Annotated in this window: 49 protein-coding genes and 1 riboswitch (2 of these 50 only partly in view); of the genes, 35 read left to right on the forward strand and 14 right to left on the reverse strand. The window is 70.8% G+C overall.

Annotated elements, in window-relative coordinates:
* From glyA to gcvT, 3 genes are all read right to left on the reverse strand, one after another.
* Positions 1-911, reverse strand: partial view of a serine hydroxymethyltransferase gene (glyA, locus tag ABZ441_RS01265; RefSeq protein ID WP_358966546.1) — the 5' portion only. The gene continues 352 nt to the left of window position 1, outside the view; 911 of the gene's 1,263 nt are visible here — the first part of the coding sequence; its start codon is at positions 909-911; its stop codon lies off the left edge, out of view.
* Between the two features lie 18 nt (positions 912-929).
* Entirely contained in the window at positions 930-1,307 is a 378-nt protein-coding gene (gcvH, locus tag ABZ441_RS01270) for a glycine cleavage system protein GcvH (protein ID WP_358966549.1), read from the reverse strand.
* A 102-nt stretch (positions 1,308-1,409) separates the two neighbouring features.
* Positions 1,410-2,537: a glycine cleavage system aminomethyltransferase GcvT gene (gene gcvT / locus ABZ441_RS01275; RefSeq protein ID WP_358966552.1), complete on the reverse strand. Its 1,128-nt coding sequence runs from the start codon at positions 2,535-2,537 to the stop codon at positions 1,410-1,412.
* Positions 2,538-2,703: 166 nt separating this feature from the next.
* Positions 2,704-2,801, reverse strand: a riboswitch (glycine riboswitch).
* Between the two features lie 172 nt (positions 2,802-2,973).
* On the opposite strand from gcvT, the gene ABZ441_RS01280 reads away from it, so the two are divergent.
* From ABZ441_RS01280 to ABZ441_RS01325, 10 genes are all read left to right on the forward strand, one after another.
* Complete coding sequence (locus ABZ441_RS01280; protein ID WP_358966555.1) at positions 2,974-3,663, forward strand: AAA family ATPase; 690 nt, start codon at positions 2,974-2,976, stop codon at positions 3,661-3,663.
* 207 nt (positions 3,664-3,870) lie between these two features.
* Positions 3,871-4,647, forward strand: a complete 777-nt coding sequence (locus ABZ441_RS01285) for an enhanced serine sensitivity protein SseB (protein ID WP_358966557.1) — start codon at positions 3,871-3,873, stop codon at positions 4,645-4,647.
* Between the two features lie 251 nt (positions 4,648-4,898).
* A complete protein-coding gene (locus tag ABZ441_RS01290) occupies positions 4,899-5,651 on the forward strand; it encodes an enhanced serine sensitivity protein SseB C-terminal domain-containing protein (protein WP_358966560.1) in 753 nt (250 codons plus the stop codon).
* A gap of 356 nt (positions 5,652-6,007) precedes the next feature.
* A complete protein-coding gene (locus ABZ441_RS01295; RefSeq protein ID WP_205022976.1) occupies positions 6,008-7,000 on the forward strand; it encodes an ABC transporter permease in 993 nt (330 codons plus the stop codon).
* A 44-nt stretch (positions 7,001-7,044) separates the two neighbouring features.
* Positions 7,045-8,805, forward strand: coding sequence for an ABC transporter substrate-binding protein (locus tag ABZ441_RS01300; protein WP_358966564.1), 1,761 nt, complete (start codon positions 7,045-7,047; stop codon positions 8,803-8,805).
* A gap of 90 nt (positions 8,806-8,895) precedes the next feature.
* Complete coding sequence (locus ABZ441_RS01305; protein WP_205022974.1) at positions 8,896-9,885, forward strand: ABC transporter permease; 990 nt, start codon at positions 8,896-8,898, stop codon at positions 9,883-9,885.
* The gene (locus ABZ441_RS01310) at positions 9,882-10,970 is read left to right on the forward strand and encodes an ABC transporter ATP-binding protein (RefSeq protein ID WP_358966568.1); all 1,089 of its coding nucleotides are present in this window, start codon (positions 9,882-9,884) and stop codon (positions 10,968-10,970) included. Before ABZ441_RS01305 ends, ABZ441_RS01310 begins: the two co-directional genes overlap by 4 nt.
* Positions 10,967-12,301 carry a dipeptide ABC transporter ATP-binding protein gene (locus ABZ441_RS01315; protein ID WP_358966571.1) on the forward strand — a complete coding sequence of 445 codons (1,335 nt, stop codon included), beginning with the start codon at positions 10,967-10,969 and terminating at the stop codon, positions 12,299-12,301. Before ABZ441_RS01310 ends, ABZ441_RS01315 begins: the two co-directional genes overlap by 4 nt.
* 18 nt (positions 12,302-12,319) lie before the next feature.
* The gene (locus tag ABZ441_RS01320) at positions 12,320-12,991 is read left to right on the forward strand and encodes a trimeric intracellular cation channel family protein (RefSeq protein ID WP_358966574.1); all 672 of its coding nucleotides are present in this window, start codon (positions 12,320-12,322) and stop codon (positions 12,989-12,991) included.
* Between the two features lie 50 nt (positions 12,992-13,041).
* The gene (locus ABZ441_RS01325; protein ID WP_358966576.1) at positions 13,042-13,914 is read left to right on the forward strand and encodes a thioesterase family protein; all 873 of its coding nucleotides are present in this window, start codon (positions 13,042-13,044) and stop codon (positions 13,912-13,914) included.
* 76 nt (positions 13,915-13,990) lie between these two features.
* Here the strand turns inward: ABZ441_RS01325 and ABZ441_RS01330 are convergent, their stop codons facing one another.
* Together ABZ441_RS01330 and ABZ441_RS01335 are read right to left on the reverse strand one after the other, a co-directional pair.
* Complete coding sequence (locus tag ABZ441_RS01330; protein ID WP_358966579.1) at positions 13,991-14,824, reverse strand: alpha/beta hydrolase; 834 nt, start codon at positions 14,822-14,824, stop codon at positions 13,991-13,993.
* Between the two features lie 10 nt (positions 14,825-14,834).
* Complete coding sequence (locus ABZ441_RS01335; RefSeq protein WP_358966582.1) at positions 14,835-15,458, reverse strand: TetR family transcriptional regulator; 624 nt, start codon at positions 15,456-15,458, stop codon at positions 14,835-14,837.
* Positions 15,459-15,563: 105 nt separating this feature from the next.
* Between ABZ441_RS01335 and ABZ441_RS01340 the strand changes: the two genes are divergently transcribed.
* Together ABZ441_RS01340 and ABZ441_RS01345 are read left to right on the forward strand one after the other, a co-directional pair.
* Positions 15,564-15,719, forward strand: a complete 156-nt coding sequence (locus ABZ441_RS01340; RefSeq protein WP_205022967.1) for a hypothetical protein — start codon at positions 15,564-15,566, stop codon at positions 15,717-15,719.
* A 15-nt stretch (positions 15,720-15,734) separates the two neighbouring features.
* Positions 15,735-16,037: a DUF4190 domain-containing protein gene (locus ABZ441_RS01345; protein WP_358966586.1), complete on the forward strand. Its 303-nt coding sequence runs from the start codon at positions 15,735-15,737 to the stop codon at positions 16,035-16,037.
* Positions 16,038-16,061: 24 nt separating this feature from the next.
* On the opposite strand, the gene ABZ441_RS01350 is transcribed toward ABZ441_RS01345, so the two are convergent.
* A complete protein-coding gene (locus ABZ441_RS01350; RefSeq protein WP_358966589.1) occupies positions 16,062-16,655 on the reverse strand; it encodes a TetR/AcrR family transcriptional regulator in 594 nt (197 codons plus the stop codon).
* A 141-nt stretch (positions 16,656-16,796) separates the two neighbouring features.
* On the opposite strand from ABZ441_RS01350, the gene ABZ441_RS01355 reads away from it, so the two are divergent.
* Complete coding sequence (locus ABZ441_RS01355; RefSeq protein WP_358966591.1) at positions 16,797-18,560, forward strand: serine/threonine-protein kinase; 1,764 nt, start codon at positions 16,797-16,799, stop codon at positions 18,558-18,560.
* 131 nt (positions 18,561-18,691) lie between these two features.
* Positions 18,692-19,861: a cysteine desulfurase family protein gene (locus ABZ441_RS01360; protein ID WP_358966593.1), complete on the forward strand. Its 1,170-nt coding sequence runs from the start codon at positions 18,692-18,694 to the stop codon at positions 19,859-19,861.
* Here the strand turns inward: ABZ441_RS01360 and ABZ441_RS01365 are convergent.
* Positions 19,854-20,540 (reverse strand): N-acetylmuramoyl-L-alanine amidase, encoded by a 687-nt coding sequence (locus ABZ441_RS01365; protein WP_358966596.1) that lies wholly within the window; start codon positions 20,538-20,540, stop codon positions 19,854-19,856. The genes ABZ441_RS01360 and ABZ441_RS01365 overlap by 8 nt on opposite strands.
* 61 nt (positions 20,541-20,601) lie before the next feature.
* On the opposite strand from ABZ441_RS01365, the gene mnmA reads away from it, so the two are divergent.
* Entirely contained in the window at positions 20,602-21,735 is a 1,134-nt protein-coding gene (mnmA, locus tag ABZ441_RS01370) for a tRNA 2-thiouridine(34) synthase MnmA (RefSeq protein WP_358966598.1), read from the forward strand.
* 97 nt (positions 21,736-21,832) lie between these two features.
* On the opposite strand, the gene ABZ441_RS01375 is transcribed toward mnmA, so the two are convergent.
* Both ABZ441_RS01375 and ABZ441_RS01380 read right to left on the reverse strand, forming a co-directional pair.
* Positions 21,833-22,633: an alpha/beta fold hydrolase gene (locus ABZ441_RS01375; RefSeq protein WP_358966601.1), complete on the reverse strand. Its 801-nt coding sequence runs from the start codon at positions 22,631-22,633 to the stop codon at positions 21,833-21,835.
* 62 nt (positions 22,634-22,695) lie between these two features.
* On the reverse strand, positions 22,696-23,031 hold the full coding sequence (locus tag ABZ441_RS01380) for a DUF427 domain-containing protein (RefSeq protein WP_358966604.1): 336 nt from the start codon (positions 23,029-23,031) through the stop codon (positions 22,696-22,698).
* A 65-nt stretch (positions 23,032-23,096) separates the two neighbouring features.
* Here ABZ441_RS01380 and ABZ441_RS01385 point away from each other — a divergent pair, with 65 nt between their 5' ends.
* From ABZ441_RS01385 to ABZ441_RS01440, 12 genes are all read left to right on the forward strand, one after another.
* The gene (locus tag ABZ441_RS01385; RefSeq protein WP_358966607.1) at positions 23,097-23,636 is read left to right on the forward strand and encodes a TIGR00730 family Rossman fold protein; all 540 of its coding nucleotides are present in this window, start codon (positions 23,097-23,099) and stop codon (positions 23,634-23,636) included.
* Between the two features lie 138 nt (positions 23,637-23,774).
* Entirely contained in the window at positions 23,775-24,464 is a 690-nt protein-coding gene (locus ABZ441_RS01390) for an SDR family oxidoreductase (RefSeq protein WP_358966610.1), read from the forward strand.
* Positions 24,465-24,496: 32 nt separating this feature from the next.
* The gene (locus ABZ441_RS01395) at positions 24,497-25,522 is read left to right on the forward strand and encodes a methionine synthase (protein WP_358966613.1); all 1,026 of its coding nucleotides are present in this window, start codon (positions 24,497-24,499) and stop codon (positions 25,520-25,522) included.
* Between the two features lie 38 nt (positions 25,523-25,560).
* On the forward strand, positions 25,561-27,756 hold the full coding sequence (ligA, locus tag ABZ441_RS01400) for an NAD-dependent DNA ligase LigA (protein WP_358966616.1): 2,196 nt from the start codon (positions 25,561-25,563) through the stop codon (positions 27,754-27,756).
* Between the two features lie 325 nt (positions 27,757-28,081).
* The gene (locus ABZ441_RS01405) at positions 28,082-30,226 is read left to right on the forward strand and encodes a bifunctional diguanylate cyclase/phosphodiesterase (protein WP_358966619.1); all 2,145 of its coding nucleotides are present in this window, start codon (positions 28,082-28,084) and stop codon (positions 30,224-30,226) included.
* Positions 30,227-30,379: 153 nt separating this feature from the next.
* Complete coding sequence (gene gatC, locus ABZ441_RS01410; protein WP_014153935.1) at positions 30,380-30,676, forward strand: Asp-tRNA(Asn)/Glu-tRNA(Gln) amidotransferase subunit GatC; 297 nt, start codon at positions 30,380-30,382, stop codon at positions 30,674-30,676.
* Positions 30,677-30,681: 5 nt separating this feature from the next.
* Positions 30,682-32,184, forward strand: a complete 1,503-nt coding sequence (gatA, locus tag ABZ441_RS01415; protein ID WP_358966622.1) for an Asp-tRNA(Asn)/Glu-tRNA(Gln) amidotransferase subunit GatA — start codon at positions 30,682-30,684, stop codon at positions 32,182-32,184.
* 5 nt (positions 32,185-32,189) lie between these two features.
* A complete protein-coding gene (locus tag ABZ441_RS01420) occupies positions 32,190-32,423 on the forward strand; it encodes a hypothetical protein (protein ID WP_205023014.1) in 234 nt (77 codons plus the stop codon).
* A 16-nt stretch (positions 32,424-32,439) separates the two neighbouring features.
* Positions 32,440-33,948, forward strand: coding sequence for an Asp-tRNA(Asn)/Glu-tRNA(Gln) amidotransferase subunit GatB (gatB, locus tag ABZ441_RS01425; RefSeq protein WP_358966625.1), 1,509 nt, complete (start codon positions 32,440-32,442; stop codon positions 33,946-33,948).
* 195 nt (positions 33,949-34,143) lie between these two features.
* Entirely contained in the window at positions 34,144-36,255 is a 2,112-nt protein-coding gene (locus tag ABZ441_RS01430) for a phosphocholine-specific phospholipase C (RefSeq protein WP_358966628.1), read from the forward strand.
* A 231-nt stretch (positions 36,256-36,486) separates the two neighbouring features.
* Entirely contained in the window at positions 36,487-38,703 is a 2,217-nt protein-coding gene (locus ABZ441_RS01435) for an MMPL family transporter (RefSeq protein WP_358966629.1), read from the forward strand.
* Positions 38,704-38,941: 238 nt separating this feature from the next.
* Positions 38,942-39,592 carry a hypothetical protein gene (locus tag ABZ441_RS01440; RefSeq protein ID WP_358966631.1) on the forward strand — a complete coding sequence of 217 codons (651 nt, stop codon included), beginning with the start codon at positions 38,942-38,944 and terminating at the stop codon, positions 39,590-39,592.
* Between the two features lie 143 nt (positions 39,593-39,735).
* Here the strand turns inward: ABZ441_RS01440 and ABZ441_RS01445 are convergent, their stop codons facing one another.
* Positions 39,736-40,917 (reverse strand): PQQ-dependent sugar dehydrogenase, encoded by a 1,182-nt coding sequence (locus ABZ441_RS01445; protein ID WP_358966634.1) that lies wholly within the window; start codon positions 40,915-40,917, stop codon positions 39,736-39,738.
* A gap of 185 nt (positions 40,918-41,102) precedes the next feature.
* Entirely contained in the window at positions 41,103-42,095 is a 993-nt protein-coding gene (locus ABZ441_RS01450; RefSeq protein ID WP_358966635.1) for an aldo/keto reductase, read from the reverse strand.
* Between the two features lie 94 nt (positions 42,096-42,189).
* On the opposite strand from ABZ441_RS01450, the gene ABZ441_RS01455 reads away from it, so the two are divergent.
* The 6 genes from ABZ441_RS01455 (at position 42,190) to serA (ending at position 51,857) form a co-directional block, all read left to right on the forward strand.
* Positions 42,190-43,140, forward strand: a complete 951-nt coding sequence (locus ABZ441_RS01455; RefSeq protein ID WP_358966638.1) for a 2-hydroxyacid dehydrogenase — start codon at positions 42,190-42,192, stop codon at positions 43,138-43,140.
* 266 nt (positions 43,141-43,406) lie between these two features.
* On the forward strand, positions 43,407-46,235 hold the full coding sequence (locus ABZ441_RS01460) for an EAL domain-containing protein (RefSeq protein WP_358966778.1): 2,829 nt from the start codon (positions 43,407-43,409) through the stop codon (positions 46,233-46,235).
* 217 nt (positions 46,236-46,452) lie between these two features.
* Positions 46,453-48,309 (forward strand): acetolactate synthase large subunit, encoded by a 1,857-nt coding sequence (locus tag ABZ441_RS01465; RefSeq protein WP_358966641.1) that lies wholly within the window; start codon positions 46,453-46,455, stop codon positions 48,307-48,309.
* 22 nt (positions 48,310-48,331) lie between these two features.
* The gene (gene ilvN / locus ABZ441_RS01470; RefSeq protein ID WP_031091631.1) at positions 48,332-48,859 is read left to right on the forward strand and encodes an acetolactate synthase small subunit; all 528 of its coding nucleotides are present in this window, start codon (positions 48,332-48,334) and stop codon (positions 48,857-48,859) included.
* A gap of 105 nt (positions 48,860-48,964) precedes the next feature.
* On the forward strand, positions 48,965-49,966 hold the full coding sequence (ilvC, locus tag ABZ441_RS01475) for a ketol-acid reductoisomerase (protein WP_205022946.1): 1,002 nt from the start codon (positions 48,965-48,967) through the stop codon (positions 49,964-49,966).
* Between the two features lie 298 nt (positions 49,967-50,264).
* A complete protein-coding gene (gene serA, locus ABZ441_RS01480; RefSeq protein ID WP_358966644.1) occupies positions 50,265-51,857 on the forward strand; it encodes a phosphoglycerate dehydrogenase in 1,593 nt (530 codons plus the stop codon).
* A 119-nt stretch (positions 51,858-51,976) separates the two neighbouring features.
* Here serA and ABZ441_RS01485 read toward each other — a convergent pair whose 3' ends face one another.
* Positions 51,977-52,330, reverse strand: a complete 354-nt coding sequence (locus ABZ441_RS01485; RefSeq protein WP_358966647.1) for a hypothetical protein — start codon at positions 52,328-52,330, stop codon at positions 51,977-51,979.
* An 85-nt stretch (positions 52,331-52,415) separates the two neighbouring features.
* A complete protein-coding gene (locus ABZ441_RS01490; RefSeq protein ID WP_358966648.1) occupies positions 52,416-53,555 on the reverse strand; it encodes a helix-turn-helix domain-containing protein in 1,140 nt (379 codons plus the stop codon).
* Between the two features lie 176 nt (positions 53,556-53,731).
* Between ABZ441_RS01490 and ABZ441_RS01495 the strand changes: the two genes are divergently transcribed.
* Complete coding sequence (locus ABZ441_RS01495; RefSeq protein WP_358966651.1) at positions 53,732-54,712, forward strand: proline dehydrogenase family protein; 981 nt, start codon at positions 53,732-53,734, stop codon at positions 54,710-54,712.
* Positions 54,713-54,805: 93 nt separating this feature from the next.
* Positions 54,806-56,437, forward strand: a complete 1,632-nt coding sequence (gene pruA, locus ABZ441_RS01500) for an L-glutamate gamma-semialdehyde dehydrogenase (RefSeq protein WP_358966653.1) — start codon at positions 54,806-54,808, stop codon at positions 56,435-56,437.
* A gap of 101 nt (positions 56,438-56,538) precedes the next feature.
* On the opposite strand, the gene ABZ441_RS01505 is transcribed toward pruA, so the two are convergent.
* On the reverse strand, positions 56,539-57,671 hold the final stretch of the coding sequence (locus ABZ441_RS01505) for a glycoside hydrolase family 3 N-terminal domain-containing protein (protein ID WP_358966656.1). It continues 1,159 nt past the right edge of the window; 1,133 of the gene's 2,292 nt are visible here — the last part of the coding sequence; the start codon falls outside the window, past its right edge; it ends in the stop codon at positions 56,539-56,541.

Genomic DNA, 57,671 nt, shown 5'->3' on the forward strand with positions numbered 1-57,671 from the left:
ACGTCCGGCTGCACCAGGCGCTCGGCGAGGATCCGGGCGCCGTCCAGGGTGCGCTGCTGGCGCTCCTTGAACTCCTCGCCCGCCGCGATCTTGAACGAGACCGCCTTGGCGGCGATCACGTGCTCCAGCGGGCCGCCCTGCTGACCGGGGAAGACCGCGGAGTTGATCTTCTTGGCGAGCTCCTGCGTCGACAGGATGACGCCACCGCGCGGACCGCCGAGGGTCTTGTGCGTGGTGGTCGTGACGACGTGGGCGTGCGGCACCGGGCTGGGGTGCAGACCGGCGGCGACCAGGCCCGCGAAGTGCGCCATGTCGACCATCAGGTAGGCGCCGACCTCGTCCGCGACGCGGCGGAACGCGGCGAAGTCCAGCTGACGGGGGTAGGCGGACCAGCCGGCCACGATGAGCTTCGGCTTCGACTCCTTGGCGAGGCGCTCGACCTCGGCCATGTCCACGACGCCGGTGTCGTCGACGTGGTACGGGACCACGTTGTAGAGCTTGCCGGAGAAGTTGATCTTCATGCCGTGGGTCAGGTGGCCGCCGTGGGCCAGGTTGAGACCCATGATCGTCTCGCCCGGCTTCAGCAGCGCGAACATCGCGGCGGCGTTGGCCTGCGCCCCGGAGTGCGGCTGGACGTTCGCGGCCTCGGCGCCGAAGAGCGCCTTGACGCGGTCGATCGCGATCTGCTCGACCACGTCGACGTGCTCGCAGCCACCGTAGTAGCGGCGGCCGGGGTAGCCCTCGGCGTACTTGTTGGTGAGGACGGAGCCCTGCGCCTCCATGACCGCGACCGGAGCGAAGTTCTCCGAGGCGATCATCTCGAGGGTGGACTGCTGGCGGTGGAGCTCGGCGTCGACGGCTGCGGCGACGTCCGGGTCCAGCTCGTGGAGGGAGGAGTTGAGAAGCGACATCAGTGGGCCCCTAAGGTCTCAGTTGCCGGAGAACGCGGTGTACTCGTCGGCGGAGAGCAGGTCGTCCGGCTCCTCCGCGACGCGTACCTTGAACAGCCAGCCGCCCTCGAAGGGGGCGGAGTTCACCAGCGACGGGTCGTCCACGACGTCCTGGTTGGCCGCGGTCACCTCGCCGGTCACCGGCGAGTACAGGTCGCTGACCGACTTGGTCGACTCCAGCTCACCGCAGGTCTCGCCCGCGGTCACCGTGTCACCGACCTCCGGGAGCTGGGCGTAGACGACGTCGCCGAGCGCGTTGGCCGCGTACTCGGTGATGCCGATCGTCGCCACGCCGTCCTCGAGGGCGGACAGCCACTCGTGCTCCTTGCTGTACCGCAGCTGCTGGGGGTTGCTCATGACCTGAATTCTCCTGTACGCGGGGGAGTGCTGATGAACGGTGGTCTTACGGTGTGAGACACGAATGCGTCACGTGCGCGGCGCGCCGTGTCGCGTACGGCGTCACTTGCGGCGCTTGTAGAACGGCAGCGCCACGACCTCGTACGGCTCGTGCGTGCCCCGGATGTCGATCCCGACACCCTCGGCGCCGGGTGCGGCGTGCGCCGCGTCCACGTACGCCATGGCGATCGGCTTGCCCAGCGTGGGCGAGGGGGCACCGGAGGTGACCTCGCCGACGACCTCACCGCCGACGACGACGGAGAAGCCCGCGCGCGGCACCCGGCGGCCCTCGGCGATCAGGCCGACGAGCTTGCGGGGCGGGGCCGCCTCGGCACGGTCCGCGGCGGCGGACAGCGCCTCGCGGCCGACGAAGTCGCCCTCCTTCTCGAACTTCACGACCCTTCCCAGACCCGCGTCGAAGGGCGTCAGCGCGGTGGTCAGCTCGTGCCCGTACAGCGGCATGCCCGCCTCGAGGCGGAGCGTGTCGCGGCAGGAGAGCCCGCAGGGGATCAGGCCGTACGGCGCGCCGGCCTCGGTCAGGGCCTTCCACAGCTGCTCGGCGTGGCCGGGGGCGACGAAGAGCTCGAAACCGTCCTCGCCGGTGTAGCCCGTACGGGCGATCAGTGCCGGGACACCGGCGACCGTTCCGGGGAGCCCGGCGTAGTACTTCAGTCCGTCCAGGTCGGCGTCCGTGACCGACTTCAGTACGGCAGGGGAGTCGGGGCCCTGGACGGCGATCAGCGCGTACGCGTCACGGTCGTCCCGCACCTCGGCGTCGAAGCCGCCGGCGCGGGCGGTGAGGGTGTCCAGGACGAGCTGGGCGTTGCCGGCGTTGGCCACCACCATGTACTCGGTGTCCGCCAGGCGGTAGACGATCAGGTCGTCCAGAATCCCGCCGTCCTCGGCGACGATCATCGTGTAGCGGGCCCTGCCCTCGCCGACGGTCGCGATGTTGCCGACCAGCGCGTAGCTCAGGAAGGCCGCGGCCTGCGGGCCCGTGACGGTGATCTCGCCCATGTGCGACAGGTCGAAGAGGCCGGCCCGGGTGCGCACGGCGTTGTGCTCGTCGCGCTCGCTGGCGTACCGCAGCGGCATGTCCCAGCCGGCGAAGTCGGTCATGGTGGCGCCCAGCGACCGGTGCAGGGCGTCGAGTGCGGTGAGACGGGGGGCGGTGCTCGGGGCAGTGCTCATGGACATGGCTCCAGGGCATGACGACAGAGGGCTGATCCCTCCCCATCTGTCATCGGAACCTGAGAGGTTCGCCGAGAGCCCCTGAAAGGGTCCTGACCGGGGTACCCCGTCAGGGTCGGCTTGCACCTTGGGTGGAGCCGCACAGCGGCCCGCTTTTCAGATATGCCTCATCCACGCGGTACGGGGCCTGAGAGATTCAAGGGAGGAACTTGCTCCTTCGGCGCCCGGCGCACACGGTGTCCGGGACTCTCCCGCGCGGATTCAAACGGCCGGTATGCAGTTGGCGGGGTCATCATCGCACGCATTGGAGGAGAGTGGGGTGTCCCGGCCCCACCGGTGCCGGGCCCGACACGTGCGGACGGAAACGGTTGTGCCGCATTGCCTTTTCTTTACACTTCTCGGGCAGGTCAGTGGGTGACTCGGCAGGGGGAAGGCGATGACGTTGCAGCGTTACGCGACTACCGCGGGGGCGGCGAGCGGTGCGATGCCTCAGCAGCCGGGCGTCCCCGCCCGGGAGACGACGGGTGGAGACGCTCCAGCGGTGCGTGATCTGCGGGGCGGAGGCGGCCGCGGTCCGGACGGCCTGGACTTCGCGGCGGGGGACGTGGTGGTGGTCTCCGGGCTCCCCGGCAGCGGGAAGTCCACGCTGATCCGGCGCGCGGTCCAGGAGCACGCGATCGACTCCCAGGACACCAGGGACCGCTGGGCGGCAGCCCTGCCCGGATTACTCCCGTACGCCGTCTACCGGCCCCTGGTGCGCGCCGCGCACTACGCCGGGCTGTGGCAGGCCCTGCGGTCGGGCGTATCCGTCGTCGTGCACGACTGCGGCACGCAGGCCTGGGTGCGGCGCTGGCTGGCGCGTGAGGCCCGGCGCCGGGGCAGCGCCCTCCACCTCCTCCTGCTCGACGTCCCCCCCGGGGTGGCCAGGCAGGGACAGCGCGAGCGGGGGCGCGGCGTGTCCGGATACGCGTTCGCCAGGCACAGGCGCGCGGTCGGCCGGCTGCTGCGCGACACCGAGAGCGGTCTGCTCCCGCCGGGATGCTCCTCGGCGGTGCTGCTCGACCGGGACACGGCGACGGCGATCGTACGGATCTCGTTCCCGGAGGCACGGCCGCCGGGGGAGTAGCTCCGTACGGGTGGTGCGGGCGGCCGAGCGGCGGTGCGGCGGGCGTCACCGTTCGCATACGCACAGTTCGCGCCCCCGTGGCCGGCTGTCCGGAATCTGGACGGTCCGGTGGGCCCGGACGCCGCTCCCGCCTGCGGAACTGCCCTCGTGGCGCGAGCCGGTCTAAGGTTTCTGCCGCACAGCATGGCGAGAAAGGGACACAGACACGTGGACATTCCGGCTCAGGCGCAGGCACCGTCGTATCCGTCCCAGGGATGGCCGGCCAACGAGTTCGAGGAAGTGCTCAGCGCCTCGCTCGGCGTGCCGGGAGCGGGCGCGCGGCTGGTCGAGGTGCTCGGCCGCAGCCATGTCTGGGTACCCCTGCCGAACGGCGGGGGCCCCGACAGCGCGGACCTCGACCTGCCGACGGTCGACATCGACGGCGGCGCGTACGTCCCCGTGTTCAGCTCGGAGGCGCAGTTCCTCCAGTGTGTCGGCTCCCACCTCTCCTTCACCGTCGCGCCCGCCCGCGAGTTCGCCCGCGGTCTGCCCCCGCAGCTCGGCATAGCCGTCAACCCGGGCGGTGCCGTGGGGGTGCCCCTGCCTCCCCCGGCCGTGGCCGAGCTCTGCCGGGCCGGCCGCACCCCGCTGGACGGCCTCGCGAGCGGCGGCCGGGTGCGGCTGTACGAACCGGACTGGAAGGAGGAGCCCGTGGACTTCCTCTCCGCGGTGTCCGCCGAGTTCCAGGAGACCGGCGTGGTGGGCACCGCGCGCCGGGTGCTGGCCAGCATCGAGGGCGACAGCCCGGTCCTCTTCGTGGGCGTCGAGTTCGCCGTGCGGGAGGCTGCGGGGCAGAGCGTGCCGCTGGACGCCCTGGGGCGCGCGCTGGGCCGGGTCCAGGTGCCCTGGCCGGTCAACCTCCTCCTGCTCGACCTGGCGCAGGACCCGGTCGGCGACTGGATGCTGGAGAAGGTGAGCCCCTTCTACCGGCGCGACGGGCACTGAGGGCACGAGCCCTCCAGTCACGTGGCGTGGAGCCGGTGTCGGGGGCGGCGCATAAGCTGGTTGGATGACTAGGCCGCCCCGTGTGCCCGGGAGTGGCGCGACAAGCACCGTGAAGCAGCGGAACAGCGGAACGAAGAGGGGCGGGACCCAGGGTGAGTGCGTCAGGCACGGGGGCGGCCGATGGGGTCTCCCCCGCTCATGGGGGTCCCCCCGCTCAAGCGAATCCGAGAGCCGGGGGAACGGTCGAGCACATGCTTCGCCAGGTGTCCCCCGGGGGCGTCGACGCCTACGAGGCGCTGCTGCGGTCCCTGACGGACGGCCAGGTCTGGATGCTGCTCTGGCACGGCACGGCGGGATCTCCGGAGGCCCAGTACGGCAACATGGAGGTCGACGGCCTGGGTTACGCCCCGTGCGTGACGTCGGCCCAGGAGCTCTCGGCCAGCGGGTGGACCAGGGCCCACGAGGTCACCACGGGCCTGGACATCGCCCGCGCCCTCTTCCCCGACCGCTGGGGCATCTGGCTGAACCCGCACGCCCCCGGCGGAGGCCTCGGCATTCCCTGGCTGGACCTGCGCCGCATCGCCACCGGGCTCGACCGGATGCCGGCGGGGCCGCTGCGGCTCTCCGAACCCGCCATCCAGATCCCGCAGTTCTACGCCCTGCTGTCGCAGAACGCCCACCGCACCCCGGCCGTCCGCGCGCTGCGCCGCGCCTGGGTGCAGCCCGCGCTCGGCGTTCCGTACCTCGCGATCGGGCTCGACCTCTACGACACGGGCCGGCCGTCCGTCGACGCGGTCCGCGCGATGATGCAGCAGTCGATCGGGGTGGTCCCCGACGGACTGCCCGTCTCCACGGTCTCGCTGTCCGACGAGTACGACCCGGTCGCCATGTGGCTGCACGCCAACGCCAGGCCGTTCTACGACCGTGAGGCACACGCCCCGGCCCCCGCGGCTCCCGGCTACGGATACCCGCCGGCGACCGGTACGGCCCCGCAGGCGTACTGAGGGGGCGTCAGCCGCCACCGAGCGCCGAGGGGTGATCGGTCAGTAGTCATGCACAGTTGGGCTTCATGTCCGCTATCGCAGATTAGTGACCGAGACGTCCGCTGAGAAAGCACAGCTGTCCGGATAACGGAAGCCCCTTGGCAGCATCACGTTTGAGCAAACATTCCCCGTCAGGTCTGGCGGGTGATCGCAAAGTGGTTGAAGACTCCCTACAGCAGGTCCTCCATGCCCGGAGAAGCCCTCTTTCAAACAGGGGTAGTTCGGTCGTGCATGGCCACATCTGTCATGTTTTGTAAGAGCCGCTACAGCGGCGGTCACAGGCCGGCCACCGTCGGCCGAGAGGGGTCTCCAGCGCAATGACGGCACCGATCGAGACCACCGGGGCGGACGTGCGGCCCGAAACGGTGCTGGAAGGCGCCGGGAGCAAGGAGATCGAGGGTCGTTCGCTCGGCCGCATCGCCTGGACTCGCTTCAAGCGGGACAAGGCGGCCATGGCCGGTGGCATCGTTGTCGTGCTGCTGATCCTCACGGCGGTGCTGTCCAAGCCGCTCCAGTCGCTCCTCGGGCTCGACCCCAACGCGTTCAACCAGAGCCTGGTCGACCCCGTGATGCTGGCGCCCAAGGGCGCCCTCGGCGGCATCAGCTGGGACCACCCCCTCGGAGTCGAGCCGCAGACCGGGCGGGACATCCTGGCGCGCATCCTCGAAGGCTCCTGGGTCTCCCTCGTGGTGGCCGTCGGCTCCACGCTGCTCTCCGTCGTCATCGGCGTCGTGATGGGCGTCGTGGCCGGGTTCTACGGCGGCTGGGTGGACAGCTTCATCAGCCGGATGATGGACACCTTCCTCGCCTTCCCGCTGCTGCTCTTCGCGATCTCCATCTCCGCCTCCCTGCAGGGTGAAGCGTTCGGAATGCAGGGGCTCACGCTGCGGATCGCGGTCCTGATCTTCGTGATCGGCTTCTTCAGCTGGCCCTACATCGGCCGCATCGTCCGCGCGCAGACCCTGTCGCTGCGTGAGCGCGAGTTCGTCGAGGCCGCCAGGTCGCTGGGCGCACGCGGCCCGTTCATCCTCTTCCGCGAGTTGCTGCCCAACCTGATCGCGCCGATCCTCGTGTACGCGACGCTGCTGATCCCCACGAACATCCTCTTCGAGGCCTCGCTGTCCTTCCTCGGCGTCGGAATCGCGCCGCCGCAGGCGTCATGGGGCGGCATGCTCACGCAGGCGGTCGACCTCTACGAGGTGGACCCGATGTTCATGGTCATCCCCGGCATGGCGATCTTCATCACCGTGCTGGCCTTCAATCTGCTGGGGGACGGGCTGCGCGACGCACTCGACCCTCGTGGCAAGTAATCGCGGCAGTGCCGCACCGGACTAGCGAGGGGGCTTTCCTCAGCATGCAGAACAGAAAGACAGCAGCGGCCATAGCCGTGGCCGTGGCGGTATCGCTCGGCGCATCGGCTTGCAGCGGCAGCGACTCGGGCGGTGACAGCAACGGCGGTGGGGGCAACGCCAAGGCGGACGCCGCCATGTCGGGCATCGTCAACGCGACCGACAAGAAGGGGGGGACGGTCACGTACGAGCACTCCAGCGGACCGGACTCCCTGGACCCGGGCAACACGTACTACGGCTGGGTGCAGAACTTCTCCCGCCTGTACGCCCGTTCCCTGGTCACCTTCAAGCCGGCCGCCGGCAAGGAGAGCCTGGAGGTCGTACCCGACCTCGCCACGAGCCTCGGCAAGGCCAGCGATGACGCCAAGACCTGGACGTACACGCTCCGCAAGGGCGTGAAGTTCGAGGACGGCACCGAGATCACCTCGAAGGACGTCAAGTACGCCGTCGAGCGCTCCAACTTCGCGCCGGAGGCACTCTCCAACGGCCCGACGTACTTCAAGGCGTACCTCGAGGGCGGCGACAAGTACAAGGGTCCGTACAAGGACAAGTCGGCCGAGGGCCTCAAGTCCATCGAGACGCCGGACGACCACACGATCGTTTTCAAGCTGAACAAGCCGTTCGCGGACATGGACTACCTCGCGGCCTTCTCGCAGACCGCTCCGGTCCCGCAGAAGTCCGACACGGGCGCCAGCTACGTCCAGAAGATGGTCTCCTCGGGTCCGTACAAGTTCTCGGCGTACGACGAGAGCAAGGGCGCGACCCTCGTCCGCAACCCGGAGTGGGACCCGAAGACGGACCCGATCCGCAAGGCTCTGCCGGACAAGGTCCAGCTGAAGCTGAACGTCAACCCCACCACGGTCGACGACCACCTCCTCAACGACGTGAGCACCGCGGACATCGCCGGTACGGGTCTGCAGTCCAAGACCCAGCCGAAGGTCCTGGTCAAGGCCTCGGAGAAGGCGAAGACGGACAACCCGTACGCCGGTGCCCTGCAGTACATGGCGCTGAACGTCAACGTGAAGCCGTTCGACAACATCGAGTGCCGCAAGGCCGTTCAGTACGCCGTCGACAAGCAGAGCCTGATCGACTCGATCGGTGGCTCGGTCAAGGGCGACCCGGCCAGCACGGTCATCCCGCCGACCGTCGCCGGATACAAGAAGTTCGACCTGTACCCCACCGAGGGCAGCAAGGGTGACGTCGCCAAGGCGAAGGAGCACCTGACCAAGTGCGGTAAGCCCAAGGGCTTCAAGACCACGCTGACGGCGCGCTCGGACCGTCCCGACGAGATCACCGCCGCCACGCAGCTCCAGGGCAGCCTGAAGGCGATCGGCATCACCGCCGAGATCAAGCAGTTCCCGTCGGACAAGTACTTCACGGACTTCGCCGGTGTCCCGGAGTGGGTCCACAAGAACAACGCGGGCATGATGATGATGCAGTGGGGCGCCGACTGGCCGACCGGCTTCGGCTTCCTGGACCAGATCGTGAACGGCTCGGCCATCAAGCCTTCCGGTGGCACGAACCTCATGGAGCTCGACGACAAGGGCGTCAACGAGGCCCTCGTCAACGGCATCGGCACCGTGGACACCACGAAGCGCAACGCCACGTGGGGCGAGGTCGACCAGAAGGTCATGGAGAGCGCTTCGCTCGTTCCCCTCGTCTACCGCAAGAACCTGCTCTACCGCCCGGACTCCGCGGCGAACGTCACGGTCACGGACGCGTACCTCGGCATGTACGACTACGTGCTGATGACGTCCACCAAGTAACACCTGTTCATCGACAGCATCCCTTGAAAGGCAGGTGAAGGCGCCGGGCCGGCGGGCGTACCCCGTCCGCCCGCCCGGCGCCGCACGGCTGTGGCTGCGTACATCATTCGACGCGTATTCGCCGCGGTGTTGCTGCTGCTGGTGGTCAGCGCAGTCACGTTCGCGATCTTCTTCCTCGTGCCCCGCCTCGGCGGGCAGACACTCGACTCGATGGCCGCCCAGTACGTGGGCAAGAGCCCCGACCCGGACGTCATCGCCGCGGTCAAGAAGAACCTGGGGCTCGACCAGCCCCTGTATCTCCAGTACTGGAACTTCGTCAAGGGCATCGTCGTCGGCGCCGAGTACCAGTTCGGCCCCGACCCCGTCACGTGCAACGCCCCGTGCTTCGGGTACTCCTTCAAGACCCACACCGAGATCTGGCCGCAGCTCGTGGACCGGGTCCCGGTCACGCTGTCGCTGGCCGTCGGTGCCGCCGTCATCTGGGTCATCTCCGGTGTGGCGATCGGCGTCCTCTCGGCGCTGAAGCGGGGCTCGTTCTTCGACCGCGTCTCCATGGGTGTCGCTCTCGCCGGCGTCTCGCTCCCCATGTTCTTCACCGGGCTCGTCGTCCTGGCGCTGTTCGGCAACGGGGAGTACGTCCCGTTCGCCGACGATCCGCTCGCGTGGGCGAGCAGCCTGGTCCTGCCGTGGTGCACACTCGCCCTGCTGTACTCCGCGCTCTACGCCCGGCTCACCCGGGCGGGCATGCTGGAGACGATGGGCGAGGACTACATCAGAACCGCGCGGGCCAAGGGCCTCAAGGAACGCAAGGTGGTCGTCAAGCACGGGCTGCGCTCGGCGCTCACCCCGCTCGTCACGATCTTCGGCATGGACTTCGCGCTGCTGCTCGGCGGCGCCGTCATCACCGAACGGGTCTTCTCCTTCCAGGGGCTGGGTGCCTTCGCCATCCAGGGCGTCACCACCGCCGACCTGCCCAAGGTGATGGGCGTGACCCTGGTCGCCGCCTTCTTCATCGTCATCTGCAACCTGCTGGTGGACCTCGTGTACGCCGCGATCGACCCCCGGGTGAGGCTCTCATGAGCGACGCAATCAAGAAGGACTCCCCGGCAGCGGAGGCCGTCCCGGCCCCGCGCTCCGGTGACGACAAGGAATTCCTGTCCGTACGCAACCTCAGCGTCCACTTCGACACCGACGACGGCCTGGTCAAGTCCGTCGACGGAGTCAGCTTCGACCTGAAGGCCGGCCAGACGCTCGGTATCGTCGGCGAGTCCGGCTCCGGCAAGTCCGTGACCTCCCTGGGGATCATGGGTCTGCACACCTCGGAGCGAGCCCGCATCGGCGGTGAGATCTGGCTCGACGGTGAGGAGCTCATCGGCGCCGGCCCCGAGCGGGTACGCCGACTGCGCGGCCAGAAGATGGCCATGATCTTCCAGGACCCGCTGTCCGCCCTGCACCCGTACTACAGCATCGGCGCGCAGATCGTCGAAGCCCACCGGGTCCACAACAAGGTCGACAAGAAGACCGCGAAGAAGCGCGCGATCGAGATGCTCGACCGCGTGGGGATCCCCGAGCCGCACCGCCGGTACGAGGACTACCCGCACCAGTTCTCCGGCGGTATGCGCCAGCGCGCCATGATCGCGATGGCCCTGGTCAACAACCCGCAGCTGCTCATCGCCGACGAGCCGACGACCGCCCTCGACGTCACCGTCCAGGCGCAGATCCTCGACCTCATCCGCGACCTGCAGAAGGAGTTCGGCTCCGCGGTCGTCATGATCACCCACGACCTCGGCGTCGTCGCCGAGATCGCCGACAACCTGCTCGTGATGTACGCGGGTCGCTGCATCGAGCGCGGCAGCGCCGAGAAGGTGTTCTACGAGCCCCAGCACCCCTACACCTGGGGTCTCCTCGGCTCGATGCCCCGCATCGACCGCGAGCAGACCGACCGGCTCATCCCGGTCAAGGGCTCGCCTCCCAGCCTCATCAACGTCCCGTCGGGCTGCGCCTTCCACCCGCGCTGCCCGTACGCCGACGTCCCGCCGGACAACATCACCCGCACCGAGCGCCCGGAGCTGCAGCAGGTCAGCGACGGGCACCACTCCGCGTGCCACATGTCGCGTGAGCAGCGCGACCGGATCTGGACCGAAGAGATTGCGCCGAAGCTGTGACTGATCTGAACAAGAAGGCTCCCGCGTCCGCCGCGGCCGGGTCGGACGGGTCCGGGTCCGAGCCGCTCCTCAAGGTCGACGGACTGGTCAAGCACTTCCCCATCACCAAGGGCGTGCTGAAGCGCAAGGTCGGCGCGGTCCAGGCCGTGGACGGGCTCACCTTCGACGTGCGCCCGGGGGAGACCCTCGGCGTCGTCGGCGAGTCGGGCTGCGGCAAGTCGACCATGGGCCGGCTCGTGACCCGGCTCCTGGAGCCGACCGGTGGCAAGGTCGAGTTCCAGGGCCACGACATCACCCACATGTCGGCGGGGCGGCTGCGGCCGATGCGCCGTGACATCCAGATGATCTTCCAGGACCCGTACGGCTCCCTCAACCCGCGCCACACGGTCGGCGGCATCGTCGGAACCCCCTTCCGGCTCCAGGGTGTCAAGCCCGAGGGCGGCGTGAAGGCGGAGGTCCAGCGGCTGCTGGAGCTGGTGGGGCTCAACCCCGAGCACTACAACCGCTATCCGCACGAGTTCTCGGGCGGCCAGCGCCAGCGCATCGGCATCGCGCGGGCGCTCGCGCTGAAGCCGAAGCTCGTCGTCGCGGACGAGCCGGTATCGGCGCTGGACGTGTCCATCCAGGCACAGGTGGTGAACCTGCTGGACGACCTCCAGGACGAGCTCGGGCTCACGTACATGATCATCGCGCACGACCTGTCGGTCATCCGCCACGTCTCGGACCGGATCGCGGTCATGTACCTCGGCAAGATCGTCGAACTCGCGGACCGCGACTCGCTGTACAGGGCGCCCATGCACCCGTACACCACGGCCCTGATGTCCGCCGTGCCGGTGCCCGACCCCCGCCGGCGAGGCGCCAAGAGCGAGCGCATCCTGCTCAAGGGCGATGTGCCGTCGCCGATCTCGCCGCCGACCGGCTGCCGCTTCCACACCCGGTGCTGGAAGGCGACGCAGGTCTGCAAGACGACCGAGCCGCCGCTGCTCCAGCTGAAGACCGGGCACCAGGTGGCGTGCCACCACCCGGAGAACGGTGAGGACCAGGCGCCGGGGGACGCGCCGCTCGTCGCGGACGTCATCACGGTGAAGTCCGTGGTTGCCGAGGAGCCGGCCGCGTCTGCCGCCCCGGAGAAGCAGGCCGAGGCGGCTGCTGAGCCGGTCGGGCCCGACGCGTCTGCGGAGGCGTCGCGGGACGTGGCCCCGGACGAGCCGGAGAAGTCCGCCGCGCCCGCCGCCGAGGACGACGGCAAGGCTTCCGCCGCACCCGCCGCCGATGACGGCAACACCTCCGCCGCACCGTCCACAGGTGTGGAGGACAAGCCCAAGGAGTAGGACCGGCACAATTGCCGGGTGCTCAACGAACTCTTCACCCCCTCCGTCCAGCATGCTCTCGACATCGTCGGAATCTTCGTCTTCGCGATCTCGGGCGCCCTGCTCGCCGTACGCAAGAACTTCGATGTCTTCGGCATCGCGGTCCTCGCCGAGGTGACAGCGCTGGGCGGAGGGATTTTCCGTGACGTCATGATCGGCGCGATCCCCCCGGCCGCCTTCACCGACCTCGGCTACTTCCTGACGCCGCTGATCGCCGCCGGCCTGGTCTTCTTCCTGCACCCGCACGTGGAGCGGATCCAGGTCGGCGTCAACGTGTTCGACGCGGCGGGGCTGGGCCTCTTCTGCGTGGCCGGCACGATCAAGGCCTACGAATACGGCCTCGGCCTCACCTCGTCCGCCGCCCTCGGGCTGGCGACCGCGGTGGGCGGCGGTGTGCTGCGTGACGTCCTGGCGAACGAGGTGCCCTCGCTGCTGCGCTGGGACCGCGACCTGTACGCCGTGCCCGCGGTCGTGGGGGCCGTGATGGTGGTGCTCTGCATCCGCTTCGAGGTGCTCAACGGCTACACGAGCGGCGCCGCCGTGGTCACGGCGTTCGTCCTGCGCCTGCTGGCGCTGCGCTTCCACTGGCGGGCACCGCGCGCCTACAACAGGCGCTCGGCGAGGGCGGAGGAGAGTCCGTCCGTCATCTGACGGCAACAAAAGCTACCGCTCAGTAATACGATCGGTGTAGCGTGCGGTCCATGGCACAGGCAACAGCGCAGGAGTCGTGCGCGGTACCCGCAGTACAGGCGACCATCGGTGACAGCGAGTTCGACCGCGACACCGCCGTCACTCTCCGCGAGGAGGGGGTCTACGACGCGGAACTCTCCGCGGGCTGGACGATCATCCGCGCCGTGAACGGCGGCTATCTGCTGGCCGTGCTCGGCCGTGCGCTCGGCGAAGCGCTCCCGCACTCCGACCCCTTCTCGGTCTCCGCGCACTACCTCACGGCCTCCGTCCCCGGGCCCGCCGTGATCCGCACCCAGATCGTCCGCACCGGCCGCACCCTCTCCACCGGAGAAGCCTCGCTCTTCCAGTTCGCACAGGACGGCACGGAGGTCGAACGCATCCGGGTGCTGGCCACCTATGGGGACCTGGACGGCCTGACCGACGAGATCCGCACGTCGGCGGAGCCGCCCGCCATCCCGCCGCTGGAGCAGTGCCTCGGAACGAGCGACGGGGCCCCGGCGATCCCCGGCAGCTCCGCGATCACCGAACGGCTGGACATCAAGCTCGACCCGGCGACGGTCGGCTGGGCCGTCGGCGCACCGTCCGGCAAGGGCGAGATGCGGGGCTGGTTCGGGCTCGCGGACGGCCGCGACGCGGACCCGCTCTCGCTGCTCCTCACCGTGGACGCCCTGCCGCCGACCTCCTTCGAGCTTGGCCTGAAGGGCTGGACGCCCACCATCGAACTCACCACGCACATCCGCTGCCGCCCGGCCCCGGGGCCGCTGCGTGTCTCCATCACCACCCGCAACCTCGCCGGCGGCTTCCTGGAGGAGGATGCGGACGTCTGGGACAGCGCCGGCCGTCTCGTCGCACAGTCCCGCCAACTGGCCCGCGCCCCGCGCTGAGCCCCGCGCTGAGCCCCGCCGACCGGCTCCGACGCGTCCGGATCGCGCCGCGCGCCCATCGGGGCCGCGGTCGCGGTCACGGAGCCGTGCGCAGAAATCGCGTGAGGGCCGCGGTGAGTTCGGCGGGTGTGTCCTCCTGGACGAGGTGTCCTGCCCCGTCGATCAGCCGCAGCTCGGCATCCGGGATCAGCTCGGCCAGTTCGTGGCCGCGGGTGACCGGGATCCAGGTGTCCTCGGTGCCCCAGCAGATCAGCACGGGCAGGTCCATCTCCCCGTAGCGGTGCTGGATCTCGTCGGTGAAGCGCTGGTCGTTCTGGGCGATCTGCCGGTAGAAGGCGGACTGCCCGGCCTCGGTGCACCAAGGGGCGACCAGCCTCTCCAGCACCGCTGGGCGCAGCCCCTGGTGGCTCGCGGAACTCACGTACTCGGTCACCAGTGCCCGGTGCAGGTCCGGCGGCAGCCCGCCGAAGACCTCGGCCTGCCCGCCGAGCAGCCGGTAGGCGGGTGAACCCCACGGGGCCAGTGCGACCGGGTCGACGAGGGCCAGACGCTCGTAGCGTGCACCGTGCAGGAGGTGGGCCCGCAGGGCCACGCAGCCTCCGAAGTCGTGGGCGGCCACGGCTGGTTCCTCCAGCCCCCAGTACTCGAGGAGCTCGGTGAGGACCCATGCCTGAGCGCGCAGCGACACGTCCTGGCCGGCGTACTGCGCGGAGGCGCCGTAGCCCGGCAGGTCCCACACGTGGACGCGGTGGTCCTGTGCCAGGCCCCGGGCGATGCCACGCCATACGTACGAGGAGAAGGGCGTGCCGTGCACCAGGACGACGGGCGGGGCCTCTTCGGGGCCGAGCGCGGCCCAGCGCACTTCGCCCGAGGAGCTGAGGAAGGTCCGGTCGAGTGTCCAGTCGCTCATGGCGCCGAGCCTACGGGCTGTCCAGCCAGTGGGTCCGGCCCAACGTGACCAGGCGCAGCCTGCGCCGTGCCACCCGCACGACCTCCTGTTCGCCCTCCGGGCCGGCGTCCAGCAGGGCCGAGGTCGTGAGCACCATGTGGTCGACGTACAACCCGCCCAGCATCAGCAGGTCGTTCCGGTCCCAGCCCGCCGACTCCGGCTCCGAGGCGAGGACGTCGGCCACCTCCTGCGCGAAGCCGCGCAACTGGGCTGCGATCGCCTCGCGGACCTGCCCGACGCCGCCGTGCTGCTCGCGGGCGATGAAGCGGAAGTGGGCCGGCTGCGCGGTGACGTGACGCGCTATCAGTCCGACGCTCCGGTCCAGCCTCTCCTCGCTGTCCCCGGTGTCGGCCAGGATCGCGCCGATCATGCCGTGCAGGCTCCCCAGGGTCTCCTCGACGAGGGCGACGCCCAGGGCCGCCGTGCCGTCGAAGTGGCGGTAGAAGGCGGTCGGAGTCACGCCCGCGGCCCGCGTCACCTCGCGCAGACCGAGGCTGCTCAGGCTCTGGTGCTCCAGCAGCCCCAGGGCGGCGTCGAGCAGTGCCTGGCGCGTTCTCAGCTTCTGGGCCTGGCGGATGCCGGTGGTGTGACTCATGCCATTCAGTAAACAACCGTTCTCCGAGCCTTGGAAGGGGTGCAGGGTCTAGACTCAGAAGTCAGTGAACAGTTGTGCTCTCAAAGCTCGCAGAAAGGGCCGGACATGCTCGTCCTCGTCGCCGCACTGCTCCTGCTGGGGGTCGTCCTCGGAGCGGTCGCGCACCTTCCGCTCCCCGTGGTCCTGACCGCCGCAGCCGTCATCGGTCTCTGGCTGGCGGTCTTCGGTGTCCGTGAACGCCTCTCCCACCGCACCCGCTGACGAAGGAGCCGCACCATGACACTCATCTCCGCACGCACCGCGACCTCCGCACGCACCGCACCGCGTGAGGGCCGTCCCGCCGCCCGGGAGGCGGACGGGCTCGCCGTCGCCTCGTTCGTGCTCGGCCTGCTCGGCCTCCTGGTGATGAACATCCTGCTGGGCCCGGTCGCCATCGTCATGGCGATCGTCGCCCTCACCCGCTCCACCGCCCGCCGGGGCCGCGCCCTCCTCGGCCTGGCCCTGGGCGTAGCCGACCTGGTGGTCCTCGCCGTCCTGGTCACGGGCAACGGCACGGTCTCCTGGAGCCTCGCCGGCTGACCTCGCGCCACGTCCCGAACGGGGTCACGCGCGCACCGACCGCCAGATACGTTCCGGCAGAACGCGCGCGGACGCGTCGAGGTCGATGTCCTCGATGCCCGACAGCGACCGCCGGGCGACAGCGACGACGGGGCCCAGGATGAGGGACTCGATCAGCGGCAGCGGGAGCGGTGCGAGCTCCCCGGAGTCGATGCCCTGTCGTATCCAGAGGCCCATCTCGGAAACCCTGGCCTCCTGGGCGTCACGCAACTCCCTGCCCCGCGCCATGCTCCTGCGGTCGGCGAGCGGGGAATGCAGGAGCAGGGCGGGCCCCCGGTGCTCCTGGACGAAGGCCAGGTAGGCCCCCACGGCGCCGGCGATGCCGGGACGCGCCCCTCCGGCGTTCTGCAGGGCTTCGGTCAGTTCACCCAGCAGCCGCTCCAGCCAGCGGTGGCCGAGGGCGCCGATCAGGCCGTCGAGGCTGCCGAAGTGGTGGTAGAGGCTGCCCAGGCTCACGCCGCTCGCCCGGATGACGGCGTTGACCGTGAGGCCCTGCTCACCCGACTCGACGAACACGCGCAGCGCGGCGTCCATGAGCAGTTCGGAGGTGACCTCGCCGCGATGCTGCTTGGGGCTCATCGGGTGACCGTCCCTCTGGTTCGTGAGGCGGGGCTCTCCGCGGTGAATTTCTAGAGTGATTTTCTAGAAGAAGCTTCCGCTTCCAGTATCCACTGGTCAGACTTCCTCAGGAACGGCAATGGTGTGTCACGGGGAGTCGGTGTGGGCGTGTTAGACCTGACGGGCAGTGGAGCCAAGCCGCTGCAGGCGGATGATCCACGGCAGATCGGCGGGATTCCGCTCGCGGGCCGGCTCGGTTCCGGTGGCATGGGGCGTGTGTACCTCGGCGTCCACGAGGGCCGGTACGTCGCCGTCAAGCAGGTGCTGCCCGCGATCGCAGGCGAGGACCTGGACTTCGTCCGGCGCTTCGGGCACGAGCTGGACAACCTCTCCCGGTTGCCCGCGGAGGCCACCGCACCGCTGCTCGCCAGCGACCGTGACGCGCGGCCCCCCTGGCTGGCGACCGCGTACGTTCCCGGGCTCACCCTGAGCGAGGCGCTCGGACTACACAAGGGCCCGCTGCCCGCGGAGACCGTCTGGCTGCTGCTGCGTGAGGCCGCCAAGGGGCTGGTCCCGGTGCACGACCTCGGAATGGTGCACCGGGACCTCAAGCCGTCCAACGTCATGCTCACGGTCGACGGCGCCACGGTCATCGACTTCGGTGTGGCCCGGGCCACCGAGCAGAGCCGGCTGACCAGAAGCGGCATGGTGGTCGGCACCCCCGCCTACATGGCCCCTGAACAGGCCACGACGCAGCGCGACCTGACCGGCGCCGCCGACGTGTTCGCGCTGGGGTCGGTCATCGCGTACGCGGCCGGCGGCAGCCCGCCGTTCGGTGAGGAGTCCGGCCCCGCCGTGCTCTACCGCATCGTGCACGAGAAGCCCGACCTCGAAGCGGTGCGGGCGCTCGACCCCGCACTCGCCGAGGTTGTCGCCGCCTGCCTCGACAAGGACGCCGAGGCCCGGCCCACGGCGTCCGAGCTGCTGCGGCGCGCCACGGAGCGCGGGCCGTTCACGGCCCCCCTGTGGCCGGACTCCATCCGCGGGAACCTCGTGGAGAAGGCCGCCTTCGCGGCCCACGTCCAGGAGATCGAACTGCCTCCGCCCGCTTCGGTGGAGACACTGCGGCTGGGACGGAAGGCCCGCCCGAAGGGTGAGCGCCGACGGCGTACTCGCGTGTTCTTCGCCGTCGTGCCGGTCGTCGTGGCCGTGGGCGGGGCGACGCTCGCCGTCCGGCTGCTGCCCTACACCTTCGACGCCGACGACCACGTGGCCGCCGGGCCGTCGGCCTCGGCCTCGGCCCCGGCCGTCCCCGGGGGCTCCTCCACGGGCTCGGGCCCGTCCGGCTCGGCGTCGCCGGGGAAGTCGCCGACCGGCGCGGAGAAGGACAAGGGCGAGCGGGAGGAGGGGGCGGACGAGGCGGCGGACGGCGCTTCCGCTCCGGCCGGGGGAGCCGACGACGCGGAGGGAGGTTCCCAGGACGGCTCCGGTGGGTCCGGGGCGTCGGACGGCTCCGGTACCTCGGGAGGGTCCAGCGCCTCGGGTGGTTCCAGCTCCGGGGGGACACCACCCGCCGGGACCCACCGGTATCGCAACGAGGGGAACGGCAAGTGCCTCGTCGCCCCGTACAACTACCTGGGCACCGGTGACTGCGAAGGGGTGGGTTCCGCCTGGGGGATCCGGCCGCTGTCCGGCGGAACCTTCGAGATCGTCCACGAGACGGGACGGAATTGCCTGAGCTCGGGGATCCTCAACGGGGGAGTCCTGCTGCTCTCGTGCAACCAGTCCGAACTGCGCCGTTGGCGCGCCGGCGCGGGAGGGATGTTCGTGAGCGTCCGCACCGGGGGCTGTCTGGAAGCGGGGAGCCAGGGCGTCACGGCGAGCCGCTGCTCGGGAAAGGCGTCCCAGCGCTGGACGGCCTTCTGAGGACAGGACGCCCCGGCCCTTCGGGGGTGCCCGGGGCCGGTCCCGCCCGTGCCGTCACGAGCGGGGACCGGGGGCGCCGGGCACCGCCCTCGGTACGCCCCGCGCCACGGGCTCGTAGAATCGTCACCACCATGGCTTACCTCGACCACGCCGCGACCACGCCGATGCTTCCGGAGGCGATCGCGGCGATGACCGCGCAGCTCGCCGTCACCGGCAACGCGTCCTCATTGCACGCCGCCGGGCGCCGGGCCCGCCGTACCGTCGAGGAGTCCAGAGAGACCCTCGCCGACGCCCTCGGCGCACGCCCCAGCGAGGTGGTCCTGACCTCCGGCGGCACCGAGGCCGACAACCTCGCCGTGAAGGGCCTCTACTGGGCCCGCCGCGACGCCGACCCCCGGCGCACCCGGGTCCTCGCCAGCCCTGTGGAGCACCACGCCGTCCTCGACGCCGTGGACTGGCTCGCCGAACACGAGGGCGCCACCGTCGAATACCTGCCGGTGGACGCGTACGGGCGGGTGTACCCACAGGCGCTGCGCGAGGCGCTCGCCCGCGACCCCGACGACGTGGCCCTGGTCACCGTGATGTGGGCCAACAACGAGATCGGCACGATCATGCCGATTCGTGAACTGGCCGAGGTGGCCGGCGAGTTCGGCGTCCCCGTGCACGCCGACGCGGTGCAGGCGTTCGGGCAGCTGGAGGTCGACTTCGCCCGTTCCGGGCTGGCTGCCATGACGGTCAGCGCGCACAAGATAGGCGGCCCGTTCGGTATCGGCGCGCTGCTGCTCGGCCGTGACCAGACCCCCGTGCCCGTCCTGCACGGCGGCGGCCAGGAGCGGCATGTGCGCTCGGGCACGCTCGACGTACCCGCCGTGGCCGCGTTCGCCGTGGCCGGCCGGCACGCCGCCGACGGCCGCGCGGAATTCGCCCGTGGGATCGGCGCGCTCCGGGACGAACTGGCCGCCGCCGTACTGAAGGCCGTCCCCGATGCCGTTCTCGGCGGCGACCCGGCCCCCGGCGGACGGCTGCCTGCCAACGCCCACTTCACCTTCCCGGGCTGCGAGGGCGACTCCCTCCTGCTGCTGCTCGACGCCCAGGGCATCGAATGCTCCACGGGATCGGCGTGCACCGCCGGCATCGCCCAGCCCAGCCATGTGCTGCTGGCCACGGGCACCGACCCCGCCCTGGCACGCGGCACGCTGCGCTTCTCGCTCGGCCACACCTCGACTCGGCAGGACGTGGAGGAACTCGCGCGGGCGATCGGCCCCGCGGTCGAGCGGGCCAGGACGGCAGGGCTCAGCTAGCCCGCACCCCGGCTGTGGACGCCGCGCGCACGAGCTTCATGTAGCGGGGCCAGTCCCAGTGCGGTCCGGGATCGGTGTGGTCCGTGCCGGGCACCTCGACGTGCCCGATGACGTGCTCGCGGTCCACCGGGATCCCGTACCGCTCGCATATCGCGGCGGTCAGCCGGGCGGAGGACTCGTACATCTGGGCCGTGAAGTCCTGCGGGCGGTCCACGAAGCCTTCGTGTTCGATGCCGACGCTGCGCTCGTTGAACGAGCGGTTGCCCGCGTGGTACGCCACGTCGAGCTCCCGGATCATCTGCGTCACCCGGCCGTTCTGTCCGACGATGTAGTGCGTCGCCGCCTGGTGCGCCGGGTCCTGGAAGACCTGGACCGCGCTGGCGTAACTGCCCTGCGTGACGTGGATGATCACCCGGTCCACGCCGTAGTCGTCGGGGCGGTCGGCCCGCCGCCAGTTCCCCTCGGAGGCCGCGATCCAGCGCGCCGGGGTGTAGTCCAGCTCACCTTCCTTGCGGGGCTTCTCCACGCCCGGCACCCGCCACCACAGGCGCCTCACCTCGTCCACCGACAGAGCGGCCGTGCCCGCCGCGGCGACCCCGCCGCCGATCAGCAGTGTGCGCCGACTGATGCCGTGGCCAGGGCTTTTCCCCGGCGACCCGGCACTCCCGTTGTTCCCCATGTGCTGCTCAACGCTTATCCGCGAGCATTCGGTTCCCGGCGCCCCGTACTCTGGACGAGCTATGACTCAGACCTCCCAGCGCCCCCTCCGTGTGCTCGCCGCCATGTCGGGCGGAGTCGACTCCGCCGTCGCGGCGGCCCGAGCCGCCGAGGCAGGCCACGACGTGACCGGTGTGCACCTCGCCCTCTCCGCGAACCCGCAGTCCTTCCGTACGGGCGCGCGCGGCTGTTGCACCATCGAGGATTCCCGGGACGCCCGCCGTGCGGCGGACGTCATCGGCATCCCGTTCTACGTCTGGGACCTTGCGGAACGCTTCCGCGAGGACGTCGTGGACGACTTCGTCGCGGAGTACGAGGCCGGGCGCACGCCCAACCCCTGCCTGCGCTGCAACGAGAAGATCAAGTTCGCCGCGCTGCTCGACAAGGCGCTGGCCCTCGGCTTCGACGCGGTCTGCACCGGCCACTACGCCACGGTCGTGCTCAAGGACGACGGCACCCGGGAGATGCACCGCGCCTCGGACATGGCCAAGGACCAGAGCTACGTCCTCGGCGTCCTGGACGAGAAGCAGCTCGCCCACGCGATGTTCCCGCTCGGTGACACCCTCACCACCAAGGACGAGATCAGGGCCGAGGCCGAGCGCCGGGGCCTCGCGGTCGCCAAGAAGCCCGACAGCCACGACATCTGCTTCATCGCCGACGGCGACACCCAGGGCTTCCTGGCCGGCCGCCTCGGCGGCCCGGCCGAGGGCGACATTCTCGACGAGTCGGGGTCCAAGGTGGGCACCCACGAGGGCGCGTTCGGCTTCACCATCGGCCAGCGCAAGGGCCTGCGCATCGGCCACCCCGCCCCCGACGGCAAGCCGCGCTACGTCCTGGACATCTCCCCGGTGAACAACACGGTGACGGTCGGCCCGGTGGAGGCCCTGGACGTCACGGCGCTGACCGCGATCAAGCCCCGCTGGTGCGGCACGGCCCCCTCCGGCCCCGGCACGTACACCGCGCAGCTCCGCGCCCACGGCGGCGAGACCGAGGTGACGGCGGAGCTGACCGACGGCACCCTGCACGTCACGTTCACCGAGCCGGTGCGCGGTGTGGCGCCCGGCCAGGCGGTCGTGCTGTACGACGGGACGCGGGTCGTCGGCTCGGCGACGATCGCGACGACGGTGCGGCGCGAGAGGGCTTCGGCGGCCGGCTGAGAACGGCCTGGCCGGCCGGGTCGCTCCCCTGCGACGACCCGGCCGAGTCACACACCCCGCCGGGACCGGCGGGGGGACGCCCCGCGAGGGCGTCCCGTCAGGCCGCCGTCCGCAGGAAGGAGCTCCTGGCGAAGAACTCCGCCAGGACCGGTGCGATCGCCTGGGGCGCCAGGTCGCGGGTCTGGCCGGTCAGTGTGCGGTGCCGCGCCCGGGGGAGCGCCGCCGCGAGGGCCAGGGCCGTCTCCCGGGCCGACGCGGTGCTGAAGCCCCCGGTCGCCACCAGCGTGCGCGCGGTGACGGACGCGAACCGTGCGGCCGGCACCGAGCCGTCACCCAGCAGGGCGTCGTCGTATGCGAGGGTGTGCGCCACCGCTTCGAGACCGGCCCAGAGCGGGGCCCGGCGCATGCGGGCGATCGTCTCGTCCGCGACTCCGGTCCGGGTCAGGTACAGCTCGACGGCGCCGCCGCGGTCACCGCTCGCCAGCAGCCGGTGCAGCAGCGCCGTGCAGCGGGACTTGTACAGCAGACCTGCGGCACCCGGGGTGTACGGCGGCTCGTAGACCGCGAGCAGGTCCACGGGCAGGCCCTCGGCCGCCGCCTCCAGGGCCAGGGCCCCGCCCGACAGCATCCCGAACAGCGAGACGCGCTCACCCGCCGCGGCCGCGACCGACGCAAGGTCCTCGATCTCCCGGCGGAGGGTGTACGGGCCGCCGTCGCCGCTCGTCCCGCGGCCCCGGCGGTCGTAGGTGACGACCGTGAAGCGCGGGGCCAGCAGAGCGGCCAAGGGCGCCTCGTCGGCGGCGGTGCTCAGGGCCCCGCCGACGAGGATCACCGGCGGCCCGTCGCCGCGGCGGCGATACGCGATCGACGTGCCGTCGCGGGAGAGAGTCTTGTCCATGTGAGGGTGGACCGCCGGGCCGCCCGGAACTCATCGCCGGTGCGAGAAAATGTTGCTGACGGTCAGTCGGGTACGACGTCCGTGGCGTAGAAGCAGAAGTGGTCCTTGATCGCGGCGACCTTCTCCTCGGGCTCCGGGTATGCCCAGACGAGGTCCGCGGCTCCGGGCAGGGACCAGTACGACGCGTCTCCCTTGAACGGACAGTGCGTACGGGTGTCCGACGTCGACAGCAGCTCCGTACGGACGTCCCCGGGCGGCAGGTAGTAGCGGTCGGGACAGCCCGTCTCGCGCAGTACCAGCGGGCGGCGGCTCTCGGCGAGCACCTGCCCGCCGTGCACCGCGCGCACATGGATGTCGGAAGGTTCGACGGTGATGGTGTGTCCTGTGATGGAGGCCATACCGGGTTCAGCCCCGTGGGGCGCCGGTTTCTTCCCGCACCGTGGACCGGTCGTACGGTGTCCGCATGAACATCTGTGTCTTCCTCTCCGCAGCCGACCTCGACGACCGCTACACCGTGCCTGCGCGCGAGTTCGCCGAACTGCTCGGCAGAGGCGGGCACACCCTGGTCTGGGGCGGGTCGGAGAGCGGGCTGATGAAGGTCGTCGCCGACGGGGTCCAGGAGTCCGGCGGGCGGCTCGTCGGGGTGTCGGTGGATTTCCTGGCGGCGAAGGCGCGGACGAACGCCGACGAGATGGTGATCGCCAAGGACCTGGCCGAGCGCAAGGCGCTGCTCCTGGAGAAGTCCGACGCGATCGTGATCATGGTCGGTGGCACGGGGACGCTCGACGAGGCCACGGAGATCCTGGAGCTGAAGAAGCACGGCAAGCACACCAAGCCCGTCGTGCTGCTGAACACCGCCGGGTTCTACGACGGCCTGCGCCAGCAGTTCCAGCGCATGGAGGACGAGGGTTTCCTGCCGTTGCCTCTCACCGAGCTGGTCTTCTTCGCCAAGGACGGCGTCGGGGCGCTGGCCTACCTGGAGGAGTCGGCCGGCCTGCGCTGACCGGGGCGCCGACCCGCAGGCCGGCCGGTCCGCGGTGACGGGACGCCGGTCACCTGCCGCAGTCGCCGGCCCGAGGCGACCGGGACGCCGTCCGGCCTGGCGGAACCGGCCGGCCTGCGGTGATGCGAGCATGAGGGCATGCCTACTCATCTCATCACCGGCGCCGGCTCCGGCATCGGCGCGGCGGTCGCCCGCCGTCTCCTGGAACGCGGCGACGAACTCGTGCTGCTGGCCAGGGACGCGGGACGCGCCAAGGAACTGGCCGCTCTCCACCCCGGGGCCCGCACGCTCGTCGGCGACCTCGGAAATCCCGACCGCCTCTCCTGGGCGTTCGGACAGCAGCCGATGCCCGAACGCCTCGACTCGCTGCTGCACATCGCGGGCGTCGTCGAACTCGGCGCGATCGGCGACCTCACCCCCAAGGCCTGGCACTTCCAGCTCAACGCCAACCTGGTCTCCCCGGCCGAACTGACGCGGCTGCTCCTGCCGCAACTGCGCGTCACCCAGGGCCACGTCGTCTTCGTGAACTCGGGCGCCGGGCTCGCGGCACACGCCGAGTGGGGCGCGTACGCCGCGAGCAAGCACGGGCTCAAGGCCCTCGCCGACTCACTGCGCCACGAGGAGCACGGCAACGGCGTCAGGGTCACCTCGGTCTACCCCGGCCGCACCGCCAGCCCCATGCAGGCCAAGGTCCACCAGCAGGAGGGCAAGGACTACGACGCCTCGCGCTGGATCGATCCGGAGTCGGTGGCCACCACGATCCTGCTGGCGCTGGATCTCCCGCGCGACGCGGAGATCAACGACCTGACGGTCCGCCCCGGCCGCTGAGAGCCCGCGCCCGGGGCCCGTAGGCTTTCCGCGTGAGCGAGAAGAGCAGGTTCAGCGCGAGTGCAGCCACCGGGATCGGGTCCATGCCGGGAGGAGACGCCCGGGAGTCGGCCAGGACCGTCACCGGGTCCTTCGCCGACGGCCAGGGCATGCCGTATCTGGCGGAGCTGCCCGCGCGGGGCCCCGGCGCGGACATGACCGGGCGGACCGTCGGCATGCTCGTCGAGATGTACGGTCACGTCGAGCCCAGCGGCTGGCGGATCAGCGACCGCCCCGGCCGCGACACCCGCCGCGCCCGTTCCTGGCTCGGCGAGGACCTCGACGCCCTGGAGGAGTTCACCCAGGGGTACGAGGGGCTGCTCAAGGTCCAGGCCGTCGGCCCCTGGACCCTCGCCGCCGGACTGGAACTGCGGGGCGGCGAGGCCATGCTCGGCGACCCCGGGGCCTGCCGCGACCTGGCGGGCTCACTGGCCGAGGGGCTGCGCTCCCACCTCGCGGAGGTACGGCGCAGGATCCCCGGCGCCGAGGTCGTGCTCCAGCTCGACGAGCCCTCCCTGACCGCCGTACTGCAGGGGCGGATCAGGTCGGCGAGCGGCTACCGCACCTACCGCGCCGTGGACCGGCAGGTCGTCGAGGGGACGCTGCGCGACCTGCTGGCGGTGAACGGTGAGAGCCCGGCCGTCGTCCACTCCTGCGCCCCGGAAGTGCCCTTCGCGCTGCTGCGCCGCGCCGGGGTGGACGCGGTCTCCTTCGACTTCACCCTGCTCACCGAGCGTGAGGAGGAGGCGATCGGCGAGGCCGTGGAAGGCGGCACCCAGCTCTTCCTCGGCATGATTCCCGGTCTCGACGCCGCCTCGGCCGCATTGTCGGACCCGGGCGGTAGCGTCAAGGAGGTCAGGACGTTGTGGAGCAGGCTGGGGCTGAACCCGGGGACTCTGAGCGAGTCCGTCGTGATCACCCCGTCCTGCGGGCTGGCGGGAGCGTCACCCGCGTACGCGCGCGCCGCGCTCGCCCACTGCGCCCGGGCCGCGAGGTCGCTCGCGGACAACCCTGAGTAACGGGCCGAAGAGTCAACGGGGCAACGGAGGAACACGCGATGGCCGGCGAACAGCAGGCGCAGCAGCTGACCGGTGTGCCGGCGGAGGTGCGGGAAGAGCACGCACTGCTCGCCGAACAGATCGAGGAGCACCGCTTCCGGTATTACGTGAAGGACCAGCCGGTCGTCGACGACGCCGAGTTCGACCGGCAGATGCGTGCGCTGGAGGCCATCGAGGGCGAGCACCCCGAGTTGCGCACACCGGACTCGCCGACCCAGAAGGTCGCGGGTCCCTACACCACGGAATTCACCTCCGTCGAGCACCGTGAGCGTCTGCTCTCCCTGGACAACGCCTTCGACGACGCCGAACTCGCGTCCTGGGCCGAGCGCGTGGCCAAGGACGTGGGCGGCGGCGGATACCACTTCCTGTGCGAGCTCAAGGTCGACGGCCTCGCGGTCAACCTCACCTACGAGCACGGCAGGCTGACCCGCGCGGCGACCCGCGGCGACGGGCGCACGGGGGAGGACATCACCCCGAACGTCCGCACGATCGCCGACATCCCGCTCCGTCTCAAGGGCGAGCGCGTCCCCGCGCTCGTCGAGATCCGCGGCGAGGTCTTCTTCCCCATGGAGGCGTTCGAGGGGCTCAACGCCCGGCTGGTCGAGGCCGGCGACAAGCCCTTCGCCAACCCGCGCAACGCGGCGGCCGGCTCACTGCGGCAGAAGGACCCGAAGGTCACCGCCACCCGCCCGCTCCACATGGTGGTGCACGGCATCGGCGCTCGTGAGGGCTTCGGCATCGACCGCCTCTCGCAGGCGTACGACCTGCTGCGGGACTGGGGCCTGCCGACCGCGAAGCACAACAAGGTGGTCGAATCCCTCGAAGAGGTGAGGGAGTTCATCGCCTACTTCGGTGAGAACCGCCAGTCCGTCGAGCACGAGATCGACGGCGTCGTCATCAAGCTCGACGAGATCCCCCTGCAGGGCCGGCTGGGCGCCACCTCGCGCGCACCGCGCTGGGCGATCGCCTGGAAGTACGCGCCGCAGGAGGTCAACACCAAGCTGGTCAACATCCGCGTCGGAGTCGGCCGTACCGGCCGGGTCACGCCGTACGCGCAGGTCCAGCCGGTCGAGGTGGCGGGATCGGAGGTCGAGTTCGCCACCCTGCACAACCAGAACGTGGTGAAGGCCAAGGGCGTTCTCATCGGCGACACGGTGGTGCTCCGCAAGGCGGGCGACGTCATCCCGGAGATCCTCGGGCCGGTCGTCGACCTGCGGGACGGCAGCGAGCGCGCGTTCGTCATGCCGTCCGAGTGCCCCGAGTGCGGGACGCCGCTGCGCCCCATGAAGGAGGCCGACATCGACCTCCGCTGCCCGAACGCCCGCTCCTGCCCAGCCCAGTTGCGGGAGCGCCTGGCCTATCTCGCCGGCCGCAAGTGCCTGGACATCGACCACTTCGGTTATGTGGCCGCCGCGGCCCTGACCAAGCCGCTGGAACCCGCCGAGCCGCCGCTGCTCGACGAGGGAGACCTCTTCGGTCTGACGGTGGAACAACTGCTGCCGATCCGGGCGTACGTCCTGGACCCGGACAGCGGGCTGCCCAAGCGCGATCCGAAGACCGGCGAGGAGAAGATCGCCACGGTGTTCGCCAACCAGCAGGGCGAGCCGAAGAAGAACGCCCTCGGCATGCTGGAGGGCATCGCGGCGGCCAGACAGGCCCCGCTCGCCAGGATCCTCACAGGGCTTTCGATCCGGCACGTGGGGCCGGTGGCCGCCGTCGAGCTGGCCCGGCAGTTCCGGTCCGTCGACCGGATCGACGAGGCCTCCGAGGAAGAGCTCGCCGCGGCGGACGGGGTGGGTCCGATCATCGCCGCTTCGGTCAAGCAGTGGTTCGCCGAGGACTGGCACCGCGAGATCCTGCGCAAATGGCGGGAGGCGGGGGTCCGCATGGAGGACGAGGGCGCGGGCGAGGACGAGGGGCCGCGGCCGCTGGAGGGACTCACCGTCGTCGTCACCGGCACGCTGACCGCCCACACCAGGGACGGCGCCAAGGACGCACTCCAGAGCCGTGGCGCGAAGGTCACCGGATCCGTCTCCAAGAAGACCTCCTTCGTGGTGGTGGGCGACAACCCGGGGTCGAAGTACGACAAGGCGATGCAGCTGAAGGTGCCCGTCCTCGACGAGGACGGCTTCGCCGTGCTCCTCGGTCAGGGGCCGGACGCGGCCCGGGAGGCCGCCGTCCCCGCCGAGGCGTGATCGAGGCGTGATCGAGGCACGATCGAGACGCCGGCCACGCGTGGGGGCAGGCCCGAGCGGGGATCAAGCGAACGGTGCGGACGAGCGGGAGCCGGGAGGCCGGTCCGGCCCGCCCGCATCACCCGACCGGCGCATATCAGACAGCGAGGGGTGTCAGTACCGCATCCGGGCAAGACCTGCAGAGCGCTGCCCGCGAGGGCCGTCGTCGGCCTACTGTTGAACGAGCACCTGTCGTGCTTGGCCGCGTCGTGGGATTCGGGCCGTGGTGGCATGGGAGCGGGGGCCACCGTGGGACATCGGCACCGCCGGCTGTGAGAGGGACGGAATGGAACCGACCGAGAGCGCGGCACCGGTGTCGCGACTGCATGGTTTCGTGGGCCTCACGTCCAACGTGGGCGCCGTCGTCGTGGCGGTCGCCACCGTGCAGCTGCTGACCGGGTTCTACCTGACGGTCCACGACGGCCGGGCGCTCTTCCCCGCGGGCACCGCCGGCTGGTCGCTCGCACTGCTCACCGGAATCGTCGTGGGCCATCTGGTCGCCCTCGGGCACGACCGCTGGTGGGGCGGCACCGGCTCCGGGGCCGCACTCACCCTCGCTGTTCTGCTGCTCTACGGCTGGGTCGCCGCCGGGCTGGTCAGCCTCGTCGTGGTGGTGCTCGTCGGTACGGCCAGGCGGCATCGCTGGTGGCCGGGGCTGCTGCACGGAGCGGTGGACATACTCGGCATCGGGGCGGCCGCCCTCGTCCTGGCCGCATTAGGCGAAGTGCCGAGCGTCGAGGCACCCTGGCGGCCACTCGACTGGGGCATCGACGCCGTACCGACCGTGCTGCTCGCCGTCGGCACGTATCTCCTCGTCACCCGCGTCCTGTTGTGGTGCGCCCGGGCGTCCCAGAGCGGCGGGTTGCCGACGGTCGCCCGCACCGCACTGCTGCGCCAGGGCCTCGTCGTGGTCGCACTGCTCGGGATCGCCCCGCTGATCTGTGTGGTGGCGTTCGCCAGGCCCGTGCTGCTGCCGCTCTTCGCCGTCCCGCTGATCGCCCTGGACTCCACGCTCTGGATCGCCCGCGCACGGGCCGAGGAGCAGCTGCGGGATCCGCTCACCGGCCTGCCCAACCGCCAGTGGCTCCTGGAACGGACATGGACGGCGCTGGAGGAGTCCGACGGCACCGGCGCCAGATCCGCGCTCGTCCTCATCGACCTCGACCGCTTCCGGGCCGTCAACGACACCCTCGGCCATCTCGCCGGGGACCGGCTCCTGCTCCAGATAGCGGAGCGGCTGCGCCTCGCACTGCCACGCGGCGCGGAAGCCGCGCGGCTCGGCGGGGACGAGTTCGCCGTCCTGCTGCCGGCGGCGGGCTCGGCCACCAGCGCCCAGCGCGTCGCCCGTCACCTTGTCGCCGAGCTCTCCTCGCCCCTCGACCTGGACGGGCTCACGCTGGTGCTGGAGGCGAGCGCCGGTGTCGCCGTCCACCCCGACCACGCGCTGGACGCCGAGGGGCTGCTCAGGCGGGCCGACGTGGCCATGTACCAGGCCAAGCGGGACCGTACGGGCGTCGAGGTGTACGAGTCCAAGCGCGACAGCAACACCCCGGACCGGCTGGGTCTGCTGGGCGATCTGCGACGCGCCCTGGACGCCAACGAGGTCGAACTCCACTACCAGCCCAAGGTCCTCTTCGACGGCCAGGTGGCCGGGCTGGAGGCGCTCGTGCGCTGGGTGCACCCGGAGCGCGGCCGGGTTCCCCCGGACGAGTTCATCGCGATCGCCGAGTCCTCCGGGCTGATGCCCCACCTCACCGAGTACGTGCTGGAGACCGCGCTGGCCCAGGTGGCCCGGTGGCGGGCCCAGGGGCTGTTCGTCCCCGTGGCGGTCAACGTCTCGCCGCGCGACGTCCACACCCCCGGCTTCGCCGGCAGTGTCGCCGCCCGGCTCGCCCGGCACGGGGTCCCCGCCGGTGCGCTGCAACTGGAGATAACCGAGCACGTGCTGCTGGAGGACCCCCAGCGGGCCGCCGACACCCTGGCGGGGCTGACCGGGCACGGCGTCAAGATGTCCCTCGACGACTTCGGCACCGGCTACTCCTCCCTCGTCCATCTGCGGAAGCTGCCGGTCAGCGAGCTCAAGATCGACCGTTCCTTCGTCGCACGGCTGGCCGTGGACCACGAGGACGCCGAGATCGTCCGCTGCACCATCGACCTGGCCCACTCGCTCGGGCTGGTCGTCGTCGCCGAGGGCGTCGAGGACGACGAGACCTGGGAGCGGCTGCGGGACCTTCACTGCGACGCGGTGCAGGGGTGGCTCGTCGCTGCCGCGATGCCGCCCCAGGAGACCACTGCCTGGCTGCGGGCGCGGGGCGAGCACGGGTGGCGGCGGCCGGCGGAGCGCGAGGCCGCGGCCGCCCCGGCGGTGGGGCCCGAGCCCGCGCCCAGGTCCGCGGGGCACGCGCTGAATCCAGGACCGGCCACCGCCTGAGTTCCGGCCGGGGTCCGGCACGACAGGGGAACGGGCACCCGGCGGCCGTTTTGTCCTCAATCGACGGCCGGGCTCCGTCCGCCCGCCGCAGGCGCCCTCGGCGACCCCATAGGATTGGGCCAAAACCACACACCAACCCCTGAGGATCGCTGCATGCCTGGCATCACGCGCGAGGAGGTCGCCCACCTCGCCCGGCTGGCGCGTCTGGAGCTGAAGGGCGAAGAGCTAGAGCACTTCGCCGGTCAGCTCGACGACATCATCGGCGCGGTCGCCCGCGTCTCCGAGGTCGCCGACCAAGACGTACCGCCGACCTCCCACCCGCTGCCGCTGACCAACGTCATGCGGGCGGACGAGGTCCGTCCGTCGCTCACCCCCGAGCAGGCGCTCTCCGGCGCCCCGGCCCAGGAGCAGCAGCGTTTCAAGGTGCCGCAGATCCTGGGGGAGGACTAACAGCCATGACGGACATCAGCACCATCATCAAGCTCACCGCGGCCCAGATCGCCGCGAGGATCGCCTCCGGCGAGCTGACGGCCGTCGAGGTCACCGAGGCCCACCTGGCCCGGATCGACGCCATCGACGAGAAGGTCCACGCCTTCCTGCACATCGACCGTGAGGGCGCGCTCGCGCAGGCCCGCGCCGTCGACGCCAAGCGCGAGGCGGGCGAGAAGCTCGGCCCGCTGGCCGGCGTCCCGCTCGCGCTCAAGGACATCTTCACCACGCAGGACATGCCGACCACCGTCGGCTCGAAGATCCTCGAGGGCTGGGTCCCGCCGTACGACGCGACCCTCACGAAGAAGCTGAGGGCGGCCGACGTCGTCATCCTCGGCAAGACCAACATGGACGAGTTCGCCATGGGGTCCTCCACCGAGAACAGCGCCTACGGCCCGACCGGAAACCCCTGGGACCTCACCCGTATCCCGGGCGGTTCCGGCGGCGGCTCCTCCGCCGCGCTGGCATCCTTCGAGGCGCCGCTGGCCATCGGCACGGACACCGGCGGTTCCATCCGCCAGCCCGCGGCCGTCACCGGCACCGTCGGAGTCAAGCCCACCTACGGCGGTGTCTCCCGGTACGGCATGGTCGCCTTCTCGTCCTCCCTGGACCAGGGCGGCCCCTGCGCCCGTACGGTCCTGGACGCGGCGCTGCTGCACGAGGTCATCGGCGGACACGACCCGCTCGACTCGACGTCCATCGACGCACCGGTCCCGCCGGTCGTCGAGGCCGCGCGCAACGGCTCCGTACAGGGCATGCGCGTCGGTGTGGTCAAGCAGTTCTCCGGCGAGGGCTACCAGGCCGGAGTGGTCCAGCGGTTCAACGAGTCGGTCGAACTGCTGAAGTCCCTCGGCGCCACGGTCGTCGAGCTGGACTGCCCCTCCTTCGACCTCGCTCTCTCGGCGTACTACCTGATCGCGCCGTCCGAGTGCTCCTCGAACCTGGCGCGCTTCGACGCCATGCGTTACGGCCTGAGGGTCGGCGACGACGGCACGCGGTCCGCCGAGGACGTCACCGCGCTCACCCGCGAGGCCGGTTTCGGCGACGAGGTCAAGCGCCGCATCATCCTGGGTACGTACGCGCTCAGCTCCGGCTACTACGACGCGTACTACGGCTCGGCCCAGAAGGTCCGCACCCTCATCACCCAGGACTTCGAGAAGGCGTTCGAGCAGGTGGACGTCATCGTCTCGCCGACGACGCCCACCACCGCCTTCCCGATCGGCGAGCGTGCCGACGACCCGATGGCGATGTACCTCGCGGACCTGTGCACCATTCCGACCAACCTGGCCGGCAACTCCGCCATGTCGCTGCCCTGCGGCCTGGCCCCGGAGGACGGCCTGCCGGTCGGGCTGCAGATCATCGCCCCCGCCATGAAGGACGACCGGCTGTACAAGGTCGGAGCCGCCGTCGAGGCCGCTTTCGTGGAAAAGTGGGGGCACCCGCTGCTTGAGGAGGCTCCGTCACTGTGAGTGCCATGGCAAAGAAGGCCAAGAACTTCAAGAAGTCCAAGTCCGGCGTGTACGTGTCGCTGGGCAGCACCGCCTTCGGCGCGCTCAGCGTCGTCAAGCAGGCGAGGATGGCCCGCCAGGACAACGACACGCTGCGGCTCATCGACGCCGCCGTATCCGCCGCCGCGATCGTGACCGGACTTGCGATCCTCTACCGCGAGCTCAAGCGTCTCGGCGACGACGACGTCCTGCTGGGCTGAGAGGGAAAGTTTCATCGTGACTGTCATCGACCTGGAGTCGTACGAGGATGCCCTCGCGACGTACGACCCCGTCATGGGCCTCGAGGTCCATGTGGAGCTCGGCACCAGGACCAAGATGTTCTGCGGCTGCTCCACCGAGCTCAAGCAGGACGCCAACTCGCAGACCTGTCCGGTCTGCCTCGGACTGCCGGGCGCGCTGCCGGTCGTCAACGAGATCGGCGTCGAGTCCGCCATCAAGATCGGGCTCGCGCTGAACTGCGAGATCGCCGAGTGGTGCCGCTTCGCCCGGAAGAACTACTTCTATCCGGACATGCCGAAGAACTTCCAGACCTCCCAGTACGACGAGCCGATCGCCTTCAACGGCTATCTGGACGTCCAGCTGGAGGACGGTGAGATCTTCCGCGTGCAGATCGAGCGCGCCCACATGGAGGAGGACACCGGGAAGTCGACGCACGTCGGCGGTGCCACCGGCCGTATCCACGGCGCCTCCCACTCGCTGCTCGACTACAACCGCGCGGGCATCCCCCTCATCGAGATCGTCACCAAGCCGATCGAGGGGGCCGGCGCACGCGCGCCCGAGGTCGCCAAGGCGTACGTCGCCGAGCTCCGCGAGCTCATCAAGGCGCTCGGCGTCTCGGAGGCCCGGATGGAGATGGGCCAGATGCGCTGCGACGTCAACCTGTCGCTGCGCCCGCACGGCCGCGAGACGTTCGGCACGCGGTCCGAGACGAAGAACGTGAACTCGCTGCGTTCCGTCGAGCGTGCCGCCCGTTTCGAGATCCAGCGCCACGCCGCGGTGCTGAACTCCGGCGGGACGATCGTGCAGGAGACCCGGCACTTCCACGAGGAGGACGGCTCCACCACGGCCGGCCGCATCAAGGACAACGCCGAGGACTACCGCTACTTCCCCGAGCCGGACCTGGTGCCGGTCGCCCCTGCCCGCGACTGGGTCGAGGAGCTCCGCAAGGGGCTCCCCGAGCTGCCCCGGCTGCGCCGCAAGCGGCTGAAGGAGGAGTGGGGTGTCAACGAGCACGACATGCAGTCCATCCTCAACGCGGGCGCGGTCGACCTGATCGTCGCCACGACCGACGTGGGCGCGCCCTCGGACCAGGCCCGCAAGTGGTGGATGGGCGAGCTCGCCCGTAACGCCAACGAGACCGGCCGCAGCCTGGACGAGCTGCCGGTCACCCCGGCGCAGGTCGCCCGGGTGGCGGAGCTCGTCGCCTCCGGCGACCTCAACGACAAGCTGGCGCGCCAGGTCCTCGAGGGTGTCCTCGCGGGCGAGGGCGACCCGGACACCGTCGTGGAGAAGCGCGGCCTGAAGGTCGTCTCCGACGAGGGCGCGCTCGGCACCGCAGTCGACGAGGCCATCGCGGCCAACGCGGCGATCGCCGACAAGATCCGCGGCGGCAAGGTCGCCGCGGCCGGAGCGCTCGTGGGCGCGGTCATGAAGGCCACCCGCGGCCAGGCGGACGCGGCCCGCGTACGTGAGCTGATCCTGGAGAGGCTCGGCGTCGAGGGCTGATCCCCGGCGCGCCCCGAAGGGGGCGGTGGAACCGCGCTGCGGTTCCACCGCCCCCTTCTCGCTGCTCGTGCCGGGGCCGGCGCCGTCACCTCCCCGGGGCGGCCGGGACTTCACCGCCATGCCGTACGGCGGTCTTCCCGCCGCCATCCGGCGTGGCTAGTTTCCCTGCCGTAGATACGGAACCGGGAGGCTCACTTGACCACGGACATGTCACGGCGGCGGCTCTTCGCGCTCGGGGGCGGCGCACTCGGCGCCGCGGCGGCGGGATCGTTCCTGCCTCCGTCGCTCCAGGCGGCGATCGCCGCGGGGCCCGCGGCCGGGCGGCCGGGTCGTGAGGGCCTGGAAGCCATCGAGCATGTGGTGATCCTGATGCAGGAGAACCGTTCCTTCGACCATTACTTCGGGACGCTGCGAGGAGTGCGCGGCTTCGCCGACCGCAACGCGATCGAACTCCCCTCCGGCGGGACCGCCTTCGAGCAGCCGGGCCCTCTGGGCACCACCGTGCTGCCGTTCCCCGTGCGCGAGGCCGCAAAGGCCCAGAAGAAGGACCTGCAGTACATCGGCGCCCTCGACCACTCGTGGAGCGGTGGCGCCAAGGCGTGGGCCGACGGCTGGATGAACGGCTGGGTCACCGCGAAGACCGCCGCGACCATGGCCTACTACGACCGCGGTGACATCCCGCTGCACTACGAACTCGCGGACACGTTCACGGTCTGCGACGCCTACCACTCCTCGATCCACAGCTCCACCAGCCCGAACCGCAACCACCTGTGGAGCGGCAGGACGGGAGACGAGGCCGACGGCAGGCGGGCCGTGGGCAACGACGCGTACGACGAGGGCACCCACCCCGGATACGACTGGGGCACCTATGCCGAGCGGCTGGAGAAGGCCGGGCGGAGCTGGAAGACGTACACCGAGTGGGAGAACTTCACCGACAACCAGATCGAGTTCTTCGCCACCTTCAAGGCCGTCGCCCGCAAGGCGCTGGCCAGGACCGGCGGGCACACGTACATGGAGTCCTTCTACGCCACCGTGCGCGAGGCGGGCGAGGGCGAGGAACGGGAGCGGCTGCTGGGCCTGCTCGACGAGGGCGTCGCCACCCTGACCCACGCCGAGCGCAGCCTGTTCGAGCGGGGGCTGCGCCGGGTCGGGACGGGCACGCTCGCCGACGAGTTCGCCCGGGACGTGGCGGCGGGCACCTTGCCCGAGGTCTCCTACCTGGTCCCCTCGGCGGTGGACTCCGAGCACCCCAGCGTCTCCTCGCCGGTGCACAGCGCGACGATCGTCTACAAGGTCCTGGACGCGCTCGGCAAGCACCCCGACGTATGGCGCCGCACCGTCGTCCTCATCAACTACGACGAGAACGACGGCTTCTTCGACCACGTGCCGCCGCCGGTCGCCCCGCCCGAGGTGACCGAGGAGCACTGGGAGGGCCGGCCCACAGGGCTGGGCGTACGGGTGCCCCTGCTGGTCGTCTCCCCCTGGTCGGTCGGCGGATACGTCTGCTCCGAGGTCTTCGACCACACCTCCGTGATCCGCCTCCTGGAGCGCTGGACCGGGGTGGAGGAACCCAACATCGGCACCTGGCGGCGCCAGGTCACCGGCGACCTCACCTCGGCCTTCGACTTCACCCGGGCACGGCGGCAGCCGAAGACGGAGATCCCCGCCGCGATACCGCCGTTCGGCGGGCGCTGGCAGCCGGAGCCGCCCGTCGTCCAGCGCATGCCCGTCCAGGAGCCGGGCACCCGCCCGGCCCGGCCCCTGCCGTACCAGCCCGACGCCCGGGCGACGCACGTGGACGGAGGGCTGCGGGTCGACCTCAGCAACACCGGCCGGTCCTCGGCGCACTTCGCCCTCTACCCCTACGCCCAGGAGTTCCCCGCTCCGCAGCACCGGGACGTCAGGGGCACGGCGCGGTGGACGGTGCCACTGAACGGTGAGGGGTACCGCTTCACGGTCACCGGCCCGAACGGCTTCCGGCGGGAGTTCGAAGGAGCGGACGCGGGAGGCGCCGAGGTCTCCTCCCGCATCGACGCCCATGAACGGGACCTGCACCTCACGCTGCGCAACGCCGGCAGGCGGACACTGACCTTCACCGTACGGCCCCTCGGATACGTCGACGAGGACGACCTGCGCGACTGGAGCCGGACCGTCAAGGTCAAGCCGGGGCGCAGCCGCACGGTCGCGCACTCGGCGGCCGACGCCCACGGCTGGTACGACCTCGTGGTGACGGCGGACGAGGAGGGCTCCTTCCGGCGCCGGCTGATGGGCCACATCGAGAACGGCAGGACGAGCGTCTCCGGCTGACGGGCGCCTCGGCTGACGGGCGGGGAGGGGACGGTGGGGGCGAGTACGGGACCGGGGCGGCGGTGAGAGGTGCCGACGGGCCGAAGAGGCGGAAGTCAAGCCGTGTGACCATCCCCACGAAAGCGGCAAAAGCCCACGAACGGCTGACAGAGTGAGGCTCTCAGGTCATGCGACTTCGCGGGATGTCCACGCATATCCCCCTACGGTCCACGAACCCCAGGAGCACGTCCGTTGGCCGCCATCGCACGCTGGTGCCTCACGCACCGCCTCGCCGCCGTCCTCATCTGGCTGGTCGCCCTCGGGGGCGTGGCCACAGCCGCGGGGTTCGCGGGGTCCGCGTACTCCAACGACTACGAGGTGCCGGGCACCGAGTCGGGCCGCGCCGGTGAGCTTCTGGAGGCCGGGTTCAAGGACCTCGGCGGTGACACCGCCACCGTCGTCTGGCACACCCCGGACTCCACCGTCCGCGACGGGGACGTCGAGCGGACGATGACCAGGACGCTGCACGCGATCGGCGCGCTGCCGGGAGTCGGCGACGTCTCCGGTCCTTACGGGGAGACGTCCCCAGGGCAGATCAGCGCCGACGGACGCACCGCCTACGCGACGGTCACCTTCGACCACAGGGCCGGTGAGATACCGCCCGGGCAGGCCCAGGCCGTCGCCGACACCGCGCAGGAAGCCGCCGGCCAGGGACTCCAGGTCGAGCTCGGCGGCACCGCTGCCGCGACCGAGGCGCCCGCCCTCCATCTGAGCGAGGCCATCGGGGTGGTGGTCGCCGCGGTCGTCCTCTTCCTCGCGTTCGGCTCGCTCGCCGCGAGCCTGCTGCCCATCGCCACCGCCCTCGTCTCCGTCGGTACGGCGTACGCGGGCATCGTGCTGCTCGGCCACATCATGACCGTCGCCGACTTCGCGCCGATGCTGGGCATGCTCATCGGGCTCGGCGTCGGCATCGACTACGCCCTCTTCATCGTCACCCGGCACCGCCGCGGACTGAGGCGAGGCCTGTCCGTACACGAAGCGGCACGGAACGCCGTGGCGACGACGGGGCGTGCCGTCGTCTTCGCCGGAGCCACCGTCTGCGTCGCCCTGCTGGGCATGCTGGTCCTGCGCCTCAGCTTCCTCAACGGCGTCGCGATCGCCGCCTCCCTCACCGTGGTGCTGACCGTCGCCGCCTCCGTGACCCTGCTTCCCGCACTGCTCTCCTTCATCGGGATGCGGGCTCTGAGCCGGAGGGAACGCGGGCGGCTCGCCGAGCACGGGCCGCAGAGCGAACGTGCCACCGGCTTCGCGGTCCGCTGGTCGGCCTTCGTCGAGCGGCGCCCCCGGCTGCTGGGAGCGGTCGCCGCCGTCCTCATGGCGGTGCTCGCGGTACCCACGCTCTCCCTGCACCTGGGCACCTCCGACCAGGGCAACAACCCCGCCACGGCCACCACCCGCCAGGCGTACGACCTGCTGGCGGACGGGTTCGGCGCGGGTGTGAACGGGCCGCTGACGATAGCCGCCCACCTCGACGGAGCCGACGACCGGCTCGCCCTGGACGGCCTGCCCGCCGAGCTGCGGGGCACCGAGGGTGTCGCCTCCGTGAGTCCGGTGACGTACAACGGCAGCGGAGACACCGCGTTCCTCACCGTGGTCCCCGAGTCCGCGCCCCAGTCGCAGCGGACCAGCGAACTCGTCGACCGGCTGCGTCACGACGTCCTGCCGCCGGTGGGTGAGAACACTTCGCTCCGGATGCACGTGGGCGGAGTCACGGCGAGTTACGACGATTTCGCGGAGATCATCATCGGCAAGCTGCCGCTCTTCGTCGGCGTGGTCGTCGGGCTCGGCTGCCTGCTCCTCCTGCTGGCGTTCCGCTCCCTCGCCATCCCTCTCAAGGCCGCCGTGATGAACGTGGCCGCCGTGGCCGCGTCCTTCGGCGTCGTCGTCGCGGTCTTCCAGTGGGGGTGGGGGAGTGAGCTGCTGGGGCTCGGCAGTGCCGGTCCCATCGAGCCGTTCCTTCCTGTGATCATGGTCTCGGTGCTCTTCGGGCTGTCGATGGACTACCAGGTCTTCCTCGTGGGCCGGATGTACGAGGAATGGCTGGAGACCGGGGACAACCACCGCTCGGTGAGCGTGGGCCTCGCGGAGACCGGCCGGGTGATCAACTCGGCCGCGGTGATCATGATCTCGGTCTTCCTCGCCTTCGTCCTCAGCGGCGACCGCGTCATCGCGATGTTCGGCATCGCGCTGGCCGCGGCCGTCGCGCTCGACGCCTTCGTCCTGCGCACCCTGCTGGTGCCCGCGCTGATGCACATGCTCGGTGGTGCGAACTGGTGGCTGCCCGGTCGGCTGGACCGGCTGATTCCGCGCATCAGCATCGAGCCACCCGACCGCCCCGCACCGCGTGCGGAGATCCCGGGGGAGCGCACCGGCGACGCCGACCGGCCCGTCACGCAGCACCTCCACTGAGCTGTCACGACGACGGAGGCGGCGCAGTCGCGCTCCTGCGACACCGGCCGTCGACCGGAGGCGGCCGTGCAGCGCCGGAGTCTGGTCACCCACGCGTCCCGGAAGCTGACCGGCCGGGCCCGTCCGTACCGCTGCAAGCGCCGGGACGAGGGGATCCGGGCGGCATGGCCCCGGAATGGCGTAGGGCACAGAGCTGAGATGATCGGTGTTAAGGAGGTTCTCATACGGGCCCCCTAGCGTGCGGCGCATGAACACCTCCCCCTCCACTCCGACCACTGACGACACCGAGAAGAAGACCTCCGACGCGACCCCCGCAGCGCCGGACGTGACCAAGAAGGCCGCCCCCGAGGAGGACGCCGTCCCGGACGGCGTCGCACCTGGCGTGACCGCGGCGGACGTGACCGCGATGGACGTGGCAGCGACCGACGCGGCCGCGGAGGACGGCCTGGAGCTGGAGCCGGGCCCCGACGCCGAAGCCACCGCTGCGGCCGGAGTCGGAGCCGGAGCCGCAGCCGTCGTGGCCGCCGGGCTCGGCATCGTCTCGCTCTCGGGCGCGTGGACCGGACGCGTCGCCGCCGAGCGCGAGACCCTGATGGGTCAGATCAAGACTTCCGGCGGCGGCAGCGCCGCCCAGCAGATCTCCGAAATCTACGGTGACGCCTGGCACACCACGGCCCTCGTCAACGGCCTCTTCGCGCTGCTCGCGCTGATCGTCGGCGTCTTCGTCCTGGTCCGGCCCGCTTTCGGCACCCCCTCCGTCATTCCGCAGGCGGGCTGGGTCCGTTCCGTCGCCGCGGCCGGCGTGGCACTCGGTGTGCTCGGCCTGCTGATCTCCGTCGCCATGTACCTCGACCTCTTCGTCGCGCTGCCGTCCGCCGCCGGGGGCTGAGGCCCGCAGCAGGTCGGCCGAGGCATCCGTCATCCGGATCCGGGGCACAGCTCGTGCCGTGCCCCGGCCGGAGGCGGCCGCGCCGGCACACCACCACCGTCCACACCCGTGGTGCGGAACCAGGCATCCGGGGGAGGCCCGGACTACCGCACCTTGAGGAGCAGGATCCGGTCGTCCCCCGACTTCACGTCGCCGCGGCCGTCCGTGTTGCTCGTGACCAGCCACAGCTTGTCGCCGCCCGCGGCGAGCACCGTGCGCAGGCGGCCGTACTTCCCTTCCAGGAACGCCTGGGGATCAGCCAACGGAGCTCCGTCCGCCTTGTCCGAGAGCGGGATCCGCCAGAGCCGCTCGCCTCGCAGTCCAGCCATCCAGATCGACCCCTCCGCGTACGCGATGCCGCTCGGGGAAGCCTCCGAGGTCTTCCACTGGGCCACCGGGTCGACGAACCCCGACTCGCCCTGCTTGCCCTCGGCATCGGGCCAGCCGTAGTTCTTGCCCGGCTCGATCAGATTCAGTTCGTCCCAGGTGTTCTGGCCGAACTCCGATGCCCAGAGCCGCTTCTCGCCGTCCCAGGCCAGACCCTGGACATTGCGGTGCCCGTACGAATAGACGAGGGAATCGGCCTCGGGATTGCCGTGCACCGGCTCGCCGTCGGGCGTCATCCGCAGGATCTTGCCCGAAGGAGACGACTTGTCCTGGGCGAGACCCGTGTCACCCGTCTCGCCCGTGCCGGCGTACAGCATGCGGTCGGGTCCGAACGCGATCCGCCCGCCGTTGTGGATGGAGCCCTTCGGGATGCCCCGGAGGATGGTGTCCGGGGCTCCCAGCTGCTGGCCTGCCGGCTTCTGCTCGTCGTAGAGCATGCGGGCGATGCGGTTGTCCGACTCGGTGGTGAAGTAGGCGTAGACCAGGTGGTCCGCGCCGAAGGTCGGGGCGACGGCGAGGCCGAGCAGGCCGCCCTCGCCCGCCGGCGCCACCCCCGGCACCGAACCCAGCAGCGTCTTCCTGCCGCTCTCGCCGTCGATCCGGGTGATCGTCGCTTCGTCACGCGAGGAGACCAGCAGATCGCCCCCCGGAAGTGCGGCGAGGCCCCAGGGGGACGCGAGGTCCTCCGTGAGCGTCTTCACCACCTCGGCCGAGCCCTTGGCCGGCGGCAGCTCCGCCGACGGGCTCGCCGGGGCCGGGGGAGTGGGCGTGCCGCTCGCCGGGTGCGAGGCGGCCCCCTCCCCGGCCGACGGGCCGTCACCGGAAGAGCAGGCGGACAGCAGGAGGGAGGCCGAGATGAGCAGGCCCACTACCCCCCTGCGCAGCGCGGGAGTTTGCACAGCACCGATCCTTTCGACGGTCGCACGACTACTGTTCTTACACCGCCACTCCGCCTCGGGTTCCCGATCTTCGCCAAATCTCCCGCGACACGGCCGGCGCCACGCGACGCAGTCGGTCCCGCACGGCGGAGTCGGTCCCGCACGCGGAGTCGGTCCACGCGGCGGAGCCGGTCCGAGGACCTACGTCAGTCCCAGGACCCACGAGCCCGCGGCAGCCCGGCTATCTCGGCCAGATCCCGGTCCGTCAGCGCCAGCCCCGCCGCACCCGCGTTCTCCACGGCCCACCGTTCCTGCTTCGCGCCGGGCACCGGCACCACATGGCGGCCCTGCCGCAGGACCCACGCCAGAGCCACCTGCGCCGGGGTCGCGCCGTGCCGCTCCGCGATCCTGCGCAGCCCCGCCACCACCGGCTGGTTGGCCGCCATCATCTCGGCGGTGAAGCGGGGATGCCTGGCCCGCGGATCATCGGGCTCGAAGCCCTGGCCGGGCTTGAGGGTGCCCGTGAGATAGCCGTTGCCCAGCGGCATCGCCGCCAGCACGCCCACACCCCGCGCCGCGCACCACGGCAGCAGGTCCTCCAGAGCCTCGGGCGACCACACGGAGAGCTCCGTCTGGACCGCGCTGACCGGAAAGACCTGCTGCACCCGCTCCAGTTGCCGGACGGTGCCGTCGTGCATCCGCGCCCCCGGCCCGCGGCCGGCCCGGGCACCCACGGCGCACAGCCCGAGCGCCCGCACCTTTCCGGCGGTCACCAGGTCCGCCATGGCGCCCCACGTCTCCTCGACCGGCACCTCGGGGTCCGCCCGGTGCAGCTGGTAGAGATCGATCACATCGGTCTGGAGCCGTCGCAGCGAGGCGTCACAGGCCCGGCGTACATAGCCGGGGCGCCCGTTGGCCACGATGTGCTGATCCCCCACCAGCAGACCGCACTTGGTGGACAGGAAGGCTTCGGACCGACGGCCCCTGAGCGCCCGTCCGACGAGCAGCTCGTTGGTGAACGGCCCGTACATGTCGGCGGTGTCGAGCAGTTGGACGCCCGCGTCCAGCGCGGCGTGCACGGTCCGCACCGAGCGGTCACCTCGCTGCTGCGACGTGCTGTAGGCCCAGCTCATCGGCATACAGCCCAGCCCGACCGCACCCACGGCGAGCGCCGCCGCACCGATAGTCCTGCGCTCCAACTCCCCGAACCCTCCCTCGGCCCCGTGATCACGGGGCCACCAGCACCCCAAAGTAACCTCTGCGGTTCCGCGCCCTTCGCATAGCCTCCTGACCATGACTTCTACATCCGGCACCGACGTATGGCTGCCTTTCGCCGCCGATGAGATCGAAGGCCTCCCCGAGGGTCTCAACTACCGTTTCTGGGACGGTGGCCGGGACTACCCGGCGGACCCCTCCGACTGCGCGTTCTATGTCGTTCCCTACATGAAGGGCCCGGAGGTCGCGGTCCGTCCGCTCAAGGGGATGCACGCGGTCCAGGTCGTCCAGACCCTCTCCGCCGGCATAGACCACGTGGAGCCGGGGCTCGGTCTGCTGCCCGCCGGAGTGCGGCTGTGCAACGCCAAGGGCGTGCACGAGGCGTCTACGGCCGAGCTCGCGCTCGCACTGGTCCTGGCCTCGCTCCGCGGATTCCCCGGCTTCGTGCACGGCCAGGACGAGGAGGAGTGGCGGTCAGGCTTCTACCCGGCACTCGCCGACAAGTCTGTTCTCGTGGTGGGCTACGGATCGATCGGCGCGGCCATCGAGGACCGGCTCGAACCCTTCGAGTGCGCGCGGGTGGTACGCGTCGCGCGCTCCGCACGGGCCACCGCACGCGGCCCCGTACACGCGATCGACGAACTTCCCACGCTGCTCCCCGAAGCCGACGTCGTCATTCTGTCCACGCCGCTGAACCCGTCCACGCAGGGGCTGGTGGGCCCGGGCTTCCTCTCCGCGATGCGGGACGGCGCCCTGCTGGTGAACGTCGCGCGGGGCGCCGTCGTCGACACCGCGGCCCTCCTGTCCGAACTCGAGTCCGGGCGGCTGCGCGCAGCGCTCGACGTGACCGACCCCGAACCGCTGCCCGGGGGCCACCCTCTCTGGCATGCTCCCAACACGCTGATCACTCCTCATGTGGGCGGCAGCACATCCGCTTTCCTGCCCAGGGCCAAGCGGCTGCTGGCCGGACAGCTCACCCGGTTCGCCGCGGGGGAGCCGGTCGGCAACCTCGTCCTCACGACCGGCTGACCACGCTCCGAAGTGTTGCGGGCGCCGTGGGGCTCCCCAACACCCCAGGTCGTCACGGAGAGTAGACGGCCTATGGCCCTGCGTGACGAGTCTGGTGTATCGTCCAGAAGAGGGCTGCGCCGTGGAAGGGACGGCGCCGGGGGGAAGCGCAACGCGAGGGGGCGACGGGCGATGTTCGGCCAATGGAGAGACGAACCGACGCGACGGGGCGGGCAGGTGAGGCCGACGGCGGCCAGGGCGCCGGGGCCTGTCCGTGGAGTTCTCCGGTGAGCGCCCTCGGGGCCCTTCTCGTCCGGCAGCCGGCTTCCGGACGGACGGCGGGGCTGCGCGCCCAACTCGTCCTCGCCGTAGTGTGCGCCGGATATGCGGTGGGAGCAGCCTTCGGCTGGGGGTCACCCGAAGTCGCGCTCTTCATGGGGGACTTCGGTCTCAGTGCGGCTGCCCTGATTGCCGCGGTGTCGTGTTTCCTGTACGCCCGCGTCGGCGGCGGGTTCCGGCCCGCGTGGCTGCTCTTCTCGCTCTCCTCGGCCATGGCCGCGGGAGGCAACGCCGTATGGGGCTGGTACGAGGTGGTGTTGGGCCGTGCGGTGCCCGCCCCCTCCCTCGCCGACCTCTTCTTCCTCTGCTTCGCCCCGCCCGCCATCGTGGGGCTGCTCGTCCTGGCCAAGCGGCCCGTCACGCGGGCGGGCTGGGTCTGCCTGGTGCTGGACGCGTGGCTGATCGGCGGCTCCCTGCTGACGCTCTCCTGGAGCCTCGCGCTCGCCCAGGCCGCGCACGTCGTGAACGCCGCGGGGGAGAGCGTGGCCAGGGCGGCGCTCTCGCTGGCCTACCCGCTGCTCGACATCGTGCTGGTCTCCATGGTGCTCGCGCTGCACTTCCGGCGGGTCAGCATGAACCGCTCCGCGGTGAACACTGCCATCGCCGGCCTCGCCCTGACCGTGCTGTGCGACGCCCTGTTCACCGCCCCGCTGCTGCGCTCGTCGTACCACTCGGGACAGCTGCTGGACGCGGGCTGGTTCGCCGGTTCCCTGATCCTCGCCTACGCACCCTGGGGCGCCGGCCGCGGTCAGGACAACGCTGTCGAAGCGCCCGGCCCCGGGCCGCGCGCGGCGAGCCGCCCCATCGCCGGCTCGCTCGCCGCGCTCACGCCCTATCTGGCCGCGGCGGTGTGCACCCTCGGCATCCTCTACAACGTGGTGGAGGGCCGCAGGGTCGACCGGGTGGTCGTCCTCACCGCCTGCACGGTGGTGCTCGCGCTGGTCCTGCGGCAGGCCATCATGCTCCTCGACAACATCGCGCTCACCCAGGAACTCGCCCAGAAGGAGAACCACTTCCGCTCCCTGGTGCAGGGTTCCAGCGACGTCATCATGATCGCCGAGCCCAGCGGCGTGCTCCGCTACGTCAGCCCCGCGGCGGCCGGGGTCTACCGCTGCGAGGCGGAGGACCTCGTCGGTACGGAGCTGTCGTCGATCATCCATCCCGATGACCTGGGAGGGGTGGTCCACGAGCTGCGCCGCTTCCTCGCCGTGCCGTCCGGCGATGAGTCCACCACCCGGATCGAGTGCCGCTTCAGATCGGGCACGGGCGACTGGCTCCACGTCGAGTCCTCCGTCAACCGGCACGAAGGCGGTCTGCTGCTCAACAGCCGCGATGTCACCGAGCGGGTCAGGCTGCAGGCGCAGCTCCAGCACAACGCCGAACACGACCCCCTCACCGATCTGCCCAACCGCGCCCTCTTCACCACCCGGGTCGGCCAGACGCTCGGGGGCCGCCGGGCCGGTGACCCGGGTACCGCCGTGCTCTTCATCGATCTCGACGGCTTCAAGGCGGTCAACGACTCCATCGGTCATCAGGCGGGCGACGAGCTCCTGGTCCAGGCCGGGCGCCGTCTCCAGGAGTCCGTGCGCACCTCGGACACCGCGGCACGCCTCGGCGGCGACGAGTTCGCCGCGCTCATCGTCGGCGACGGCACCCGGGACCAGGCCGCCCGGGAGTACCAGGTCCACGAGATCGCCGACCGGCTGCGCCTCAGGCTCTCCCAGCCGTACCGGATCGGTGCCGGGGAGGTCCGGGTGGCCGCCTCCATCGGGGTGGCCTTCGCCGAGCCCTCCATCACACCGAAGGACCTCATGCGCAACGCCGACCTCGCCATGTACCGCGCGAAGGCGAACGGCAAGGGCCGGGTCGAGCTGTACGCCCCCCAGATGCAGGCGGACGTCGTGCGCCGCTCCGAGCTGGCGGCACGACTCCGCACGGCCCTGCGCGAAGGCGAGTTCGCCCTCCTGCACCAGCCCGTCGTCCATCTGGCCAGCGGCACGGTCGCGGCCGTCGCCGCCCAGGCCCGCTGGCGCTCCGCGCAGGGCATCCTCTTCACCCCCGCCGAGTTCCTCCGTGTCTCCGAGGGCAACGACCGCGCCGCCGAGCTGGGGACCTGGCTGCTGGAGGAGGCCGTCGAGCAGGCCGCCGACCGCTTCAGGGCCGGGCACCCGGTCTCCGTCTCCGTGCGCGTGTCCGCCGCCAGACTCCTGGACCGGGCCCTGCCCCCCGGGTCCGTCGAGGCGCTCCTGACGCGGTACGGACTACCCTCGGGCGCCCTCATGATCGAAGTGGCGGACAGTGACCCGCGGATCTCCTTCGACGAGTTGGAACAGCGGCTGGTCGCCCTGCGCCGACTCGGTGTCCGGATCGCGCTCGACGGCTTCGGCAGCGGGTACGCCGCGGTCAACGCCCTGCGCCGGCTCCCCATCGACGTCCTGAAGCTGGACCGGTGCCTCGTGGAGGGCGTCGTCGAGTCGGCGAGGCTGCACAAGATCACCGGCGGGTTGCTGCGGATCGCCGGGGACCTCGGCATGCAGTCGGTGGCCGACGGGGTGGACGTGCCCGAACAGGTGCGCGCCCTGCGTGCCATGGGGTGCACGCACGGCCAGGGAATGGCCTTCTCCGGGCCGCTGGACGAGTACCGGCTGCGGCGCACCCTGACCCGCGGGAAGTACCCCGTCCCGGGCGTCGGCCCGGGCGCTCGGCCGGTGCTCGCCGGCGGCGTGATCCCACTCCAGGGCCGCTCACATGATGAGACTCCCGTCCCACCCACTTGACACCGTATGCGTGCCGGAGAGAGGGTCAATGCCATGCGCACCCGAATTCTCGTACTTGGAAAGCGCGTCGGCTGAAGCAGGGTCACTCGTGTACACCCTGCAGACCGCACCGGCGCGCTCCCCTCGCTTGCCTCACGGCACGAGGGGTTTTTTGTTGCACCGGGACGTTTCAAAACCCCGCAAAAACACCGCATAAACCCTCAGCTTCGAGAAGAGAATGCCGATGACCGAGCAGGCCACCGGGGCCCAGCACCCGCAGCCGCGGGCCCGTAACGGCGGACCGTCCTCCGCCTCCGTTGAGCACCTCACGGGCGCGCAGTCCCTCATCCGTTCTCTCGAGGAAGTCGGCGCCGACACCGTATTCGGCCTCCCCGGAGGTTGCATCCTTCCCGCGTACGACCCGCTGATGGACTCCACCCGGGTCCGCCACATCCTGGTCCGCCACGAGCAGGGTGCCGGTCACGCCGCCACCGGCTACGCCCAGGCCACGGGCAAGGTCGGCGTCTGCATGGTCACCTCGGGGCCCGGTGCCACCAACCTGGTCACCCCGATCGCCGACGCCGCCATGGACTCCGTGCCCCTGGTCGCGATCACCGGTCAGGTGGCCTCCGCCGCCATCGGTACGGACGCCTTCCAGGAAGCCGACATCTGCGGCATCACGATGCCGATCACGAAGCACAACTTCCTGGTCACCCGCGCCGAGGACATCGCGCACACCATCGCCGAGGCCTTCCATATCGCCTCCACCGGCCGCCCGGGACCGGTGCTCGTCGACATCGCCAAGGACGCGCTGCAGGCGAAGACCACCTTCAGCTGGCCGCCGACGATGGACCTGCCCGGCTACCGTCCGGTCACCAAGCCGCACGCCAAGCAGATCCGCGAGGCCGCCAAGCTCATCACCCAGGCCAAGCGCCCGGTGTTCTACGTCGGCGGCGGCGTCATGAAGGCCGGCGCCACCGCCGAGCTGAAGGTCCTGGCAGAGCTCACCGGAGCGCCCGTCACCACCACCCTGATGGCGCTCGGCTCCTTCCCCGACAGCCACCCGCTGCACGTGGGAATGCCCGGCATGCACGGTGCCGTCACCGCGGTCACCGCGCTGCAGAAGGCCGACCTCATCGTCGCGCTCGGTGCCAGGTTCGACGACCGCGTCACCGGCAAGCTGGACAGCTTCGCGCCGTATGCCAAGATCGTCCACGCGGACATCGACCCGGCCGAGATCGGCAAGAACCGCGCCGCCGACGTCCCGATCGTCGGCGACGCCCGCGAGGTCATCGCCGACCTCGTCCAGGCGGTCCAGGCGGAGCACACCGAGGGCAACACCGGCGACTACAGCGCTTGGTGGAAGGACCTCAACCGCTGGCGCGACACGTACCCCGTCGGCTACGACCTGCCGGAGGACGGCAGCCTCTCGCCGCAGCAGGTCATCCAGCGCATCGGTCAGCTCGCCCCCGAGGGGACGATCTTCGCGGCGGGAGTCGGCCAGCACCAGATGTGGGCCTCGCACTTCATCCAGTACGAGCGCCCCGCCACCTGGCTCAACTCCGGCGGCGCCGGGACCATGGGGTACGCCGTCCCGGCCGCCATGGGCGCCAAGGCCGGCATGCCCGACCGTGCGGTCTGGGCGATCGACGGCGACGGCTGCTTCCAGATGACCAACCAGGAACTCACCACCTGCGCGCTCAACAACATCCCGATCAAGGTCGCCATCATCAACAACGGCGCGCTCGGGATGGTCCGCCAGTGGCAGACCCTGTTCTACAACCAGCGGTACTCCAACACCGTGCTGCACTCCGGCGCGGACACGGAAGGCCTCCCCGCCAAGGGCACCCGCGTGCCGGACTTCGTCAAGCTGTCCGAGGCGATGGGCTGCTACGCCATCCGCTGCGAGGACCCGGCCGACCTGGACAAGGTCATCGCCGAGGCCAACGCGATCAACGACCGCCCGGTCGTCATCGACTTCATCGTCCACGAGGACGCCATGGTGTGGCCGATGGTCGCAGCCGGCACCTCCAACGACGAGGTCATGGCAGCGCGCGGCGTCCGCCCCGACTTCGGCGACAACGAAGACGACTGAGAGACAGAGAGAGACCGACTCCATGTCCAGTAAGCACACACTCTCCGTCCTGGTCGAGAACAAGCCGGGTGTCCTCGCCCGGATCACGGCCCTGTTCTCCCGGCGCGGCTTCAACATCGACTCGCTCGCGGTCGGTACCACCGAACATCCCGACATCTCACGCATCACCATTGTCGTGAACGTCGAGGGCCTGCCCCTGGAGCAGGTGACGAAGCAGCTCAACAAGCTGGTCAACGTCCTGAAGATCGTCGAACTCGAGCCCGCCGCAGCGATCCAGCGGGAGCTCGTCCTGGTCAAGGTCCGCGCCGACAACGAGACCCGCTCCCAGATCGTCGAGATCGTCCAGCTGTTCCGCGCCAAGACCGTCGATGTCTCCCCGGAGGCCGTCACGATCGAGGCGACAGGAGGAGCCGACAAGCTGGAGGCCATGCTCAAGATGCTGGAGCAGTTCGGCATCAAGGAGCTCGTCCAGTCCGGCACCATCGCCATAGGGCGCGGCGCGCGCTCGATCACCGACCGTTCCCTGCGCGCACTCGACCGTACGGCGTAGCCCCATCCGGCCACCTCGCCGCTCGTATGGCGAGACCCGGCAACGTACCCCACGCACCCCGCCGTACGGTGGGACGCAACACCTGCACACCAAGGAGAAGACCCAGTGGCCGAGCTGTTCTACGACGACGATGCCGACCTGTCCATCATCCAGGGCCGCAAGGTCGCGGTCCTCGGCTACGGCAGCCAGGGCCACGCCCACGCGCTGTCGCTGCGTGACTCGGGTGTCGACGTCCGTGTCGGTCTGCACGAGGGCTCGAAGTCCAAGGCCAAGGCCGAGGAGCAGGGCCTGCGCGTGGTGACGCCGTCCGAGGCCGCGGCCGAGGCCGACGTCATCATGATCCTCGTCCCGGACCCGATCCAGGCCCAGGTCTACGAGGAGTCCGTCAAGGACAACCTCAAGGACGGCGACGCGCTGTTCTTCGGCCACGGCCTGAACATCCGCTTCGACTTCATCAAGCCGCCGGCCAACGTCGACGTCTGCATGGTCGCCCCGAAGGGCCCGGGTCACCTGGTCCGCCGCCAGTACGAGGAGGGCCGCGGCGTCCCCTGCATCGTGGCCGTCGAGCAGGACCCCACGGGCAAGGGCCTTGAGCTCGCCCTCAGCTACGCGAAGGGCATCGGCGGCACGCGCGCCGGCGTCATCAAGACGACCTTCACCGAGGAGACCGAGACCGACCTGTTCGGTGAGCAGGCCGTCCTCTGCGGTGGTACCGCCGCCCTGGTCAAGGCCGGTTTCGAGACGCTGACCGAGGCCGGCTACCAGCCGGAGATCGCGTACTTCGAGTGCCTCCACGAGCTGAAGCTCATCGTCGACCTCATGTACGAGGGCGGCCTGGAGAAGATGCGCTGGTCCATCTCGGAGACCGCCGAGTGGGGCGACTACGTCACCGGCCCGCGCATCATCACCGACGCCACCAAGGCCGAGATGAAGAAGGTCCTCGCCGAGATCCAGGACGGCACCTTCGCCAAGGCGTGGATGGCCGAGTACCACAACGGTCTGCCCAAGTACAACGAGTACAAGAAGGCCGACAGCGAGTCCCTGCTGGAGACCACCGGCAAGGAGCTCCGCAAGCTCATGAGCTGGGTCGACAACGAGGACGCCTGAGTTCCCCGCCGGGGGCAGGTCCGACGGGCCTGCCCCCGGCACACGGCCGGCCTCACACCCCGTGTCACTGCGGGGAGAGGCGGGTGGCAGGGAGGCGGTTCCGTACGTCCGTACAGACCGTTCACCCCGTGCGGGTGATCCTTCCACCGGGGCGCGGTCCGCGCCCGGCCGCACGACTACACTGCTCAACACATATACGCGTCAGGGCCCACAGTGTCGTGCGTCTTCCACGCGGCTAGCCCCTCCACCGCCTGCGGCCGTCGGGACGGCCGTCCGCACTGGACTTGTGAGGACACACGTGAGCTCGAAACCTGTCGTACTCATCGCCGAAGAGCTGTCGCCCGCCACGGTTGACGCCCTGGGTCCGGACTTCGAGATCCGGCACTGCAACGGCGCGGACCGCGCCGAACTCCTCCCCGCGATCGCCGACGTCGACGCGATCCTGGTGCGTTCCGCCACCAAGGTCGACGCCGAGGCCATCGCCGCGGCCAAGCAGCTCAAGGTCGTCGCCCGCGCGGGCGTCGGTCTGGACAACGTCGACGTCTCCTCGGCCACCAAGGCCGGTGTGATGGTCGTCAACGCGCCGACGTCCAACATCGTCACCGCCGCCGAGCTGGCCTGCGGTCTGCTCGTCGCCACCGCACGCAACATCCCGCAGGCCAACACCGCCCTGAAGAACGGCGAGTGGAAGCGCTCCAAGTACACGGGTGTCGAGCTCAGCGAGAAGACCCTCGGCGTCGTCGGCCTGGGCCGCATCGGCGTGCTGGTCGCGCAGCGCATGTCCGCCTTCGGCATGAAGATCGTCGCGTACGACCCCTACGTGCAGCCCGCGCGCGCCGCGCAGATGGGCGTCAAGCTGCTCACGCTGGACGAGCTGCTCGAGGTCTCCGACTTCATCACGGTGCACCTGCCGAAGACCCCCGAGACGCTCGGGCTGATCGGTGACGACGCGCTGCACAAGGTGAAGCCCTCGGTGCGTATCGTCAACGCCGCGCGCGGCGGCATCGTCGACGAGGAGGCGCTCGCCTCCGCCCTCAAGGAGGGCCGGGTCGCCGGAGCCGGTCTGGACGTGTACACCAAGGAGCCCTGCACGGACTCCCCGCTGTTCCAGTTCGACCAGGTCGTCTGCACCCCGCACCTCGGTGCCTCCACCGACGAGGCGCAGGAGAAGGCGGGCATCGCCGTCGCCAAGTCCGTCCGTCTGGCCCTCGCCGGTGAGCTCGTGCCCGACGCGGTCAACGTCCAGGGCGGCGTCATCGCCGAGGACGTGCGCCCCGGACTGCCGCTCGCAGAGAAGCTCGGCCGGATCTTCACCGCGCTCGCGGGGGAGGTCGCTGCCCGTCTCGACGTCGAGGTCTACGGCGAGATCACGCAGCACGACGTGAAGGTGCTCGAACTCTCCGCGCTGAAGGGCGTCTTCGAGGACGTCGTCGACGAGACGGTGTCGTACGTCAACGCCCCGCTCTTCGCGCAGGAGCGCGGCGTCGAGGTGCGCCTCACCACCAGCTCCGAGTCGCCCGACCACCGCAACGTGGTGACCGTCCGCGGTACGCTGTCGAGCGGCGAGGAGGTCGCGGTCTCCGGCACCCTGGCCGGCCCCAAGCACCTCCGGAAGATCGTCGCGATCGGCGAGCACGACGTCGACCTGGCGCTCGCCGACCACATGGTCGTCCTGCGGTACGAGGACCGGCCCGGCGTCGTCGGCGCCGTCGGCAAGATCCTCGGTGAGGCCGGTCTGAACATCGCGGGCATGCAGGTCTCGCGGCAGGACGCGGGCGGCGAGGCGCTGGTCGTCCTCACCGTCGACGACACCGTCCCGCAGCCGGTCCTCAACGAGATCGCCGAGGAGATCGGCGCCACCTCGGCGCGTTCGGTGAACCTCACCGACTGATCCCGGCCTCTGCGACGACCGCGCCCGGCGGACAGACCTCGCTCTGTCCGCCGGGCGCGGTCGTACGAGATCCCCAGGGCGCGGTCGTACGAGATCTCCAGGGCGCCGAGCCCCGCGCGTCATCCGTCGATGTGTCCGGTGAAGAGCATCACGAGGAACAGGGTCCAGCCCGCCATGGAGACGACCGCGGGAAAGAAGGCGGCGGTCATGCAGCCGCCCAGGACCAGTCCGTTGCGGCGCCGCCCGAGGGCAGGGGCCCTGGCGAGGAACCAGCTGGGCAGGATCAGCGCGTAGGAGAGCAGCAGGCCGCCGGTGAACAGGAACGCCCGGTCGGCGAAGGTGTTCTCCGCCGACGACACGGCGGCGGCCAGCGCCGGAGCCAGCACGGTGCCGGTCAACGGGGCCACCCACCAGTGCCGTTCGGGCTCATGCTGTGCGGCGAGGGGAGCGGGGGTCCTGACGTCGGTGCTCATGGACCCAGTTCACCGCGCGTGACGTGCCGTTCACTCCGTCGGCGTACTCAGTCCGCGGCCGTGCCGTACTCATCCGGGGCGTCGTTCACAGCCGTGCCGCCTTCAGCGCCATGTGCAGCAGCAGCCGGTCCTCACCGTCGTTCAGGTCGAGGCCGGTGAGCTGCTGGATCCGGGCGAGCCGGTAGTAGAGCGTCTGGCGGTGGATGCCCAGCTCGGTGGCCGTCCGGCTCGCCTGGCCGGCGCGGTCGAGGAACACCTCGGCGGTGCGGGCGAGTTCCGCGTGGAGCGGGGTCAGCAGGGGGCGGACCGCATGGTCCGGGGCGGCGTACGAGGTGCGGGGCAGCGCGGCCAGGAGCCGGTACGGGCCGATGGCCGACCAGTCGGCGACCGGGCCGAAGCGGGATTCCGCCTGGGCCGCGCGGGCGGCGGAAAGGGCCTCACGCCAGGACTCCGCCAGATCCGCCAGACCCCGGCGTGCGGCGGCGACGCCGCCGGTCGCGTCAGGCCCCGCGACGGCGCGCAGCCGCTCCGCGGCCGTCGCCGCCGGGTCGAGTGCCTCGGGGGAGCGCAGCCTGACCAGAGCGGCGAGGGACTGGGGGCCCGCACCGGTCACCGCGGCGAGGACTGCGGCCGACGGCACCGTACGCACGGACGGGGTCTCGCCCGCCCAGGGGGTCACGCACACCACCGTGTGCAGCCCGTCCGCTTCGGCGCCGAGGGCCTCCCGCAGCGCGGCCACCGCCATGTCGTGCTGCCAGCCGAGCCCGGCGACGAGCACCGCCCCGAATTCCCGTGACAGGTCCGCGCCGACCCGCTCCTCGTCGGCGAGCAGGGCGCCGATCCGGGCCGCCACGTCCATCGCCGCCCCCAGTTGCCCGTCGGTCGGCGCGGGGTGGGCGTCCAGCAGCCAGACATAGCCCAGGACGACACCTCGATGGCGGACCGGAAGGCAGACGCGGTCCCGGAACACCCCGGCCTCCGGGGCTGCGGGGATGCGGACCGGGCCCGTCGCGCGGGTGATGCCGAAGCCCTCGAACCAGGCGCGGACCGCGGGGGTGGAGCGCCGGGTGAGGATCGAACGCGTACGGACGGGGTCCATGGCCGTGTCGTCGTCGCTGTCGTGGGCTCCGAAGGCGACCAGGCCGAAATCGCGGTTCTCCAGGGTCGCGGGGGCGTTGAGCAGCGCGGAGATCTCGTCGACCAGCTCCTGGTAATCGCCCTTCACCCGCCCATTCTCGCACCTCTTCAGACATATGTCTGAGATCCAGTACACGGATGCGTGACAGCTGTCGATGGCACGTGATTGCGGGGATCCCTAGATTTCACAGTGGTTCTCCGTGCCGTCCCGGTCTGTTCACTCGCGTACCGGTCCGGCCCGTCCGTACTCCGTGGAGGTGCCCCGTGCTGGGTCCCGTGATTCTCGCCGCGTCACGCAGCGACAAGATGCGTCGTTTCATCTCGGCCGCGCCGGGCACCAAGCAGGTCGTCGACCGGTTCATCGCGGGTGAAGGCGTCGACGACGTCGTCCCCGTCATCCAGGACTCGGCCGCCAAGGGCCTCGAGGTCACCCTGGACGTCGTGGGTGAGGACATCACCACCCCTGAGCAGGCCGCCGCCGCGCGCGACGCCTACCTGGAGCTGGTCGGCCGTCTCAAGGAGCTCGGGCTCGGCGCCCGGGCCGAGATGTCCGTCAAGCTCTCGATGTTCGGCCAGTCCCTCCCGTCGCCCGCCGCCGGCCTCGGCAAAGAGACCTCCGGACCCGCCTACGGCGTCTCGTACGGTCACGAGCTCGCCCTCGCCAACGTCCGCCCCGTCGTCGAGGCCGCCGCGGCGATCGGCACCACGGTCACGCTGGACGCCGAGGACCACACCACCCTCGACTCGATGTTCGCCATCCACGAGGAGCTCCGGAAGGACTTCCCGCAGACCGGCTGCGTGATCCAGTCCTATCTGTTCCGCACGGAGGCCGACGCCCGCCGCCTCGCCGCCGCGGGCAGCCGGGTCCGTCTGGTGAAGGGCGCCTACAAGGAGCCCGCCTCCGTCGCGTACCAGAACAAGCCGGAGATCGACAAGGCGTACGTCCGCATCCTGAAGACGCTGATGCAGGGCGAGGGCTACCCCATGATCGGCTCGCACGATCCCCGTCTCATCGCCATCGGCCAGGAGCTCGCACGCCAGGCCGGGCGCAAACTGGATGAGTACGAGTTCCAGATGCTGTACGGCATCCGCAGCGAGGAGCACATCCGGCTCGCGGCCGAGGGTCACCGGATGCGCGTCTACACGGCGTACGGCACCGACTGGTACGGATACTTCATGCGGCGTCTCGCTGAGAAGCCGGCCAACCTGCTGTTCTTCGGCCGCTCCGTTCTCACCAAGGGCTGAACCGGAGGGCCGGGCCAGAAGCCCGGTCCAGGACCGACCCAGGGCGGACCCGCCCGGCCGACCACCCACCTCAACCAAGGAGACAAGGCACTCATGGACGCCGTCACCCAGGTCCCCGCGCCGGTCAACGAGCCGGTCCACTCCTACGCCCCCGGCACCGCCGAGCGAGCCCGCCTGGAGGCGAAGCTCAAGGAGCTCAGCCAGAACCCCATCGACCTGCCGATGACCATCGGCGGCGAGAAGCGCATGGGCGGCGGCGAGCGCGTCGACGTCGTGCAGCCGCACAACCACAAGGCCGTCATCGGCACCTTCGCCGGTGCCACCGAGCAGGACGCCCAGGACGCCGTGGACGCGGCCCTCGCCGCCGCTCCGGCCTGGCGCGCCATGTCCTTCGACGACCGCGCGGCGATCATCCTGCGCGCCGCCGAGCTGCTGTCCGGCCCCTGGCGCGAGACGCTGGCCGCCTCCACGATGCTCGGCCAGGGCAAGACCGCGCAGCAGGCCGAGATCGACTGTCCCTGTGAGCTCGTCGACTTCTGGCGCTTCAACGTGCACTACGCGCGCCAGATCCTCGCCGAGCAGCCGCCGGCGAACTCCCCCGGCGTGTGGAACCGCATGGACCACCGCCCGCTCGAGGGCTTCGTCTACGCGATCACGCCGTTCAACTTCTCGGCGATCGCGGCCAACCTGCCCACCGCGCCCGCCCTCATGGGCAACGTCGTGGTGTGGAAGCCGTCCCCGACGCAGACCCACGCCGCCGTGCTGCTGATGCAGCTCCTGGAGGAGGCCGGGCTGCCCAAGGGCGTCATCAACCTGGTCACCGGCGACGGCATCGCCGTCTCCGAGGTCGCGCTGAACCACCGCGACCTGGCCGGTGTCCACTTCACCGGCTCGACCCCCACCTTCCAGCACCTGTGGAAGACGGTCGGCAACAACATCGCCAACTACCGCACCTACCCGCGGCTCGTCGGCGAGACCGGCGGCAAGGACTTCGTCGTCGCGCACCCGAGCGCCGACCGCGCCGTGCTGAAGACCGCGCTGACCCGCGGCTCCTTCGAGTACCAGGGCCAGAAGTGCTCGGCGTCCTCCCGCGCCTACGTCCCGGCCTCCATCTGGAACTCCGGTTTCAAGGAGGAGTTCGCGGCCGAGGTCGACGGCATCACCATGGGTGACGTCACCGACCTCTCGCACTTCATGGGCGCCGTCATCGACGCGCGTTCCTTCGCGAAGAACAAGGCAGCGATCGACCGCGCCGCCGCCGACCCGACCTGCACGATCGTCGCCGGTGGCACGTACGACGACTCCGTCGGCTACTTCGTCCGCCCGACCGTCGTCGTGTGCGACGACCCGGCCAACGAGGTCTTCACCACCGAGTACTTCGGCCCGATCCTCGCCGTGCACGTCTACGAGGACGAGAAGTACGACGCCATGCTGGAGCAGATGGAGTCGGTCTCCGACTACGCGCTCACCGGCGCGGTCATCTCCAACGACCGTGCGGCCGCCGCGTACACGATGGACAAGCTCCGCTACGCCGCGGGCAACTTCTACATCAACGACAAGTCGACCGGCGCCGTCGTCGGCCAGCAGCCCTTCGGCGGCGGCCGTGGCTCGGGCACCAACGACAAGGCGGGCGCCCCGCAGAACCTGCAGCGCTGGACGCTGACCCGCGCCATCAAGGAGACGCTGGTCGCGCCGACCGAGTACACCTACCCCCACCAGGGCTGACACCCGGGCACCCGCACCGGGCGCCCCGCCCCGCACTCCGCCTCCCGACCGGCTCCCCCCGCCGGCCGGGAGGCGGTTTCCACTGCCCCGGCACCTCGGCCTCAGCCCTTCACGGTGAAACCCGCCCGCAGCAGGGTGTCGTCCCGCGAGGACGGGCCGACGAGCAGCTCGAAGGCGCCCGGCTCGACGACCCGCCTGCCCGCCGCGTCCACGAGGGTGCACTCCGCGACCGGCAGTTCCAGCAGCACCTCGCGGACCTCGCCCGGGTCGAGCGTCACCTGGCGGTACGCCTTGAGCTCCTTCTCGGCCCAGGTCACGGAGGTCACGGTGTCGCTGAGGTACACCTGCACGGTCTCGACGGCCGGGCGCCGACCGGTGTTGTGGACGGTGACCCGGGCCCTCAGCGTGTCGCTCTCCCCGACATCCGCCGTGAGCACCTCCAGACCGGAGTACGCGACGGTCGTGTAGCTCAGACCCTCGCCGAACACGAAGGCCGGACGCTGGGTGAGGTCGGCGTAACGGGAGCCGTGCTGGCCGCGGATCTGGTTGTAGTACGTGGGCTGCTGACCCGCGTGCCGGGCGAAGGACACGGGCAGCCGGCCCGACGGCTCGACGAGGCCGAGCAGGACCTCGGCCACCGCCCGGCCGCCCTGCATGCCGGGGTTGAAGGCGTGCAGGACCGCGGCCGCACCGAGGGCCGACGGCGGGAGCACCAGCGGCTTCGAGCTGATGACCACGACCACGAGCGGCTTGCCGGTCGCCGCGAGCGCGTCCAGCAGCGCGACCTGGTCGCCCACGAGTTCCAGGGTCGCGGTCGAACGCCCCTCGCCCACCAGCTCGATACGGTCGCCCACCACGGCTACGACGTAATCGGCGCCCTCGGCGGCGGCGACGGCCTCCGCGACCATGGCCTCGGAGGGCTCCGCGGGCACGACCACGTCCGGGCGGGGCTGCCCGTCCGGGAAGAACGCGCCCTCCGGGTCGGGCCCTACGGAGAGGATCTCGGCGCCCCGCGCGTACGTGACGTCCCAGCCGTCCGGGACGTGCTCACGGAAGCCGTCGAGCACGGTACGGATCATGGCGCGCGGGTGGCCGTCCGGCAGCCAGTCGGCCTGACCGGAGGAGCCCGCCCAGTCACCCAGCTGGGTCTGCGCGTCATCGGCGTTGGGGCCGATGACGGCGACCGTGCGCGGAGCCGGGTCCGTCCCGGCGACGGCGCGTCCGTCCCGGCCCG

The sequence above is a fragment of the Streptomyces sp. NPDC005752 genome (genome assembly GCF_040630715.1).
Classification (GTDB): domain Bacteria; phylum Actinomycetota; class Actinomycetes; order Streptomycetales; family Streptomycetaceae; genus Streptomyces.

What these genes read in the sequence shown, in the direction of transcription:
- gcvH (WP_358966549.1), bottom strand. Translation starts at nt 1,307, where the DNA reads ATGAGCAACCCCCAGCAGCTGCGGTACAGCAAGGAGCACGAGTGGCTG.
- gcvT (WP_358966552.1), bottom strand. Translation starts at nt 2,537, where the DNA reads ATGAGCACTGCCCCGAGCACCGCCCCCCGTCTCACCGCACTCGACGCC.
- ABZ441_RS01280 (WP_358966555.1), top strand. Translation starts at nt 2,974, where the DNA reads ATGACGTTGCAGCGTTACGCGACTACCGCGGGGGCGGCGAGCGGTGCG.
- ABZ441_RS01290 (WP_358966560.1), top strand. Translation starts at nt 4,899, where the DNA reads ATGCTTCGCCAGGTGTCCCCCGGGGGCGTCGACGCCTACGAGGCGCTG.
- ABZ441_RS01295 (WP_205022976.1), top strand. Translation starts at nt 6,008, where the DNA reads ATGACGGCACCGATCGAGACCACCGGGGCGGACGTGCGGCCCGAAACG.
- ABZ441_RS01300 (WP_358966564.1), top strand. Translation starts at nt 7,045, where the DNA reads ATGCAGAACAGAAAGACAGCAGCGGCCATAGCCGTGGCCGTGGCGGTA.
- ABZ441_RS01310 (WP_358966568.1), top strand. Translation starts at nt 9,882, where the DNA reads ATGAGCGACGCAATCAAGAAGGACTCCCCGGCAGCGGAGGCCGTCCCG.
- ABZ441_RS01325 (WP_358966576.1), top strand. Translation starts at nt 13,042, where the DNA reads ATGGCACAGGCAACAGCGCAGGAGTCGTGCGCGGTACCCGCAGTACAG.
- ABZ441_RS01330 (WP_358966579.1), bottom strand. Translation starts at nt 14,824, where the DNA reads ATGAGCGACTGGACACTCGACCGGACCTTCCTCAGCTCCTCGGGCGAA.
- ABZ441_RS01335 (WP_358966582.1), bottom strand. Translation starts at nt 15,458, where the DNA reads ATGAGTCACACCACCGGCATCCGCCAGGCCCAGAAGCTGAGAACGCGC.
- ABZ441_RS01340 (WP_205022967.1), top strand. Translation starts at nt 15,564, where the DNA reads ATGCTCGTCCTCGTCGCCGCACTGCTCCTGCTGGGGGTCGTCCTCGGA.
- ABZ441_RS01345 (WP_358966586.1), top strand. Translation starts at nt 15,735, where the DNA reads ATGACACTCATCTCCGCACGCACCGCGACCTCCGCACGCACCGCACCG.
- ABZ441_RS01350 (WP_358966589.1), bottom strand. Translation starts at nt 16,655, where the DNA reads ATGAGCCCCAAGCAGCATCGCGGCGAGGTCACCTCCGAACTGCTCATG.
- ABZ441_RS01360 (WP_358966593.1), top strand. Translation starts at nt 18,692, where the DNA reads ATGGCTTACCTCGACCACGCCGCGACCACGCCGATGCTTCCGGAGGCG.
- ABZ441_RS01365 (WP_358966596.1), bottom strand. Translation starts at nt 20,540, where the DNA reads ATGGGGAACAACGGGAGTGCCGGGTCGCCGGGGAAAAGCCCTGGCCAC.
- mnmA (WP_358966598.1), top strand. Translation starts at nt 20,602, where the DNA reads ATGACTCAGACCTCCCAGCGCCCCCTCCGTGTGCTCGCCGCCATGTCG.
- ABZ441_RS01375 (WP_358966601.1), bottom strand. Translation starts at nt 22,633, where the DNA reads ATGGACAAGACTCTCTCCCGCGACGGCACGTCGATCGCGTATCGCCGC.
- ABZ441_RS01380 (WP_358966604.1), bottom strand. Translation starts at nt 23,031, where the DNA reads ATGGCCTCCATCACAGGACACACCATCACCGTCGAACCTTCCGACATC.
- ABZ441_RS01385 (WP_358966607.1), top strand. Translation starts at nt 23,097, where the DNA reads ATGAACATCTGTGTCTTCCTCTCCGCAGCCGACCTCGACGACCGCTAC.
- ABZ441_RS01390 (WP_358966610.1), top strand. Translation starts at nt 23,775, where the DNA reads ATGCCTACTCATCTCATCACCGGCGCCGGCTCCGGCATCGGCGCGGCG.
- ligA (WP_358966616.1), top strand. Translation starts at nt 25,561, where the DNA reads ATGGCCGGCGAACAGCAGGCGCAGCAGCTGACCGGTGTGCCGGCGGAG.
- ABZ441_RS01405 (WP_358966619.1), top strand. Translation starts at nt 28,082, where the DNA reads ATGGAACCGACCGAGAGCGCGGCACCGGTGTCGCGACTGCATGGTTTC.
- gatC (WP_014153935.1), top strand. Translation starts at nt 30,380, where the DNA reads ATGCCTGGCATCACGCGCGAGGAGGTCGCCCACCTCGCCCGGCTGGCG.
- gatA (WP_358966622.1), top strand. Translation starts at nt 30,682, where the DNA reads ATGACGGACATCAGCACCATCATCAAGCTCACCGCGGCCCAGATCGCC.
- ABZ441_RS01420 (WP_205023014.1), top strand. Translation starts at nt 32,190, where the DNA reads ATGGCAAAGAAGGCCAAGAACTTCAAGAAGTCCAAGTCCGGCGTGTAC.
- ABZ441_RS01455 (WP_358966638.1), top strand. Translation starts at nt 42,190, where the DNA reads ATGACTTCTACATCCGGCACCGACGTATGGCTGCCTTTCGCCGCCGAT.
- ABZ441_RS01465 (WP_358966641.1), top strand. Translation starts at nt 46,453, where the DNA reads ATGCCGATGACCGAGCAGGCCACCGGGGCCCAGCACCCGCAGCCGCGG.
- ilvN (WP_031091631.1), top strand. Translation starts at nt 48,332, where the DNA reads ATGTCCAGTAAGCACACACTCTCCGTCCTGGTCGAGAACAAGCCGGGT.
- ABZ441_RS01485 (WP_358966647.1), bottom strand. Translation starts at nt 52,330, where the DNA reads ATGAGCACCGACGTCAGGACCCCCGCTCCCCTCGCCGCACAGCATGAG.
- pruA (WP_358966653.1), top strand. Translation starts at nt 54,806, where the DNA reads ATGGACGCCGTCACCCAGGTCCCCGCGCCGGTCAACGAGCCGGTCCAC.